We start from the raw sequence: 57,671 nt of genomic DNA, 5'->3' as shown, positions 1-57,671 counted from the left end.
TTTAAATTCAAGTTTTTAAAGAATTCAATTGATTCTGAATCTGGACGAACAGCAATTTCTTTTGTTGCTTTATCAATTGTGATATATGGAGTTTGTCCTTTAATAAACGGATTTCCTGCTTTTTTCTCCGTTGCTTTTGTAACACCAACTTTAGCTAAATAAAAATCGTAAGGAATTGGAGTAGTTCCTGCAACATATTTATTTAAAAACTCACCAACTTCAGGATACGTTAACGAAGTGATTTTTGCGAATAATTCGTCATCATTAAATGGTTTTTCAACACCATATTCATCAGATAGTTTGTGCATTAAATCCAAAATGCCTCTTTCGCCATTACTTTTTTCTCTGATGATAATGTCAATGCACATACCAATTAAAGCACCTTTTTGGTATACATTTAAGTACTGGTCTTTGTATGGCTGCTCTAATACATTTTTGCTCATAACGGTAAATGACATTGTATCATTTAAACCTTTTGCTTGTTCAATTTTATCGGCAATACGAGTATAGAATTCAGCTTCATCAATCAAACCTTGGTTGATTTGGAAAAGATTCGCAAAATATTCTGTTACACCTTCATACATCCATAAATGCTCAGACATTTTTGGTGCATTGTAATCAAAAAACTGAATTTCTTTTGAGTGAATGGTTAATGGAGTTACGATATGAAAGAATTCGTGAGAAACCACATCTTTCATAGATTCTACCAATTTTTCTTTAGGCATAGATTCTGGCAAAACCACTGTTGTAGCAGTTGGGTGTTCTAAAGCCCCAAAACCGTGCGCATCGTCTTTTGCCATGCTTGATAAGTACAATAACACCGTATATTTTTTAGTAGAGTTTACCTTTCCTAAAAAGTTTTTCTGTGCTGTCATCATCGTTTTCATCTCTGGCGTAATGCTTTCAGCAGTATATTTTCCAGTAGGAGAGTACACCGCGATTAAAATATCCATTCCGTTTACATTAAAAGTAGTGTAATCTGGTTTAGAATACATAATTGGATTTTCTACCAAAATTGCATAACGAGAGGTTGTAAAAGTATCAGAAGTATTGCTTGCATCTTGATCTGTCATAGAAGTAGCGCCCCAAAGCGTCTCAGGATGCGTAATCGTAACTTTGTAAGGAACATCTAATTTGTCTTGGAAATACCCAACAAAACCATGAGTATTGACCATGAAATTTTTTCCTGCATCGATGTTTGTTCCCGCTGGAGAGAAAACGTCATCATTTCCAAATCCAGTTCCTTTTTCAGTATCGAAAGTGTCATTTACCAAGTAAGTGATTTTCTTTAAGGATTTTGCATTTGAAATAGACCAAGAATTATCGTCTAATCTTTTTACCGTAAGTGGGTTTCCTTTAGCATCAAATGCTTTAAAATCTTCTGAAAATTTACCGTAATTATCTGTAGAATACGTACCTGGAACGGTTTTAGGAATGCTGTAAACAATTTCGTCAGTTTTAATAGCAGGAGGCGTAACGGTTACCAACACTTTATCGTCTTTAACATCGGTTAAATTGATATTCACTTCAACTATATTGCTTTTTGTGGCTCCAGTGCTCCCTGTTTTACAGCTCCAAAAAGTTACCGCTAGAGCTAAGGTGTAAAGTATTTTTTTCATTTGTATATGTTTAGTTAATTGTATTTGACACAAAAAGCATTAAAAAGTTACTAAAAAATCACATTAATTTTAAAGATAAAAAAAACTCCTGAAAAACAGGAGCTTTATCTTAGTCTAATTTATTTTTTATATAATACTTTCCGTCCAAATCTTCATCAAAATCATCTATTTTTACTGGTTTTGGTTTCGGTTTGTTTGCAACTGCCTTCTTTTTCCACATCTCAAATTTTTCTGCAGGCATTTTCTTCTTCATGATTTCCAGAACTTCTTTTTCTGCTAATCCAAATTCTTTTTTTATAATTTCAAATGGATTTCTTTCTTCTAAAGCTAACGAAACAAGTTTTTCCGTTTCTTCCCAAGTTAATTCTTTGCGGCTACTCTTTTTCATCTCGTGAAAATTAATTCAAAATAGGGTGTTAATGATTAATAGATTGATTTTCAATTCTAGTATCAATATTATAAAAAAAAATAATACGTTGTTTCAGCAGAGTGCATTTTTTTTAATGATTTTAGCTGTTTTTGAAGGATCTTGATTTTTGAAATGGAATTTTTAATAAATTTTTCAATTGATTGTTTTCCTCGGGCAGCATGTGAGTATCTACACCGTATACCAGCTGATCTTTGGGTAAATAGGTAAAGGTTCCAAAAATTCTGTCCCAAACAGAAAAAATATTTCCATAATTGCTATCTGTATAAGGCAGAACATAATGATGATGCACTTTATGCATATTTGGAGAAACGATAAAGTAGCTTAAGAAAAGATCTAGTTTTTCTGGAAGTGAAATATTAGCGTGATTAAATTGTGAAGCCACAACAGATAGCGACTGATAAAGAAAAACCATCCACATTGGAGAACCGACAAGTAAAACACCCAAAGTGGTAAAAACAAAACGAACAACACTTTCTCCTGGATGATGTCTGTTTGCTGTTGTAGTGTCAATCCAAGTGTCGGTGTGATGCACTAAATGAAACTGCCACAGAATTTTTACTTTGTGTTCTACCAAATGAGCCAAATAAGCTCCAATTAAATCCAAAAGCAGTAAGCCAAGAATGGTATAAAGCCAAATAGGCAATTGCGGAAGCCATTGCAGAATTCCAAAATTATGCTCGACAGTCCAAGCTGCAGTTTTTATTAAAATAAAAGCTAAAACAAAGTTGACCACAATGGTAGTAAACGTAAAAAAGAAATTTATTCCAGCATGAGGCCATTTTTTATACTGCATTTTAAACAATGGAAAACTGTTTTCGATGAGCCAGAAAATGGTAATACCACCAACCAAAATCAAACTTCTGTGCGAAGAAGGAATCGTAGAAAAATAATTGATAATGTCATTCATACTACATAATATTTGAATTGAAGTAAAAATTTCTTTCGGTTTTATCCAATAAAAAAGAGAAAACCAAATATAAATATATCTGATTTTCTCTTTCAAAATAATTATTTAGAGTATTATTTTTTGATTAGGCTTATTATAAACAATAAAACCCAAGCACCTCCAACTGCGATTAAGATCTGCCAGAGAAGTCCGCCACCGCCAATACCAAGTTTGCCTGCAATCCATCCGCCGATAAACCCGCCGATAATTCCAACAATGATATTACCAAGTAATCCAAAACCTCCGCCTTTCCAGATTTGACCAGCTAACCAGCCAGAAATAGCGCCAATAAGTAAAAAATATAAAAATTCCATGTGTATATTTAGTTTATTTTTGTGAATGGTTTTTTGAAAGCAACATTATGCTTCTGCATGATTTTGCAGTAAAGTTTTATAGAGGAAACCTCCAGCTAAAGCCCCGAGAATAGGGGCGACCCAAAACAGCCAAACCTGAGATAATGGTTCTCCGCCAACAAAAATAGCTTGTGACAAAGATCTCGCTGGGTTTACAGAAGTATTCGTAATTGGAATACTAATTAAATGGATTAATGTTAAAGCCAAACCAATTGCGATTCCTGCAAATCTGCCATTTGCAAATTTATCGGTAGCACCCAAAATCACCAATAAGAAGAATAAGGTAAGTACAAACTCAGCGATAAAACAAGCTTGTAACGAATAGCCATCAGGAGAAAAAGCGCCAAAACCGTTAGAAGCAAAGGCTCCAGCTTTTGTACTGTCAATTGCAAAGCCCGCTTTTCCAGAAGCTATTGTGTATAAAGTTCCTGCCGCTGCAGCAGCTCCAACACATTGCGCAATGATATACGGAATAAGATCTTTGGCAGAAAACCTTCCGCCAGCCCATAAACCAAAAGAAACGGCAGGATTAAAATGACCTCCAGAAATGTGTCCAACAGCATAGGCCATAGTCAGTACTGTTAAACCAAAAGCCAGCGCAACACCTGCAAACCCGATTCCTAAATCTGGAATACCTGCAGCAAAAATAGCGCTCCCGCATCCACCAAAAACAAGCCAATAAGTTCCGAAAAACTCAGCAAATAATTTTTTCATAATAAAATAATTTAAATGGTTAATGTTAGAATGTATATTGGTAAGCCCAATAAATTAAAACAAATTGTAAGGGCAAACGTACAAATAAAATCCATATTGGTAAACCAAAACCTGCTTTTTTATTTTCCAACATATACAAATTGGCAGGGAAAACAGCAATTAATAGCATTATAATTCCCCAAGCGGCATAATGTGTTGTAAAAGGCAGGATTAGAAAGATGCCCAAAATAATCTCGGAGGCACCACTTAAAATATTTATTAATTTGGGGTTTTTGAATGCGGGCGGAATGATTCTTATGTACATTCCAGGTTTTCTAAAATGATTTATACCAGCAATAATATATAAGGAAGCCATTAGATATAAATGCCAAGGTAGAATCATGATAAATATTTGTTTATCACGAATTTATAAAAAAATTAACAATTATTGCATTACAGATCTTATTTTTTTAATAATGCCTGTTTGAAGTTATTTTTTAGGCTTGAAATTTACATTCATAATGATTATGGCAAGTATAATTAATACAATACCAATCCATTGAGAAAGGATTACTTTTTCGTTTAATAAAACAAATGCCATCATTACAGAAACGGGCAGTTCAAGGGCAGAAACAATACTTCCCAATCCAATTCCAGTTAAAGGAAAACCTGCAGTCATCAAAAGTGGCGGAATTATAGTTCCAAACAAAGACAGAACAATTCCCCATTTCAAGAAAATTTCCATATTGAAAGCCGTTACTTGAGTTGCAAAAGTAAACGAAAAAACAATAACGGCGCCACCTAAAAGCATGTAAAGGCTTCTCTGTGCTGATGAAATTTCTGTAGCAACGCTATTTGCAGTAAACATAGTGGTAGTAAAAGAGGCTGCAGCGAGCATTCCCCAAACTAAACCTCTCCAGTCTAGTTCGATGTCATTATTGATAATATTGGTCGCTAAAACAGTTCCAAAAAGCACTATACAGACCGCAATGACTTTTTGTTTTGAAGGAAGTTTTTTTTCTAAAATCATTTCAAGCAAAACACCCATCCAAACGGTCTGCATCAATAAAACGATTCCGATAGAAACAGGAATGTATTTTACAGCCAGATAATAAAATAAGCTGGTCATTCCTAATGAAGTTCCCGCAAGCATTAAACTGAAAATATTTTTAGGAGATGCTTTTACAGCGCTATTTTTATTTTTAATACGCTGAAAAAGGTTGATTAAAAGAATGCCTAAAATTCCATAAATAAATTGTGAGGTCGTTACTTCTGCAGTTGTGTATCCTTCCGTATAAGCCATTTTTACAAAGGTAGCCAGCATTCCGTATGTGGTTGCTCCCAAGGCAACAAGAAAAACACCTTTTAATACATTATTTTGCGACGTCATAAATTATCTGTTTTAAAAAAATTAGCCGGCAAAGGTAAGTTATTTTGTTTAGGATTTCATCGTACTATGTTGAAAATAGTAATTTAATGATAATAAAATTCATTTTTAAAGTCTTGAATTAAGAATTCTTTAAAAAATGAAAACGCCGAAAAAGAGAAAAGCCATCAAAAATAATTCTGATGGCTTTTATTGGCAAAGAACAATTGTTCTCTATTATAATTACTTAGGCTGATTTTGGTAGGTTTCAATTTCGAACACTAAAGTTGCATTTGGTGGAATTACACCGCCAGCACCTTTTTCGCCATAAGCTAAGTTTGAAGGCAGGAAGAAAGTTGCTTTTTCTCCGTCTGTCATCATATCTAACGCTTCAATGAAACCAGGAATCATTCCTTCTTTTTTTCCAACTGTAAAAGGAAAAGCTTTGTATCCGCCTTGAGCATCTCTGTTAGCATCATATTTTCCGTATGCTTTTGCTACTGGAGCCATGCTGCTGTCAAATAAGGTACCATCTTCAAAATATCCCGCGTAGTGGAAATAGATTGTAGAACCTTCAGCGCCTTTAACGCCAGTTCCTTTTTGTGTAACAACATATTTTAAACCTGTCGCAGTTGCAGTAGCTTTTGCTTTCAAATCTTTAAAATAAGCCGCTTTAGCCGTTACTACTTTTTTAGCTTCTTCTTTTTTAGCAGCCTCTTTTTTTACATCATCGCTTAAAACTTTTAAAGCATCAAACTTCTTTGCCGCAGCACCTTTACGAGTAATCACAATTTTTGTCATTACATCGTCCTGAACAATTTTGTTTACATTGTCCATTCCAGAAACTACATGACCAAAAATAGTATGCTTTCCGTTTAGCCAAGGAGTATCTTTATGTGTAATGAAAAACTGGCTACCGTTTGTTGCTGGGCCCGAATTTGCCATTGCTAAAACACCGCCTTTTTCGAATTTTAAATCGTCTACAAATTCATCTTTAAATGAATATCCTGGACCTCCAGAACCATTTCCGTCTGGATCACCACCTTGAATCATAAAGTCATTAATAACTCTGTGGAATTTTAATCCGTTATAGAATGGTTTTCCTTTAAGAGACGCTTTTACATTAGGATTTGTACCTTCTGCCAAAGTGATAAAATTAGCCACTGTAACAGGAGCTTTTACATATTCTAAGGATAAAACAATATCTCCTTTTGTAGTAGAGATTGTAGCAAAAATTCCGTCGCCAGGATTTGCAGCAACCGCTGTTTTAGTTGTAGGTTTTGCTGCTGGTTTTGCAGCAGGCTTTTTAGTTTGAGCCTGAATATTTACTACTGCTAGGCAGAATAAAAAAAGAAATTTAAACTTCATTATTATTTAAATTTAAGTCTGTGATTAAATAATTACGGTTTCTCTAATAACTGAATCTCAAAAATGATGTTCGCATTTGGCGGAATTACCCCTCCAGCTCCAGTTGCTCCATAAGCTAAATGAGAAGGAATAAATAAAACTGCTTTATCTCCAAAAGAAAGCTGCTCGATTCCTTCAATAAAACCAGGAATTAGGCCATCTTTTTTTCCTGCCTGAAACGGAATTGGCTGATAGCCGTTTTGTTCAGCTCTTGTAGCATCATATTTTCCAAAAGCTTTATTTACATCAGCAACGCTTGAATCAAATAAGGTTCCATCTTCAAGAAATCCTGAATATGAAATATAAATTTGAGTTCCAATAGCTGGTTTTTTACCAGAACCTTTTTCTGTAATAACAAATTCTAAACCAGAGTTTGTTTTAGTTGCTTTTGGTTTAATAGAAGCATAATAAGCTACTTTTTCTTTTTGAACTTCAGCATATTTACTTTGTTCTTTTGCAATGTCAGCAAAATAATCGTGGAATACTTTTACAGCATCAAATTTCTTTGCCGCTTCACCATTTCTGATGATTTTTACAGAAACAATATTATCGCCTTGCACTACTTTGTTTACGACTTCCTGATCTTTTGCGTCTACAACATGACCAAAAATTGTATGTTTTCCGTCTAACCAAGGAGTTTCGACATGCGTAATGAAAAATTGGCTGCTGTTTGTTCCAGGTCCGTTATTGGCCATTGCTAAAACTCCAGCTTTGTCAAATTTTAAATCAGAGAATTCATCTTTAAATTTATAACCAGTATCTCCAGAACCAGTTCCTAATGGATCTCCAGTCTGAATCATGAAACTTTCGATAACTCTATGAAATTTTAAACCATCAAAAAAAGGTTTCTTTTTAAGGTCTTCATGCGTTATAAACTCGTTTTTACCTTCAGCAAGAGTCACAAAGTTTGCAACTGTAATTGGCGCTTTTTTGTAATCAAGCTCTACAATGATGTGACCTTTGTTTGTTTCGATATCGGCATATAAACCATCTGGCAGATTACTGTGATCGTCTTTACAAGAATAAAATGAGCTTACGGCTATTAGTAATAATAAAATACTCTTTTTCATTTTAAGATATTGTTTTATTGAGTTAATGTGTCTTTTTTAGCTGGAGCCGCAGGTTTCGCAGCGGCTGGTTTTGGTGTTACGGTTTGTGAAGGCTGTGCTGCTGGTTTTGCAGTTGGCGCAGCCGGATCTGGAACAAAATTTCTAAGTGTTACAGTAACCATTAAAGATTCGTTTGTTCCAATTTTTTTGTTGTCTCCGTGGTAGCCGTACGCCATGTGTGATGGGAATAAAAAAGTCACAGTTTCATTTTTGTGCATTCTTTTAATTCCGTCGCGAAGTCCCATCATAATGTCTTGTTTGTCGACATAGTAAGTTTGTGGACCAAGATCAGATTCGGAGTAAATGACATTTCCTTTTATATCTTTCACTTCCATATTAAAATAAGCGATATCTCCTTTTCTTGGAGCCAAAGTTTCGGTTGCATTTTTTTCTTCATAGCAAAACCAATAGCCTTTTGGAGTGGCATAATATTTTACTTTCGGATTGCTTTTGATTATTTTTTTAATGACATCTTCTTCATTTGCCACTAATTTTTTGTTTCGGTCAGCCGATTTTTTCATGAATGTTCCCGAAGCACTCGAAATAGGTCTTCTGGCTTCTTCAGGATGCTTACAGCTGATTGACAAAACAGCAATAAGCAAAGTGTAAATGCTAAGTTTTAGGTTATTCATGATTTGGACTATAATTTTAGTTTCTTTACTAAATCTTCAAATTTATTTACTGTTTCTTCCATCGAAACTTCCGATCTTCCGCCAGCTGCATTACTATGTCCGCCGCCGTTAAAATGATCTCGTGCAAACTGATTTACATCAAAACCTCCTTGCGAACGGAAAGAAATCTTGATAATGCCTTCTTCTTTATTTTCGATAAAAATAGCAGTAAAAACAATATCTTTTATACTTAAACCATAATTAACAATTCCTTCTGTATCGCCTTTAACATAATTGAAAGAATCTAGCTCTTCTTGTGTTAACGTCATATACGAAGTTTTATGATCTTCAAGTATCTTCATGTTTTGCAAAGCGCGCCCTAATAGCTGCAATCTGCTGAAAGAACTATTATCGAAAAGTAAAACAGGAATCTGCGTGTTTTCGACTCCTAAATCAATTAATTCGGCTATGATTCTGTGCGTGTTTCCAGTTGTTCCCGGAAAACGGAACGAACCAGAATCAGTAAGAATTCCTGTGTAGATGCAAGTTGCAATGTCTTTATCGATATCTTCTCTTTTGTTTAAGAAATCGATGAAATTATAAACCATCTCACAAGTCGATCCGAATGAAGTGTCTGAATAAGTATAAGTGGCATAATCATCAGGTTTCTGATGATGATCGATCATGATAAAAGTAGAATTCAGTTTTGCTAAAACATTCTCCATCATTTCGCCTGTACGGTGAAAAGCATTAAAATCGAGCGTAAAAATTACTTCAGCTTCTTCTAAAAGTTGTGTACAGATTTCGGTTTCTTTCTCGAAAATTTTTACCGTTTCAGATCCTGGAAGCCAAGCTAAAAAATTAGGAAAATCATTTGGAGCAATTACCGTTGCCTGATGATTGTTTTTAATTAAAAAATGGTATAAACCCAACGTAGATCCCATTGCATCACCGTCTGGTCCTCTGTGCGGAATTATGACGATTTTCTTTGGGGTGGCGAGTAATAATTGAATCGCTTGAATATCTTGTATTTTCATAGTGTGCGAATTTACAGTTTTTAATGTAATGCTGAAAATATTTTTAAATCTCAGTGGTCAGTGATCAGTTTTTTTAAGTGATCAGTGTTCAGATTGTTTAGTGTTCATTTCTATTATGGAATTTGGGTTTTAAATTGTTGTATGTAATTAGCACGCAGATGACACGGATTCGCTATCGCGATCCCGATAGTTATAGGGAGCTGATTTAAACGGATTTTTTTATAAGTTACTAAGTTCCGTAGGAACGCTTTGTTTTGTAGCAACGGATTTTAATCCGTTGGAGTTAATGTAAATTAATTGGGATTTGGAATTTAAAAATATTGGAATTTTCTACGGAAGCTTCGGAATAAAATATTGGAATTTGGAATTTAAAAATTTGAATTTTTATTCTTTATAAATTCTGAAGTTCTTTCTTCTGAAACTTTTGATATAGCTTATACTTAGCGCCTTTCACAATCTGTGATTTATAAATTCCAACCGAACCCGAAGAAAAATAAGCAATTGTGCAGGCAATTGCGATAAAGATACCTGGGGCAATTCCGAATAATTCCATTCCCATAATCGTGCAGGCAATAGGAGTGTGGGTTGCGCCAGAAAAAACGGCTACAAATCCGATTCCGGCTAAAAGAGCAATCGGCATCGGAATAACGGTTGACAAAGCACTGCCTAAAGTTGCGCCAACAAAAAAGAGCGGTGTAACTTCTCCGCCTTTAAAACCAGCGCCTAAAGTAAATCCAGTAAATAAGATTTTAAGCAGAAAATCGTACCACGGGTTAGGATTTGAAAAGGAATCGACAATTACAGGAACACCCAATCCAGAAAATTTAGTAAAACCTAAACCAGCAATAGCAATCGCTAAAATAACTCCGCCAATTACGGGACGAAGCGGTGGATATTTTATGTTTTTTGAAAAAAGCGAACCCCAAAAGTGTGTGCTTCGCGAAAATAATAAAGCCGCAAATCCAGAAAGAAGACCTACAATTATAGTATAAAAAACGTTGTTTAAACTAAGTTCTGGAATTGTTGGAATACTATAATGCGTATGTTTTATTTGCCAAAATTCTACCGTAAAATAAGCAACGTAAGCAACTAGAAAAGAAAGTAAAATGCTTTTGAAATTGATTTTACTAAAATATAAAACTTCTAAAGCGAAAATTGCACCAGCCAAAGGAGTTCCGAAAACAGAAGCAAAACCAGCGCTGATTCCGAGAATGATTAAAATTCTGCGTTCTGGATTATCAAGTTTGAATAATTTGGTGAACTGATCGGCAATCGCGCCTCCCATTTGTACCGCAGTTCCTTCTCGACCCGCCGATCCTCCAAACAAGTGCGTGAGCAGTGTTCCTAAAAGAACTAAAGGCGCCATTCTAAACGGAATAACTTTTTTAGGATTTTCGTATTCTTCCAATAAAAGATTGTTTCCTTTCGCAACAGATTCTCCCCAATAATAATAACTCAAACCAACCAGAAATCCACCGAAAGGCAAAAGCCACACAATCCATTCGTGCTGAATTCTAAATTGCGTAACCCATTCTAAAGAAACTAAGAAAAAAGCTGAAGCTGAGCCAGAAAGAAATCCTATTAATGCACAAATAATAATCCATTTAGGAATATCAAGAAGTAATTGTTTTGGATTTAGGTAAGTCATTAATGAGTGAAGATATTTAGCCACGAATTCACAAATTTATAAAATTAGTGTAGAATAAAATAATTCGCGAATTCGTGGCGAAAAAAAATCTAAACGACAGCAGTAAATTCTATTTCAACCAAGTATTCTGGAGCAACCAGTTTACTGATTTCATAAAATCCTGTTGTTGGTTTTATATCTTTAAAAAAAGCAGAATGCGCTCTTGCCACTTCTTCAAAAGTAGAAACATCAGTTGTGAAAATTCTAGTTCTAATAACATCTTTCATTCCCACATTTAAATCTTCCAAAACTTTTTCAACTCGCTCCAAAATATTATAGGTTTGCGCGTAAGCGTCATCAGCTTTTACTTTATCGCCGTCAACAATGGCTACAGTTCCAGAAACTTCAACGATGTTGCCAATTCTTACCGCTCGGCAATATCCCATTTTGTCTTCCCACGGAGATCCAGTTAAGATGTTTTCTCTTTTCATTTTTACAATTTTTGCGAATTTGTCAGTATGGTTTTAAAAGCAAATTCAGGTTAATTTTAAGATGCTGCAATTTAAGAATTATGCTCCTGAAAGGAATTAAAAAAAGCTTGAAATCAATTCAGAAATTCAAGCTTTTTTGTGATATTAATTTGTTAATCGGTTTGTTTTTCTTCGTAAAGGCGAAGCTTATTTTGCACCGTATTCAAATTCTGCTGTAAGACTTCAATTTTATTCAGAAGATTTGCAATGGCGTCAATTCCTTCGAGATTTATTTTGAGATCATAGTGCATGCGAATCATTTTTTCTATGGTTGGCAATTGCTCGGGTTCTAAAAATTCGTCATTTTCTTCCACAACAATATGTATCAAACCATAATTGTGAAGTTCGGTTATAAAAGTATTTTCAATTTCGTGGTACAAACAAAACTGTTTTATCTGGATTAAATTTCTGTTTTTCATGACTTTCTTAGTTTTGCTAATTCTTCAAATAACTCTTTTTCTTTATCCGACAGATTCGTTGGAATTTTTATGGTGTACGTGATGTACAAATCGCCAAATTGATTTTCTTTTTTGTAAACAGGAAATCCTTTTCCTTTCAGTTTCACCTTAGTTCCGGGCTGAGTTTCTGCTGGAACCTTGATTTTTACTTTTCCATCAAAAGTATTGATGTAAGTTTCTCCGCCCAAAATTGCCGTGTACAAATCAATCGGAGCTTCGGCATACAAATTATTTCCTTCACGCTTAAAATCTGAATTATTAGAGATATTAAAAGTGATATACAAATCGCCGTTTGGACCTCCGTTTACACCAGGACCGCCATGATTTGGAATTTTTATAATCTGTCCGTTTTCAACACCTGCAGGAATCGTGATTCGGATATTTTTTCCGTTGACAGTTAGATTTTGTTTGTGTGTAGTGTAAGCAGATTTAAGATCCAATTCCAGTTCGGCATTAAAATCCTGACCTCTATATTTGGACTGCGATCTGCTACTTCTTCCGCCGCCACCATACATTGAATTGAAGAATTCTGAAAAATCACTTCCAGAAAAGTCTCCGCCAAAACCAGAAAAATCGCCTTCAGAATATTGAGAACTGCTTTGTCTGCTTTGCTGCTGATTCGGATCGTAACCTGCTTTTTCGAACTCGTCGGCATGTTTCCAGTCTTTTCCGTATTTGTCGTATTTTTTTCGATTTTCGGGATTGCTTAAAACTTCATTAGCTTCATTTATTTCTTTAAACTTTTTTTCGGCTTCTTTATCATTCGGATTCAAATCGGGATGATATTTTCTGGCCAGTTTTCTATATGCTTTTTTGATGTCTGCTTCCGTAGCAGCTTTCGAAACATCTAATACTTTGTAATAATCTATATAATCCATTTTCTTATGATTTTATAAATGGTAAATAAAGCCTTGAAGTTAAGAAAAATCTGCTGATTTTCAAAATGATATTAATCTGCTTTTGGAATTTGGAATTTTAGGTTTGAGATTTTTTTTCGAAGAAAAACCATCTTTTGGCAGGTTTTTTGATTCCAAAAATTAGCTTAATTTAATGTTATAAAACTCCTAAAGTTGTAGTAGCTAACTTAATTATACTATTTTTGTGAAGCAGGACTTTTGGTTATATTAATCATAAAAAGCCGATTCGATAATACTTTTTTCAATGAAGCACATTTTATTTTTCATATTATTTTTTACTGCTTTGTCAGTATCAGCCCAAGCCGAATTTAATACTAAATTCAAAACTATTCCTGGAGGAAAGTTTACTGCAAAGCCCAAAAAGACTCCAATTCCTGACGTAAAAGATCCGCAGGCTAATACGCTTGATGTTCCGAGTATTAAAACACCAAACGTTTTTGAAAATACGACCATAACTCCAAAATCAAAATTTCAGATAGGAGAAGAAAAAAGCAAATTTACCATGTCTACCGAGACCGATTTTGCTAATCCTGGCGATCGTTACGTAGCCAAAATGGAAAAAGATCTCGATAAAGCCTTGAAAGATGCAGGATTGCGAGAAGGCCGTGGTGTTTTGGTAAAGAGAAATATTTCTTTGGGTGATTTTAAAACCAAATCAGAATATTTTATAGTGAAGTTCCGAGACTTTGGAGCTATCGACGGCGATTTGGTAAAAGTATCTTCAAATGATCAGGTAATCCGCGACCGACTTTTATTAGACTCCAATTTCCAGCAAGTAAAAATTAACCTCGGACAAGGTTTTAATAAATTAGATTTCGAAGCCTTAAATATAGGTACACTAGGAGGAAACACCGCAGAAATACAAGTCTATGACGATAAAGGCAATCTGGTAACAAATGATTATTGGGATAATCTTGCCGCAGGATTTAAGGCGTCGATAGTGGTAACGAAAGAATAGAGCGCTTGCAGCGCTAGTTACAAAGTTGCAAAGTGACAAAGGTTCAAAGTTTTACGCTTAGTATACCTTTGAACCTTTGTTACTCTGTCTCTTTGTTACTTTGATCAAAATGGATCCGCAGTAACCTTAAACTTCATTTCTGCTTTTACCGTTACATCTTTTGTCAAAGTTTCTTTTAGGGTAACTTTAGTTCTTATTTTGTAGCTATCTGCTTTAATATATTCATCTAATCTTTTATCGGTACAAATCAAATCGATCGTGTTGCTTGAGACGTTAATATTGTCTTGGTACGCTAATTCGATTTCTTCCGAATTGGCTGTAGAAATATACAAATGAATCGATTTTAAAAACGTAAAAGTCTTATCTGAAGGTTCTGTAATCGCTAATTTCAGCGACCTGATTTTTACATCTTTTACTAAACTTGCTTTCGTTTTATTGTTTTCAAATTCAGCCGAAGAATTGGTTGTAACTTCTGGCGTGATAATCTCCGAAGGAAGATTAATTGGTGAAGTACTCTGGATTTTAATCGAAGCATTATTCGAAATAGTAAAAGTCAATAAATCATCGACAGCATCACAAGAAGAAAAAAAGATAGACAGAAAAGCCGTCAGAGCGATAAGTTTTGATTTCATGGTTAATTTTTAGTTACAAAGTTGCAAAGTTTCAAAGGGACAGAGAAACTAAGAAAAAATGAAACTTTGTTTTTTGGGTTTGTTTAAAATTGTTTTTTCCTAATTACGAAGTTTTTGGGGAAATGGATTTCTTTAGAGTGACAAAGTTACAAAGGCTCAAAGTGACAAAGGTTAATGCCTTTTCAATTTTACCTATGAGCCTTTGTTACTTTGTCACTTTGAACCTAAAATCGGAAGTATGAAAAAAAAATATTTTTTTTCATACTTCCGATTTTTACTTTTCGAATATAAAAAGTACTTTTGCGCATGCAACACAACGTACTTATTTTAGATTTCGGATCGCAATATACTCAGCTTATTGCGCGTAGAGTTCGCGAATTAAATATATTCTGCGAAATTTTTCCTTACAATCACATTCCAAGTGATTTATCAAGTTATAAAGCCGTAATTTTAGGAGGAAGCCCTTTCTCTGTTCGTGGAGAAGACGCACCGCATCCTGATTTATCGCAAATTAGAGGTAAAATGCCTTTACTTGCTGTTTGTTACGGAGCACAATATTTAGCACACTTTAGTGGTGGAGAAGTTGCTGCTTCAAACACAAGAGAATATGGTAGAGCTAACTTGTCTTATATTAAAGAAGGTGAAACTTTCTTTGATGGAGTTTCAGAAAATAGCCAAGTTTGGATGTCTCATAGTGACAGTATCAAAGCTTTACCAACAAATGCGGTAAAATTGGCAAGCACGCATGATGTAGAATATGCTGCTTACAAAATTGAAGGCGAAACTACTTATGCAATCCAATATCATCCAGAAGTATACCATTCAACTGATGGAAAAAAGATGCTGGAAAACTTCTTAGTAAAAATTGCTGAAGTTCCTCAAAACTTTACTCCAAATGCTTTCGTTGACGAAATGGTAGCAGAATTAAAAGAAAAACTAGGAAACGATAAAGTAGTTCTAGGCCTTTCTGGTGGAGTAGATTCTACTGTAGCCGCAGTTTTATTAAACAAAGCAATCGGACAAAATTTATATTGCATTTTCGTTAACAACGGACTTTTGCGTAAAAACGAATTCCAAAATGTATTAGATCAATACAAAGGAATGGGATTAAATGTAAAAGGTGTAGATGCAGGAGATCGTTTCCTTGGTGAATTAGCTGGAATCAGTGATCCTGAAACCAAACGTAAAACTATCGGACGTGTATTTATCGAAGTTTTTGATGATGAATCACACCTTTTAGAAGACGTAAAATGGTTGGCTCAAGGAACTATTTACCCAGACGTTATTGAGTCTGTTTCTGTAAAAGGCCCTTCTGCTACAATCAAATCGCACCACAATGTTGGTGGATTGCCTGATTATATGAAATTAAAAATTGTAGAACCGCTTAGAATGCTTTTCAAAGACGAAGTGAGAAGAGTAGGAGCTACATTAGGAATTGATCCAGAATTATTAGGAAGACATCCTTTCCCAGGACCTGGATTGTCAATTAGAATTTTGGGAGATATTACGCCGGAGAAAGTTAGAATTTTACAAGATGTAGATTCTGTTTTTATCGAAGGATTAAAATCTTGGGGATTATACGATAAAGTTTGGCAGGCTGGAGCGATTTTGCTTCCTGTAAACAGTGTTGGCGTTATGGGTGATGAGCGTACTTACGAAAAAGTAGTAGCGCTTAGAGCCGTAGAATCTACAGATGGTATGACGGCTGACTGGGTTCATTTACCTTACGATTTCTTGATGAAAGTCTCTAATGATATCATCAATAAAGTAAAAGGTGTAAATCGTGTAGTTTACGATATTAGTTCAAAACCACCTGCAACAATTGAGTGGGAATAAAAAATATTGCTTTTAAATGATAAAAATGCTCACTTTTGTGGGCATTTTTTTTGTTTATATAGGAGTGAAATCATAACTTTTTGATGCGAAACTCTTTAGTGTTCTAAGTTGTAACAAACCTAGAGATAATAGTAGTATTTTTTTAAAATTAAGTTACATTTGTAAAGCCCTAATTTTTATAACCTACTATTTATGAGAGAGTTTTTAACGATTTCTCTTGTGTTTGTTCTGTCTTTTAACAAAATAACTGCACAAGATTCAATTATTGAATATCAAATTCAGAAAGGAGAAACCGCTTATTTTATTGCCCAAAAGTATAAGGTTTCTATTGATGAGATTTACAAACTTAATCCAGAATCTCAAAACGGCATTAAGGAAAATCAAATTTTAAAGATTCCTGTTCATGCTGAAACGACCGCAAGTCATAATGCGCAATTAAAACATGTCGTTCAGCCAAAAGAAACACTTTTCGGACTTTCAAAACAGTACCATGTTTCGGTAGAAGCCATCCAAAATGCAAATCAGGAAATTTTGGCTAGCGGACTTCAAATAGGTCAAGAATTAATTATTCCTCAAAATTCAGATCATAATCTAAAATCAGAAATTTCGGGTTCTTCAAAAGCAACGCATCAAGTTGTTGCCAAAGAATCATTATTCAGCATAGCGAGACAATATAATGTTTCGGTTCAGGATTTAGAAAATTTAAATAAAGACATTTTGATTAACGGATTGCAGATTGGTCAGACGATTTCTATTCCGAACAAAAGAAAAACTTTAGACGGAAGAGTTCGTGTAATTAATCAGGAAACGGTTTTTCATGTGGTTGAACCCAAAGAAACCAAATTTTCGATTGCCAAGAAATACGGAATTTCAATTGACCAGTTAGAATCTCAAAATCCTGAAATCGTAAACGGATTAATTGTTGGAAATAAATTGGCGATTAACACCGCAGCGATAAAACCAACAAATGAAAGCGAAGAACTGATGCTGGCTCTAGCCGAAAAACAGGTTGTGGTTGAAAAAACAAAAGCCAAAACGGTTGAAATTGAAGATTTGAAAGATCGTTTGGTGGTTCAGAAAGAAATGAATCAGAAAATTATAAAAATTAATGATCTGAAAGTGAATCTGAACGATATGAATGGTTCTAAAGAAAATTCGGTTCAAAAACTGCGTTTGGTTTTAGAAGCCAATAAAAATGTTCAAGATATTTTGATGGCAAAATTAGATTCGCTGGTTACTTCAATGAATAATGATTTGAAAGAACTGAAGCGAATGGACATTTTGAATGTTGAGGAATCTAAAAGACTAGAGAAACAATCTTCTGAAGGAATCAATCAAACCAATGAATTATCGTCTCAGCTGAAAAAAGAATTGGCAGAAAACAGAAAAGTGTATGCCGGCTTGATGAATAAGGTCGAAAAAATCGCAGTTGAGGAAAATCAGGAGTATAAGAGGAAAATCCGCGAAAGCGAAAAAAATAACAATACTACTTCTTTACAACAGCGTTTGTCTTTAGAAGAAATAAAAAAATATAAAATTGAGCAGGAGCAAGGCGATAAACAGAATCAGCTTTTGATTGCTAAAATTGATTCGTTGGATATTCAAAAGAAAATTGAAGTAAAAAGACATATTAGTAAAGCTTCTTATTATAGTATGGAAGCGCGAAAATTTGATGATAAACTGGCTTTGGTTAAACTGAAAAAATATCAGGACGAAGCAATCAAAAAACAGAAGAATAATAATTCGGGAGAAAATTCAAAAACTATTTCGTTGGAAGAAATGAAACAGGAATTGAAAGACAATCCGTTAAGGACTGATAAAACCGTAAAAGTGGAAGTTTATGATAATCTTAAAGAAGTTTCAAACGGGTATTACTTAGTTTTAGGTATATTTACAGACGCGGTTGACCGAGATAAGTTTATTATGAAACTCATTGATTCTGGCGAATTTAACGCTAGTTTCTTTTTCAACATTAACAGCCTTTCGTATTATGTTTACGCTGATAAGTTCGAAAACATGGAAGAAGTGCTTTACAAATGCAAGAAAAAAGAAGAAGATGAGTTATATAAAGAAATCATTATTGCAAAAGTAGAAATCGATCTAAGGTAATTTTTACAGCAATAAAACAAACGGCGCGAATTTTGCTTTTAGTAAAATTGTAACTTATTTTAGAATTAGAAATTAAATTGTTTTAAGCCTTATTATGAAATATTATTTAACAGTATTGTCTCTCGTATTTTTTATGACTTCAACCGCATTTTCGCAAGAAAAAGTAGTGAAATATAAAGTATCGAGCGGTGAGACGATTAATCAGATTGCACAGAAATTTAAGGTAACGCCTTATGATATTTACCAATATAATCCAGACGCAAGAACGGGTTTGGTGCCGAATTCTGTGTTGCTGATTCCGACAAAATCAGGAGAAGCAAAAAAAGAAGTTTCTGAAACTAAAACGGCTTCAGGAAAAGAGATTATTCATGAAGTGCAGCCAAAAGAAACGTTTTACAGCATTACGCACAAATACGGAATTTCAGAGGAAACTTTAAAAGAGGCAAATCCTACTTTGGAGAAAACAGGTGTTCAGATTGGCCAAAAATTGGTAATTCCTGCAAAAGGATCTGCGCCAAAAACAGCCGTAAAACCTGCAAAAGAAAAAGGTGCTGAAAAATATGTTTACCACGATGTTCAGCCTAAAGAAACTAAATTTGGAATTGCAAAACAGTACAATATGACGGTTGACGAATTGGAAAAACGCAATCCAGATATCGTAAACAGTCTGCCAGTTGGTTATAGATTGACGATAAAAGGAAAAGCGCCAAAAACAGAAGCTGCTCCAGTTGAAACAGCAAAAACTGCAGAAAATAAAAAGCCTGTAGAAACTTCTAAAAAAGCAGTTTCGTATATGGAATATCAGGTGAAACCTAAAGAAACGTTTTATAGTTTAGGAAGGGTTTTCCATTTATCTCAAGAAGAATTAGTAGCCTTAAATCCGTCACTTTCTGAAGGTGTAAAAGAAGGAATGGTTTTAAAAGTTCCTGCTGGATATGTAGCTCCAGCTCCAATTATTGCAGCTCAAGTGCCTGTTACTAATGGCGGGGCAACAGTTGCTAAACCAGTTGAAAATACTGGCGGTGGCGGTATTAAAATTGTAGACAGAGTAGAATCTGAAGAAAATAATGCTGAAGTTGTGGCATTAACTAAAAAGAAAACAAACGAACGCAAAAAAGTTGTTTTATTGCTTCCGTTTAACTTAGCAAAAGTGCAAAGCGATACTTCTGGAACGGCTAACAGAATTAAAAATGATAAGTTCTTAAATATGACTTTAGATTTTTATTCTGGAGCTATGATGGCGATTGATTCTGCAAAAACATTAAAACTGCCAATTGATGTTTCGATTTATGATTCGCAAGAAACTAAAACTACTTCTAATGTGGTAGGTTTAGTTTCGAAACTTCAAGATGCAGATGCTGTAATTGGACCATTTTACCAGAATAATGCAGAAACAACAGCAAACATGCTTCTTTCTAATAACGTTCCGGTAATTTCACCTTTATCAAAAGACAGCGCGAATCCGATTAACAATTTATATCAAACAGTACCTTCAAGCGACGTAATCAGAAATGCAGTTTTTGATTTTATGCGTTCTAAAAACGGAAATATTGTAGCGGTAGTAGATAAGAAAAAAGAGTCGGTTATTAACTACATCAAACAAAATCAAAGAGGAGTTGCTTTTGCTACTTTGACTGAAACGGGAGGTTTGGATGTGGCTAATCTAAAAAGTCTATTGATGCCAAATCGTATGAATTATGTTGTAATGGAAACAGGTAATACAGCGATGGTTAAGGCAACAATAAAAGCTTTGCTTGATTCTCAGAAAACATGTCAAGTTCAATTGGTAATTTTAGAACCAAACAGTACTTTGGATACCGATGAAATCAATTTTGAGAATTTGGTAAAACTGAAATTAATGTATCCTTCTGTAACTCGCGAAAGTGACGAACAGCCAGTTTTGATTTATGAAAAACAATATCGTCTTAAAAACAAAGCCAATCCAACGTCTTATGCAACGAGAGGTTTTGACGTTACGTTTGACACAATGATGCGTTTAGTTCAAGGAAAAACATTTCAAGAAACTGCCGATTTGATGACGACTCAGCAAGTAGATAATAAATTTCAATATTATAGAAAAGAAGATGGCGGACACGCTAATAAAGGAGTGTACATCTTGTATTACGATAGCGATTTAACTTTAAAAGTAGCAAATTAATGACATCAAAAGTAACCTATTTAGGAGATTTAAGAACAAGTTCAATTCACGTGCAATCAGGAAGCGAAATCATTTCTGATGCACCACTAGATAATAACGGAAAAGGAGAAGCGTTTTCTCCAACAGATACAGTTGCAAATGCTTTAGCAAGCTGTATGATGACCATTATGGGAATTAAAGCCCGTGATATGGAAGTAGATTTTGTTGGTTCTACAGCAGAAGTAACGAAAATTATGAATGCAGAACCAAGAAGAATTGGTGCAATCGAAATTGTGTTTGAAATGAAAAGCAATGCCGATGAAAAAAGCAGAACTATTCTAGAACGTGCTGCAATGACTTGTCCGGTGTTTTTGAGTTTAAGCAGTGAAATTGAAAAGAAAATTTCTTTTAACTGGAATTAAATCTTAGCAAAAAACAAATAAGAAAGGGCGTCTAAATTAATTTTTAGATGCCCTTTTCTCTACTAACTAATCAACCAATAAATTATTTATTCTGAAAACTCTAATTTTTTAAGTTTGTTCCAGCCTCCGCGTGTAAAGTCTGGAATTTCTACAGGAGCAGAATTATGATCTAATGAAATTTCTGTTAACGGTCCTAGACAAGACCATTCTGCTAAATCGTAAACGTCCATATCAAGCGGAAGTCCTTTTTGAAGGCAATGAATTAAACGGTAATCCATAATAAAATCCATTCCGCCGTGACCGCCTACTTTTTTTGCTTGTTCTTCGATTCCTTTTGCGATCGGATGTTTGTATTTTTCCATTAAAGCTTTTTTCACTTCTTCGGGAACAAAAGAATGTGCACTTAATTTTTCGTGATTTGGTTTTACATCGTCGCTTAATTCTTTTCCGTCAAGTGCATAACCTTCAAGCGGATATTTATTTGCAAAACCTTTTGTACCGCTTAACTGATACATTCTGCTGTACGGACGTGGAGAAGTAACATCGTGCTGAATATGAATCGTTTTTCCGTTTTCGGTACGAATCATCGTCATGGTATGATCTCCGTTTCTAAAATCTTTAATTTCCTGACCCGATTTTTCTTTGATATAAGCAGGATTTCCAACGGCTTTAGTATCCATAGAAACCAAGAAATTCATTTTGTCACCACGATGAATATTTAACGCCTGACAAGCGGGCCCCATACCGTGTGTCGCATAAATATCACCGCGGTGTTTGATGTTGTAGTCCATTCTCCAGTTGTTCCAGTATTCTCCCCAAAATGGCTGTAAACCGTGAATGTAAGAACCTTCAGCATGAAGAATTTCTCCAAAAAGACCTTGTTGAGCCATGTTTAGGGTTGTCAATTCGAAGAAATCGTAAACACAGTTTTCTAGTTGCATACAGTGTTTTCTTGTCTTTTCAGAAGTATCGATTAGTTCCCAAATCTCTTTCATAGTTAATGCTCCAGGAACTTCTATAGCCACGTGTTTTCCGTCTTTCATGGCCTGAACGCCAATAATGGCATGATGTTTCCAATCGGTTGCGATGTAAACCAAATCTACATTTGGCAAAGCCGTTACTTTTCTCCAAGCATTTTCGTCTCCATAAAATTCTTGCGCTTTTGGAAAACCGGCTTTAGTCAAAATTTCATTTGATTTTGAAGTGTTTTCCTGAGTCATGTCGCAAAGTGCAACAATCTCTACGCCTGGAATATGTGTCATACGTTCTACCGCACCAGGACCACGCATTCCGAGTCCGATAAAGGCAACACGAACAGTCGGAATCGGATCTGCGGCCATTCTAAGCACATCTTGCTGTCCTTTTGGACGAGAAGGTGTTTTAGTCTTAATTATTTGTGCCGAAGCAATTGTCCATCCGAACAAAAGAAAAAGAATTATAAAAGGTTTAAAAAAGGTAATTTTCATAAATGCGTATTTTTATTATTCAATGGTGTCATTTTTATACGTTGTGTGCAATTTTTTTAACACATAGAAACATAGGTTATTGTAAACTTAAAAAGGCGTTTCACTAATTTTAATCCACATAGAACTATGTGTTAAAGCTTGCTTTTTTTTGTAATCTCAACCAGAAGTAACAAAAATCTATGTTTCTATGTGTTTAAAATTTCGTTCTAAAGGTTAAAAGGTAACCTCTCTAATGAACCAAATTAGAGAGGTTTTCAAAAAAAAAACAATCCAAGGATTTTTTTAATTATTTTTGACTACTAAATCTTTTCATTAATGGCGTTACATGTTTTTTACTATCGTCGTCTAATGAATTTAATGCTTTATCTGCTTCGGTTGGAGCGTATTTGGTTAATCCTATTATTCCTGCGGCAATTACGTTGTACGATTGTTCTTTGGTGCTTTCTTCTATTAAACTTTTATAAGAAGCATCTTCTGTAGAAGCTAATTTTATAACAGCATTTGCTCTCGCAATTGTTTTTGTATCATTTTTAGCAATATCCAATAATGTTTTTAAAACCTGATCTTTGGTTTGCTTTTCATTCAAATCAATTGCTTTAATGCTCAAAACTCTTAAGTCTTCCTGTTGATCTTTTAAGCCTTCCATTAAAATCAATTGCGATTCCTGACTTCTGTCTTTTGAAGCAAATTTTATAGCTTCAATTCGGTTATAGTACGATGGTGCATTTTTATATTGAAAAAGATAATCAGCTGCTGTTTTTTTATCGATGTTAACTTCGCCAATCAGAATTTTATCCGGATCTAAATCTATAAATTCGGGTTTTGAAGGAAGATCAAAACTAAAACTTTGCTGTCTTTTATTGATTAAAATATCCTTTCTGATCTTGGTTCCATTTACATAAAAATCAACTTTTAGTGGAAGCGTAAAAGTTTGTACTGCACTATCCTGAGATTGATTTATGGTAATGATGATTTTTCCGTTGGCATATCTATAACTAACATCCAAAATCGGACTTCCAGCATTAAAATACCATTGATCGAAATACGGAAGCCAGTCTTTTCCAGTAACATCTTCCATCGCCAAACGCAATTGATGCGGTTCTCCCGATTTGTAAGCATTGGTTGTTAAATACTGCTTCAATGATTTAAAAAACGCTTCGTCACCCATTTGGTTTTTCAAAGCATACAAAATGATAGAGCCTTTAGAATAACTGATGTTATCAAACATATCGTCTGCTTTTCTGTAGTGAAAACGCGCTAAAATTTCGCTGTTTCCATTTTTTTGCGAACGAAGATAATTCTGCAGTTTTTCGTAGCGAGATCTATCTTCTGCGTCTTGTCCCGCATCGTGACCGTGCCAAAGGACTTCTCCAAAAGTGGCGAAAGATTCGTTCATTGTTAAATTTGACCAGGATTCAGCAGTGACCAAATCTCCAAACCACTGATGAAAGAGTTCATGTGCTATAGTGCTTTCTTCGTTATTATCTAATAATTCTCGGGCTGTTTTTTGTACATAACCGCCATGAACCGTTGCAGACGTATTTTCCATTGCACCGCCAAAGAAGTCAGTTACGACAATCTGAGAATATTTTGCCCACGGATATTCTACTCCTAACATTTTGCTGTAGAAATTCATCATATCGGGCGTTTTTCCAAAAAGCTGTTTGGCGTAAGGCGCATATTTTGGCTCCAGATAATAATTGACTTCTTTTCCGTTATATGAATCTTTATAGATTTTAAAATCTCCAACGGCCATCATAAATAAATAAGGCGCATTCGGCTGTTCCATTTTCCAGATGTCTGTTCTGGTTCCGTCTTTATTAACTTTTTGTGAAGTCAATTTTCCGTTTGAAAGTGTTGTGTATTTTGACTCCACTGTCATCGCAATCTCCGAAGTTGTTTTCTGATTCGGTTTGTCAATTGTTGGAAACCAGCAAGATGAAGCTTCGGTTTCGCCTTGCGTCCAGATTTGAGTTGGTTTATCGGCTTTTCCGTCAGGATTTACAAAATATAGACCTTTAGAATCCACAATAGATTCTCCTTCTTTGCTTTTTAATTCTTCTGGTTTTGCCGTGTAATTAATGTAAATCGTGTATTTCTCGGTGCTTTTATATTTTCTGTTTAAAGCAATAGAAAGCTCTTCATTGTTGTATTTATATTGTAACGGAATGCTTTTTTTGCCATCGATAATCGCAATTTCTTTGAAATCCATTCCTTTCGCGTCAAGCTTAAGTGAATCACTTTCGTAAAAATGAGGTTTTAAAGTAATCCATTCTTTTCCGTACAAATAACGTTTTCCGTAATCGAAAGAAACTTCTAGTTTGGTATGAATTAAATCATGTGTTTTTAAAGGAACAGCGCGATAAATCGATAATTCATCTGATTTTTCTGCTTTGTTTTGTGCTTCTATTTTTGGACTTAAAATACAAGCCAGCCCCAAAATAGTATATTTTAAAAAATCTTTTTTCATTTTATATTTTTTGAAAGTTCTTTTACAGTTTTTCGATAATTCTGACTTCGCCGTCTTTTTCATCTTCGTTTAAAATATTCGATTGTTTTTTGGTGTACGCCAATAAACTCCATTGAATTATTTTGTTTGAAGGATATAAATCAGCTTGCTTTTTCAGCCATTTTTCTGCTTCCTGAGAAGAAGAAGTTTTTTCAATCGCCCAAGCCGAAACCAATTGATTGGCTGGAAGAAAGTTCATAACTGTATTATCTACGACAGGATGAAAAGCCACAATTTTATCTAAAGATTTTGAAGCCATTTCTTTGTTTCCAAGACTGCTGTAACATTGATAATCGAGCCAGTTTTCTAAGCGTTCATCAATATTTTCGTCATACGGTTTTCCAACGCCTAAATTTTCTGGGAACAGTTTGGCATCGGCAATAAATTGCAAGGCTTTTTTATAATTTTTGTTTTTCATTTCAGCCAAAGCCTGCATTAGTTTGGCTTCGTGATACAATTGTCTTCCTGCGATTGCGCCCTCAAATGGAAGAATTTGCAATTTGGTTAAGAACTTGTCGACTTCCGTATATTTTTTGTTTAGAAGAAGCGTCTTTGCGTATAACATTCCGAGCAAATAATTGTCTTGATGTTTTTTGTAGAATGGTTCAGCTGTTGCTAATGCTTTATCAAATTGTTTTTGAACGATATAGTGTTCCGCCAGCATTTTATGGTATCTCCAGCCTTGTGGATCTAATTTTATAGCTTGCTGTAAACTTGCCAAAACAGTTGGAGCATCATTTTTAAATAGCGATGCTTTGGCGCCATAAAAAGCAGGATCATTTGGTTTTGAGTTGCATTGTAAAAATAATTCTTTAGCGGAAGCGATATTATTTCGATTCCATTCAATTAAACCTAAATGATATTTTAATTGGTATTGATCGTTGGTTTTTATTAATGATTTTAAAATTTCAGCCGTTTCGTTTCGGAAAGGAAAACTCGTTCCAGGCTTGATTTTGCTGATATCAACTGATTTATTTTCTAAGAAAGCTTTCCAATAAATAATTTCTGCGCTTGGTTCTGCAATAGAAAATACTTTTAAAGCGTCTTCTTTTCGGCTTATATTATTGTACCAAATACCTAATTCTAAAAATGTCTGTTCCGGCATTTCATTTTGAATAGCTGATGTAAAAGCCAATTTGGATTCGTTTGAATTGTTCCAAAGGTATTTTTCGAAATCAGCAAAATGATTCAATGGATCAAGTGTTGCAATGGTTTTTAAAACCGAATTTGCTTTTTCAGCATTATTCTGAAGACGATATAAAACCGCTAAAACTTGTAAACCTTCTTCATTGTATTGATTGTTTACGAGACTTTTTTCAGCATATTCAACTGCTTTTGGCAGATTGTTTTCTGCTAAATAAATTTTGCTTAAAGCCGTATAAGCTGGACTTCTAAACTCTACACTTGCAGCTGCGATGTCAAAACCGTCTTTTGCGTCAGTTGTATTTCCTAAATGCAAATTCGCTAAAGCGTAAAAATAATTCGCAGCAGCATCATAAGTATCAATTGCTAAAGCTTTGCTCGCCGAATTTACAGCACCTTCATAATCTAATTTTCTGATTTGTAAAGAAGCTAATGCAGAAAGAGCAGGAGCGTAGTTAGCATCTAATTTTAAACAGGCATTAAGTTTTTCTTCGGCAAGGATATAATCTTTAAAACTGATGTAATTCTTCCCCTGCAAATACAATCCGTAAATTGAATTATGATCGAAATCTTTCGGAATTTCTAAAGGACGATTAATGTTTCCATCTTCTGGAGCTGAATTCCAAACCAGTTTATTTTCACCCAAAACAAATTTCAGTTTATTTGAATCGACTTTTATCTGAACAGAATCTTTGAACGTTTGAAGTGTGTTTAATGCAATATCTTTTGAATATACTTTTTGGTCGTTTTCAAAAACTTCGATTTTTTCGTTTAATTTTTGAAGCGGAGAAAAGTAGATTTTCAGCCAGCCATTTTCATTTTTAATATTGACAGAGCCATAATTATTGGCTTTTACAAAACCTTTGGTCTGTTTTACAGGAAACCAGTATTCTGTCCAAGTATCGGTTTGATAAGGAGCAAACAAACGCTGTTTGAAAGGCGTAAGATTACTGCCTTCGCTCGCCTGATTAAATAATCTTCCGCTTTGTACTTCAACGTATTGTCCGTCGGTATCGGTCAGTAATTTTTCCCAAATCATTCCTTGCTGCGACAATCCCCAAATCCAGATTTTTTTGCCCGGTTTATCGTCGTGATTTCCAAATCTTCCCATTCCGAAATCTTCATCGTGATAATATCCGCCGAAGAAATCATTGTATTTTCCGAAAACGTGATACGATTTGTAACCGCCAAAATTGTTGTTTTTATAGAATGATAAATCTTTACCATTTTCCTTATCGATTGGCCACGAATTGTATTCTCCGTTATGACCAATATACGTTTGTCCAGGATAAATAAATTGCAGATTTTCAGCTGCTTTTATTCCAGTATTCATCCAAGTATAATAAGGCTGCTCGAATTCAGTTGTGTTTGACCAAAATGAATTTGTAGTAAAATAAGCTTTGTCTTTTGGCAGGTTAATATCTAATTTCCAAGAAGTTCTGGTTAGTAAATCTAAAACTCCAATTACACAACTGATGCTTCCGTCTTCGCGATTTATGATTTTATAATCGACAGGAGTTGCACAATTTGGCGTATGTCCGATAATTCCATAATTGCCTTCAACGCCGCCGCTTGTCCACGGTCCGCGCATGGCAATGTCTCTGAATTTTACAACATGATTATTGTAAACAATATCTTTTCCTGTAGATTTTTCGATTGCTGACCAAACTTTTCCGCCAATTTCTGGCAAGATTGTCAGTTTGATATAATCATTTTCAATTTCGATTACTTTCCATTCTTTCTGGATTGGTTTATCGGTAAATCCATCAAAACGAAAGTACGGATAAAACTTGGTGTCCGGTTTCGGAATCGGATCTGGATCTGAAAAAGGGTAAGTCGTAAATGCTTTTTTGTATTCTTTTACAGTGGTTTTGTTTTGTGCAGTGACAAAAACGCTTCCAAAAAGTAGAATGGATAATATTGGTCTAAATTTCATGTGGATAGCTAGTTTTTTGGGTTTGCTTTTTTTAACACATAGAATCATAGTTTGCTTTGTCTATAAAGGCATTTCATTTGTCTAAATTCACATAGCTATGTCTATGTGTTCAAATCTAGATTTGTTTTTTAAACTCTTTTATTGAAATAGAAAATTCTATGTTTCTATGTGTTTAATTTTTCTGCAATTTTGTCATTTCGAGGAACGAGAAATCTTCGTTAGTAGCTCGACAAAGATTGAGGAATATCTTGTGGAGATTTCTCCTTCGTCGAAATGACAAACAGGGTGTGTAATCTTTATAAAATGACAATTACTTCACAATCAACAGCAAGCCTTTTCCTTTAGAAACGGGTATTTCGTCTGTTGGTTTAAAAGTCTGAGCAGATTGAAATTTAAGAACTTCAGGAGCCGTAATGGTTGCTTTTGAAGGATTGATTCCCAGTTTTTTCCAGTCGATATTCAGTTTTACTTTTGTATCATCATTTGCCCAGCTTGCAATTGAAATTAAAGCCGTTCCGTTCTTTTTGTAAACCGTTGCCAGAACTTTGTCGTTGTTTGTTTTTACAGGGCAGTTTTCACTCCAATACCCAATCATTTCAGAGCCTTTAATTCCGAAAGAATCCCATAATTTCCAGATTTGTCTTGGGTCTGCACCGTCGCTCCAAGGCAATCTGTTTGTCATTCCATAAACCATTCCTCTCCACGGATTTCCGCCATCCTGAAGCATTTCTCCCATTAATCCGAAAGGAATTCCGCTTACTTCTGTCAAGAAAAAGTCAGGCTGATTTTTTTCGTAATCAAAATATTCTCCAAACCATAATTTATTGATGTATGGAAAATGTTCCATATACAAATTGGCGCTGTTATTAAATCCGTCGCTTTTGTTGTATTGGTTCGCGCTGTGCAAATCGATAATTCCAGGATGACCGTCTTTTGTCAATACACGTTTGATACGTTTCATTGTGATTCTGTCAAAAGCAACGTCATCCAGATAAATTCCATCGATACCAACGTTTTGAGTTAGCCAGTTCATGCCTTCTACATAATAGTTGTGCCAACGGTTCATTCCGCTATTTACGATTGCAGCATCTTTAATTTCAGGTACAAACCAAGCAGCGATATAGTCTTCGCCAACGTGTTCTTGCAGCCAGGAGAATCCGCCGCCTTTTCCTGGAGAATAAATTTCGTGACCTAAACTTCTTAGAGCAAAAGTTTCATACGCTTTATTCGAAACCTCTCTAACGGTATTGTAGATTTTTACTTTTAATCCTTTTTCATGCGCTTCATCAATATACGTTTTCATCTTTTTAAATTCGATAAACGGATAATTGATATACGGATTAATTGCATTTGCATGGTGAATATTGATTACCGTTGCACCCGTTTTTGCAATTGAATCGATAGGACTGTATTTGTGATAGAATTTTGTATCCCACTGAAAATCTGTGTTTATGGTATGGAAAGGCGTAATTAATAAGTTGAAGTTATAATACAAAACATCGCCTTTTTTCATTGTTCTTGCCCCGCTATATGCATTTACCAAAACCGATTTCTGGTTTGGAGTAATGGTAATGCCGCCCTTATTTTCGTTCCCCCATGAAGTTGGCAACAATAATGGTTTTTGTAAATAGAAATTAGTATTTAAAGGGCGGCTATATTTTTCGTCTCTTAAAGAAAATTGCAATCCAGAATTTACGGCACCAATCCAAGCGCCGTCTTGATTTTTGTGCGCCACATCCCATTTCCAGTCAAAAGTTGCAGGACGATCGCCGCCTTTTTGGCCCAATCCCATCATGTATTTTGCCGATGTTGGCTGCATTGGCATTTGGAAATTGATATCATTAAACGTAACATCTTCAAGAGCCGTAACTTTTACTGTATAATGTACAAAACCGTCAAATTCAACAGTTGCGTTTACCTCCATTTGAGCTGATTTTGAAGTCGAAGTATTTTCAAAAGAAACGGTTCCTGCTTCTTTTTTAGTGAATTTTACACCGCTGTTTTTCCATTGCAATTCTTTTCCAGCAGCATCAACAAAATGAAAATCGATTGGAGCGCTTAAAATATCATTGGCTTTTGTTCCCACAGAAGTCATTTCTGGAGTAAAGAAAGTCTGAATTTGAGCTGGAAATCCGTTTGGCGCTAAAATCAGTTTTCTTCCTAATAAAGCGATTTCAGAATTGTTTACTGTTAGTGGAGTATAAGGCGCGATAACTGTATTTTCTTGCGCTAAAGTGGAGTTCAGCCATTTTAAACGTGTCATTTTTTCTGGACTGTCGATTCCACCGTTTTTCGTTACTTCGTTTGAAACAGTGATTTGAAGATTGATTTCTTTCGATTTTCCATCAGCAATAACTGTAGCTTTTCCAGTATAAGTTCCTGCTGTAGCGTTTTGCGGAACGTCGATACCACACCACATTGCCTGAATTTTTCCTTTAGAAACAGAAACAGTATTGGTGAAAGGATTTCCATCATATTTAGTTCCGTCAGTATTGATGCAGCTGATGTTTTTTGCATCAATTGTATTTCCGCCACTTTTCAAATCAGAAAACGTCACTTTTACATTTTGCAAATCTTCAAGCGCATAAACGCCCAATTGAAAAGCAAGGTATTCGCCTTTCATTGCCGTATCAGAAAAATTATTTTGAACGCCTTTCTGAATCCATCTTTGCGGTAAATCTGATTTTAATTTGATAGAATGCAATCTGTCTTCTGGAAAAACCAAGAAAGAATTTCCACTGTTTTTTGAGATTAAATCTTTGGTTTCAGCAGCCGTTGCAATAACTTCCATCGGGTAAAAACTATTGAAAGCATTTACGCTCTGAATTTCTGTAACCGAACAATTGTCTTTTGTATTTGATTTGATGTTAGAAAGCCATTTTGCATCGGCTTTGTCTTCAGGTTTTGCATAAATTCCTTTTGGATAATTGGCAGTTCCTTCATCAATATAAGGCATGTAATAAACGTAATACATTCCTTTTCCCGAAACAGGTTCAAAGAAAATAGTTCCGTTTTCTCTATTGATGTTTTCGGTTTTTATATTTTGGATTTCTTTTCCAGATGCATCTTGAACAATGATTTTTTTAAGTTCTGGATTGTTGTCTCTTCTTCGCCATTCGATTGTAGTTTTGGCAACATTTCCTGAACCTGAAAATGCAATTACAGCGCGGTGGTTTCCTAATTTATCGGGATTCCAGCTGTCATTTCCGTCTGAATATTTTATTTGTGCAGTTAATGGAATACTGATCGTGAAAAGACACATCATCATTATTCTGGTCAAAAGCGTTGTGTGTTTTGGGTTTAGTTTCATTGTATTATATGTTCAGGTTAAATAGTCTTTTTTTGAAATTAATAAACTGCTTTCCAGCCTTGTTTTTTCCAGTAGGCAATAATAGGTTTGTAAGGCCCGTATTTGTGCTGTTCTTCAGAAAAATTATCATTGAATGGGCTGTGCGCATAATCTATAGGTTTGCCCATTTTATCTGGATAATCAAACGTTTTTGGATTTGGTCTTTCGTGTACAGAATCATCATTTACATAAGCCGCAATATCAAGTGCTTCTTTGTCTGTAAGGTATGGTTTTCCATGCTGCACTTTATCATACGGCATATTGTTTTTTAACCATTGTGCTTGTTTAATTACACGATGCATACTTGAACCCGGCTGATAACCGTATTCTCCCCAAAGCGGAGGATAAACATAACCTGATTTATCAGCATTATAAACTCCTTCACCATTATTTCCGTGGCAACGCGCACAATTTTCTACAAATAATGCTTTTCCTCTTTCTGGACTTGCGGCAACATCAGGAAATTCGATTTCTAGATTTTTTGCTCCTTTGAAATTGCCGTCTTTTGGAACAAATTTGCTAATCCATTTAAAATAAGATAAAAAGGCTACCATTTCTTTACTATCCAGCGGAAGCGGTTTTCCAGAATGCGGGCGCATAATGCAGTTATTAACTCGTTCTGCCAATGTAAGCACTTTATTTTCGCGCCCGCGGTATTGTGGATAATTATCGTGTGAAGACATTAAATTGAACGCATGCGGTTTTGTTCCTGCGTCTTGATGACAATTGGTGCAATTCATTTTGTTGCCTAAATATTTTCCATTGATTCCGTTTGGGCCAATGTAATAAGCGGTTTTCATCATTAATTCTCTTCCATAACGAACCGATTCTCCAAATTGATCGTCTGGAATTTTTGAAGTGTCAATGGTGATGTAACCTTCATCTTCGGCTTCTTGATTTACAGCAGCTAAAGTCTGTGAATTTGATTTGGTGCACGAATTGAAAAATACAATTGGCATTGCTGAAAAAAGTCCGATAAGAATTGTTTTTTTCATGTGTAGAATTTTTAATCTTGTTCTTCTCCTGCGAGGTTTTCGAAACCTCGTAGGTATTCGTTTTATAATTAGACCTACAAGGTTTTGAAAACCTTGCAGGAAGATCGTCATTAGTTAAGAAGAAATGGTTTCATTTTTTCTTCTTCAATAAATTGCGTGCGATAAGGCGGAATTTCAGATTCCAACGCCCATAAAAGCACTCCTTTTTTATTCGTTAAAACGGTAATATGTCTTTTTGAACAGCAACACAAAATCAAATCTTTGTTGATCATATAAGCGCTTCCCATTCTGTCGTTGTAAATGTCTTTTGGCAATTTGATTTGAAAATTCAGTTTTACGGCATTGTTCTTTTCGTCTACTTTTAAAGCAAAAACAGAAGATTGTTTTTTATCTACACCATTATCAAAAAATAATAAACTTCCTTCCTGATCGATGTGTGCAGCGTGTGCTTGAGAAAAATTGCTTTCTGGAGCCATTTTCATGGTTCCGTTTTTTCCTAATTTCCACATTACTTTTCCTGTTTTAGCATTTACTTTCCAAATTTGGCCGTTGTTGTAAAAAGAAATCAGAAAATTGCCGTCTTTGTCATAATTCAAACTGTTGGCGTGTGTCCAGTCTTTTTTTGTTTTTAAAATATCTTTGTCTTTTAGCGGATCTAAATCATCAAAAACAGTCCATTTCCAAAGTTGTTTTCCTTTTTTATCTAAGATTACAATTCCGTCACCGCTAACAGTATCTTTTTCTTTTCCACCGACAGATTTCAGGTTTATTATTTTTTCTTCAACAGTTAAAGTCACAATTTCGTTAGCCGATTTTTTAATGATTTCGTGATGAATAGTCTGCTTTAAATCGCCTTGTCCTTTTTTGATGTGGGTTAAAGTATCGTCTTGAAGGTTGATTTCAAGAATTTCACTTCCGTAGCTTGTTGGTTCGTCGTTTGTTCCTAAAATAGAAAGAATACTTTGTTCTTTTGTAAAATGGGCTACTTTAAATCCTGTTCCTTCAAGCGTATGATACCATCTTAAATTTCCTTTGTAATCTACAATGTATGCCGTTCCCGGAGTTTCTCTTTTCGCTAAAAGCATAAAACCTTTTTTGAAATTTTCTGGCAATAACTCAGGCTTTGGACAATTGGCTTTGAATTGTTTTTGAAGCCATTCTGGTAATTTTCTAGATTTGAAAGTATAAACCTTGCTTGTTTTTTTATCGGAGCCTTGAACCGTAACAATTTGAAAACTATAATTGGTTTCTGGAATAATGTTGTAAAGCACTAAAGAATGTTTAAGGCCAGAATTTGAGATAGGAGAGGTTATTTTATTTTGGTTTCCTTTTTTATCCGACCAATATTCTGCATATACCTGAGCTTGGTCATTCGTAGTAACATCGATCTGAATTTTCAATTCGTTGTTGCCATGAGTGCCAATATTGATATTGGAGATAATCTGGTTTTTAGAACAGCTTGCCAATGTAAGCAGGACTAAAATAAAACTTCCTTTTAAAATTAATTTTTTGATCATCTGAAAAGCTTCTTTTGTGAAACAGAAAAGCACTTTTTATATAAAAATCAAGAACAGACAGACTATTTGCTGCCTGTTCTTGAAATACATTTTATTATCTGTCGGCGTTGCTTAAGTTTGGATTAAGATCTACCTGACTCTGCGGATATGTGTAATATTTGTTTTGTGGCATTTTAATCAAAGCGGCCTCGCCAACTCTTAAATGATAAGCGTTTACCAAAACATCATATTTGTTCATTCGAATTAAATCGGCACGACGTTTTCCTTCATAAAACAATTCCCAGCCTCTTTCTTGCAAAATAGCATCTCGCAAACTAGTTTGTGTATGTTCTGATAAAACTAGAAGTTTGGCGTGAGATCTTCCTTTTACCTGATTGATAAGATCGATTGCTTCTTGAGTTGGGCCGCTGATTTCGTTTAGCGCTTCGGCTCTGCTCAATAAAACATCAGCATAGCGAAGAATGTTTACACTATGACCATCGTAATACGTTGTCGTTTCGTCATCAGCATATTTTTTTGTAGAAACGTCTTGCATGTACAATTCACCTTCTGGCGGTTCAGCGCCTAAGTACGGAGGCTGTTTGTGCAATAAACCATCTGTACCCATAAATTCTGGGAAGAAACACTGTTTTCTTTCGTCTTCGTCTCCAAAAGTGTTGTAAAAATCCCAGTTTACGGTATAATACTGCCATCTGTTTTGAACAACTGGGTGATCAACTGGCCCAAAATGGTTTAGTAATTCAGTTCCGTTTGTGTTGGCATCACTTAAAGAAGAGAAGATGTTTTCGCTGCACCATTTGTTACTTTCTTTAAACAAACCTAAGTAAGAAGGATAAAGACTGTATTGGTTTAAATCCATTACTTGTTTGGTTAAAGCAACTACTTTTTGCCAATCGTGGCTTCTTAAATACAATTTAGCTAATAGTGTAAGCGCAGCACCTTTTGTAGCACGTCCTACATCGTTTGTGCCATAAATTTCATTGTTTTGATAATTAAGAGGAAGAACATCCGCTGCTTCTGTTAATTCTTTAATCATAAAAGCATCAATTTCTTCAACAGATGATGGCGGAGTTTGATCTAAGTATCCAGGATTCCCTAAGTTTGCTTCGGTAATTAAAATTACAGGTCCCCAAGAATCTGTCAAATCCATATAAGCAGAACATCTTAAGAATTTGGCTTCTGCAATAAATTGTGCTTTTTCTGCCGCTGTAATGCCCCCCATAGGCAGAATGTTGAAAATGGCATTGTTTGCATTAGCAATTAGTTTGTACATCGCGTTCCAGTCTTCTTTAAGAAGTCCGTTAGCAGAATTCCAAGTTCCTAGTGACAATTGTCCAGGATCTCCACCAAATTGGCAATGTCCTAAATCTGTAGCAATATCTGTTAAGGCAAAGTGTCTCGTAGCCCAATACGAAAAGTTATCGCCTACAGACGGACCTTTTAATCTTCCATAAATAGAATTGATGGCCGCAATAGCATCTGACTTTGTTTGGTATCCATTAGTATTAGTCAAACTGCTATATACCGTGGGATCAAGGTCTTGGTTGCACGAAATTTGTGCCCCAGCGGTAAGTAAAAGTAATAAGATTGTATATTTTTTCATTTGAATCAATTTAATGTTACTAAAAAGCATTTTAGACTAGTGAATGGCTACTTTAATTCCAAGTATAAAAGTTCTTGAAGCAGGGAACGAGTTAAAATCAATTCCTCCACCTAAATTATTAGAAGAATGCCCGTTTACTTCAGGGTCATTTCCAGAATAATTGGTAATCGTCAATAAATTTTGTCCGATAGCATATAATCTGATGCTGTCAATAAATTTTACTGTTTTCAAAGCGCTTTCAGGAATAGTGTATCCAATAGAAACATTTTTTAGACGTAGGTAAGAAGCTTCTTCAACAAATTTTGAATTCACATAACTTCCGTATTTGCTTTTGTAATAACCGTCTCTCGGAATATCTGTATTTTCATTCGTTCCAGCAACCCAGCGGTTTAAGGCATCTGTACTGGTAGAAGATTCTCCAACCATTTTAGTCATATTATAAACAGAATAATCAAAAGCACCTTGGAAAAAGATATTCATGTCAAAATTTCTGTATCTGAAATCGTTATTAAAACCAGCCACATAATGCGGAATAGAATTTCCTAAATACGTTCTGTCTGCTGCTGTAATCGTACCGTCTCCATCAACATCTACATATTTTGGATCTCCAGGCACAGATAACGGCTGAGGAGCATAAGTTTCTCCAGTTTTAATTACTCCAGCATATTTATAACCAAATAAAACACCCATTTCTTTTCCTGGCTCTAATCTTGTAAATTCTTGCCCAGAAACTGTTCCACTCGGGTTAGAAGTGTTTGTACTGATGATTTTTACATTATCAGCCAGAGACACAATTTCTTGTTTGTTGTAAGCCAGATTTAATGAAGTTGTCCAAGAAAATTTATCCGATCTAAAGTTTGTTGTCGTGATTCCTAATTCAATACCTTGATTGTCAATAACTCCAGAGTTAATTCTTTGCGTACCAAAGCCCCACCATCCTCCAACAGGAACATTTAAAAGCGCGTCTGTCGTTCTTTTTTTGTAATAATCGAATGTAATAGAAAGTTTATCATTAAATAAACCTAAATCCAGACCAATATCAGTTTGAGCTGTTTCTTCCCATTTAAGATTTGGATTGGCTAAGTTTGCAGGTTCTGTACCAGCCACGAAATCGTCTGGAGCAATGGTAACACCCCAAGAAGTTAGTCGGCTCATGTACGAGTAATCTCCAATACCGTCACTACCTGTAATACCGTAACTCGCTCTTAGTTTAAGTTCAGAAATTGCCTTTACGTTTTGCATAAAAGATTCGTTAGACACTTTCCACGCAACCGCACCAGAAGGGAAAATACCAAATCTGTTGTTGGGCCCAAAACGAGAAGAACCGTCTTTTCTGATTGTAAAAGTGGCTAGATATTTATCGTTGAATGCATAATTTAACCTTCCAAAATAAGAAGTCAGTTTCGTTTCTGTTTTTTCTGTTTCAGGTTTCAAATAAACCGAAGCACCTTGCAGATTGTAATACGTCAATAAATCATTAGAAAAACCAGTACCAGCGGCTCTTACTCTTTCGTAAGTGTCTTTTTGGTTCGAAGTACCAATCATTGCAGTAATGGCATGAACCTCTTTAATATCAAATTTATACGTCAAATATTGTTCTGTACTCCATCTGAAATAGGTTTTATTTTCCTCAGAACCAGAACCTTTCAAAGCTGCACCAGCTACTAAAGTACTAGGAGTATATTTTCCTTGAATATTTTCCTGCCATTCTGCACCAGCACCAAAGTGATACGTTAAGCCTTTAATAATCTGATAATCTAAGAACATGCTTCCGTTTACCAATCTGTTGATGGTGTGGTCTGTAGGTTCCAGCAAAAGAGCCAAAGCATTGTCTTTTCCTTGAAATTTGTAATATGAACCATCTGGATTGTAAATTGGAATAGTTGGAGGAGCTGTCTGAATAGAGAACATTGGAGATAAAATATTATCGCCAAAATCACTATTATTTCCTTCAGCCACAGCGCCATAAACGTTTGTGCCCATATTCAATCTTTCGCTAAATCTTTTTTCGCCACCCATTCTCACACTATATCTTTCGAAATCAGTGTTTACGATAGCTCCCGTTTGTTTTAAATAGTTTCCAGAAAGAAAGAATTTCGAACTTTGATCGCTTCCGCTAAAAGTAAGCGTTCTGTTTAACACTTCTCCCGGACGAGTTGCCGCGTCAAACCAATTGGTGTTGGCAACAGGAAAACTAGAAGGGAAAAGTGGAGGTCTTCCGTTTTCAGCATTAATTGCATTCTGAATGTCTGCATATTGCTGTCCAGTTAATAAAGAAGGCTCTTTTATAATATTTTGAAAACCGTCTGAAATCTCTGCTTCAACATTCATTTTTCCAGCTTTACCTTTTTTAGTGGTAATTAAAATTACTCCATTTCCTCCACGCGCACCATAAATTGCTGTAGAAGCAGCGTCTTTAAGAATCTGAATGTTTTCAATATCATTTGGACTAATAGAAGCTCCAGTGCTGGTAATGAATCCGTCAACTACATACAGCGGAGCATTAGAAGTATTGATTGAGTTTCCACCTCTTATTACAACTGAAGGATTTGTTCCTGGCGCATAGCTATTTTGCTGCACTTGCACTCCAGAAGCGCGTCCTTGCAGCGCCTGACCAACATTGGCAACCGTTCCGCCCAAGTTTAAATTGTCTTTGCTAAGCGAACTCACAGAACCGGTAAGATCTTTTTTCTTAGATTTTCCGTATCCAATTACCACTTCTTCTAGTTTCTGCCCTGCTTCTTTCATGACAATTTTTAGAGGAGCGTTTCCAATAGTTACTTCCTGATCTTCCATTCCGATGAAAGTAATGACCAGTTTTGTAGCATTATCTGGAACCGTAATAGCAAAAGTTCCGTCTACATCAGTCTGAACACCTTTTGTTGTGCCTTTCACTACAACATTGGCACCAGGAAGAGGCAAGCCTTTTTCATCTGTAACCTTTCCTTTCACTGTTTTTTCAAAAAACAGTGCCGTTTTGTTCTTGTCTGAAATATGTATAGAAGAAGCTGCAGAAGCTTGAAATGTAAAAACTAATAACGAGAGAACCGTTATTCCGATTTCTTTGCGGGATAAATTGTTAATCCGAAAATCTCTTGGCTTTTTTTGGGTTAATAATTTCATACTTTAAATTGGTTTTGGTTAATGTTTAATTGTTTTTTTCTTGTTTGTAGGTTTTAGACTTCTTTTTTAATCGTGGAATTCATTTTGTCTTTTTAGTTAAGTTTTGATTGAGTTGTTTTTTGTGCAAATCAGAGGTTTTCTTTTTCACTCTAAACAATGCCTGTTTAGTTCTGTTTTCTTCTTTCTAGAAGCTTAAAAATCACCCTAAATTTTGCATAATTAACTTAGTTTTAAGATTAATCTCTGACGAAACTAGAGATTATATTTTTATAAAACAAGAAAAAACACAAAAAATGTGCTCGAACACACAAAATTTATGTTCTCGAGCACATAAAATTGTGCGAAACGTTTTTTTGGACTTAAAAAGATGAGATATTTTTAAAATATTTTCGAAATAATGAGTAGGCTTAAATAAGGTGTTTTTTGAATAATAATTGCTGATTTTGTAAAAACTTGTGAATTTCGCAACTACTAATCCTAAAATATAAAAATTAAACAGGCTTTTCTTATGGGTTTACGTGCAAAATTTTGAGTTTATTTTGAAAAGAATAATGGTATTTACTCAATTTTGAACTAACTTGGCTTATTCAAAAATGATGGGATTAAAAAAGCCGAATCTAGAATGGATTTCAGCTTTTTGAAAAATCAAAAATTAACAAATTTTAAGAATTAGTATTGTGAAGGAATATCAAGTAGTTTTAATTGATAAAAATCAAGCTGGCAAGAATGAAATTTTAAATCCGATTTTCTGGGAAAAAGCAAATTGTTTAACCGATTTTTCTTCTCCGTGGAATGATAATCCAATTTTAAAAATCGAATTTCGCGCGCTTTGGGATCAAGAAAACTTCTATTTTAATTTTAGAGTTTTTGATACTGATGTTTATATCGACCAAAAAGATGATAGCGTAGACAGCATTTGCAATTCAGATCGTGTGGAGCTTTTTTTTAGAAGTAATGATAGTCTTAATCCTTATTATTGTTTAGAAATCGATCCGTCAACAAGGCTATTGGATTTTCACGCGCTACCTAATAAAGTTTTTGATTACGAATGGAAATGGCCTCAAAATCATATAAAACTAGAATCTTCTTCAGATGAGGTTTCTTTTACAGTTGCAGGCGCAATTAGTATTGAATCGTTAAAAGAATTAGATTTAGTTCATAACAATACAATTGAAACAGGAGTTTATAGAGCCAAGTTTTCTAAAGACGAAAAAGGAGAATATCAGCCAACTTGGATTTCATGGGTGAATCCAAATACTGCAGAACCGAATTTTCATATCGCTTCGTCTTTCGGGAAGTTTATTTTGATGGGATAATTGCCGCAAAGGCGCAAAGACACAAAGTTTTTTTAATTAAAAGCTTTGTGTTGTAATGCGAATATTAGATTTGTGTCTTAGTAAATTCAAATCTAATTTAATCTGCTGAAATCTTTTTAAATCTGCGTGAAACATAAAAAAAAATCATGAAAATCCTTTTAATCTGTGGCGAAAAAAAGTAGCTTCTCATTGTGGAGTTACTTGTGCGGTCTTCGACTTCGCTCAGACTGACAAATGGAAAAAAACTTCTCTACTTAGGATTTTGTGGCGAATCCCTTAGTTAGTGTAAAAAGAAGCATTTTCCACATTAATAATATCAATAGGAAGCAAAATAGTCTCGGGAATATCTTTCCTGAAAATAAAATGATCTGCCAAAGTGCTCACGCCCAAATAAGCCTGTCTTTTTTGATTTTGATGAATTAAAAAATGAACCAATCCCTGATTTAAAAAACTAACATTTTTATCAATTAAATCGTAGCCAATCAGAGCAATTTTTTTATCTGTAACCGAAGATAAGATAGAAGCAATCTGATAAGCTTTGGAAGTCGTAATAAAAATACCGCTTAGATCTGGATTTTCGTTTAAGAAAGCCGTAAGCTTATTTTCTATATTAGAATATTTTAGTTTTAATGTAGTTACAGAAAAATCAGGAAGATTTTTTTCATCAAAATAACTTCTAAATCCTCGTTCTTTTTCCTGCATGTGAACGGCATTTTTAAGGCTTTCATCAATATGAATAATGGCAATCTGACCTTTTGGGAGAATCAGATTCATCAAACTAGCGGCAACACGGCCACTTTTATATAAGTCCTGACCCACAAAACTTTTTATAGAAGAAGATTCGACCTGGTTGTTGAAAGTGTTGACAATAATTCCCAGTTCGTCATATTGCTTTATGATTTCAATGGTTTCTTTATGAAAAAGAGGAGTCAGTAAAACCGCATCTGGCGACTGTGCAATAATCGTTTCGTTGGTTTTTAAAAAAGCTTTAGTGCTTTCTGGATTGAAATAATGGATGTCTATAGCGACATTGTAGGCTTTAAATTCCTTAATCGCATCTTGTATTCCGTTAACGCAAGGAAGCCAATAAGGGTCAAATACAGGATCGGGAAGCAAAACACAAATGCGGTAAACTTTCGTGCTTTTTAAATTTCGTGCAATTAAGTTGGGCTCGTAATCAATGACATTTAAAACTTCGTTGATTTTTTCGAGTGCAGCAGGAGAGACTTTTCCTCTATTATGCAGAACACGGTCAACAGTTCCTTTAGAAACTCCAGCCATTTGTGCAATATCCTTAATCGTGTACTTTTTATCCATATAGAACAAATATAAAAACTTTGATTTAATAAACGTGATTTTTTTGTAAGAATTAATAAATGTGCTCGAGAACATAAAAATAGTGTGTTCGAGCACATTTTTGTATTTTTTCTTGTTTTATAAAAATATAATCTATAGTTTCGTGAAATCAAAACCGAAAATATAAAATAAATTTACAACCAAATAACGTTTTAATTTATTGAATTAAAGTGTTTTAACACAAAGTGTTTAAGTGAAAAAAATTACGTCATTAGCTCCCGGCCGAACCTGTCTTTTTGGAGATCATCAAGATTATTTGGGATTGCCTGTTATAGCCTGTGCGATAGATCGAAATATTAAATTAATTGCAGAAGAAAATCAGACCGATACATTTGTTCTGAATATGATTGATATTAATGAAATTAGAATTATCAATATACACGAGGCTTTTGAAAAATTAGAACCAAGAGATTACTTTGCTTCCTCGCTGCGGGTACTGCGTAGGCATGGTTGCGTGCCAACATCTGGCTATACGATTTCCATTACCGGAGATATTCCGATTAATTCAGGAACATCCAGTTCGTCAGCTTTATTAATGGCTTGGATTCGTTTCTTGATTGAAGCTTTCGGAATTGATCATGAAGTTACGCCTGAATTTCTTTCTAAATTAGGATACGAATCTGAGGTTTTAGAGCATGGAGAACCTGGTGGAATGATGGATCATTTCAGTATTGGCGTCGGAAATATTGTGTACATCAATACTAAAAAGCCATTTTCTTTTGATGTAATCGGAACGGAATTGAAAGGTCTTATTACAGGAGTTTCTGGAGTTCCAAAAGAAACTATCGGGTTACTTGGAGAAATAAAAGGAAATGCGCTGATGGCAATTGATCTGGTAAAACAGAATTATCCAGAGTTTGATTTAAATGCTTCTGAAGCTGAAGATGTAGAGAAATATCGAAACTGTCTTCCAGATCGCCTGATTCCGTTTTTTGAAGCGGCGGTTAAAAATTATTATTATACCAAAGAAGCTTTAAAAGAATTTGAAAAACCAGTTTTGGATCTAAAAAAAATTGGTGCTTTAATGAATGGACATCATGAAATTTTGCGCGATCTCCTTAAAATTACCGTTCCGAGAATTGATGACATGATCAATGCAGCGCTAAAAGCGGGTGCATACGGAGCAAAAATTGTGGGTTCTGGCGGAGGCGGAAGCATTGTTGTAATTGCTGATCCTAAGAATGAAGATGCGGTTATAAAAGCGATTTTAGACGCTGGAGCACAAGAAGCGTATGCGGTAAATGTTGATCCCGGAGTACGAATTATTGATAATATTGAAAATTAAATAAAATGCACGACAATTTAGTGATTTTAGCCGGCGGAGCTTCTTCTCGAATGAAAAAAGAAGCGGTTACAAACAATTTATCTCCAGAAGAAATTGCTCAGGCCAACGAAAGAAGTAAAGGTTTGATAGGTGTTGGCGCAAGCGGAAGACCTTTGTTGGATTATCTTTTGTGGAATGCCAAAAAAGCGGGTTACAAAAATATCTACATTATAATAGGAGAGCAAGGAGAATTGTTTAAAGAGTTTTACGGAAGTAAAATGAAGGATAATGATTTTCATGGACTTACTATTTCATTTGCAGTTCAGTATATTCCTGAGGGAAGAATAAAACCTTTTGGGACTGCTGATGCTTTGTTTCAGGCTGTTGAACAATATCCAGAATTAAATTCACAGTTTTATTCGGTTTGCAATAGCGATAACTTGTATTCGGCAGAAGCATTGCGTGTGCTGAGAGAAACCGAAAGTCCGAACGCTTTTATTAGTTATGATAGAGATGCAATGGATTTTCCGTTGGAGCGCATTTCTCGTTTTGCGATTGCGAAATTAGACGAGAATAATCAGCTTTTGGATATTTTAGAAAAACCTTCAGAGGAAGTTTTGGAACAATATAAGGATAGGGAAGGCAAAATACGCGTGAGTATGAATGCTTTTAAGTTTAATGGTAAGACCTTATATATACATCTTAAAAATTGTCCCGTTCACCCAGAGCGCGACGAAAAGGAGCTGCCAACGGTGCTTTTGAACTCCGTGAAGGAAAATCCGAATGCTACGGTCGGAATTCCGTTTTCTGAGCATGTTCCAGACCTAACTGCGAAAGAAGATATTGCCGATGTAAAAACATATTTGGCAAAATATTATCCTGATTTAAATTGGAATAACAAAAATTAACAAAACTTTGATATCTAAATTAGAGAATAAGGAAATTTAATGTACTACTTTTGTTTTGCAAAAAAAATGCAGATATTTGCATAAATTACGCAATCAATAATGTGAGAGTTGATTCTAATTTAGATTTTGAATTAATAAATCTATAACTAATCAACAAAAAATTATGACAAACATTCAAAGTACATTACAGGTAGAGAAAAAAAGCGCCATTGTTCCGATGGTAATTTTAACCTTATTGTTTTTTATTCTAGGATTCGTAACCTGGCTTAACGGGCCACTTATTCCGTTTTTTGAGTTAGCTTGCGAGCTTACTTCTTCTCAAGCCTATTTTGTGACTTTTGCCTTTTATATTGCCTATTTTGTAATGGCAGTTCCTTCTTCTTATATTATTGAAAAAGTGGGATATAAAAACGGAATTTCTTTAGGATTATTGATTATTGCCGCTGGAGCATTTATGTTTTATCCTGCAGCAGCAAGCCGTACATTTCTCTTGTTTTTATTAGCGCTTTTTGTAATGGGAACTGGTTTAGCGGTTTTGCAGACAGCTTCAAATCCGTATGTTGTGGTAATTGGGCCAAGAGAAAGCGCCGCGGCAAGAATCAGTGTTTTAGGGATTGCTAATAAACTAGCTGGATTTGTAGCGCCAATAGTGCTTACGGTTTTGGTTTTATCTAATATGCAGGACTTTACCGCAGACAAAATTGCTCTGATGGGTGAAGCTGCAAAAACGAACGCATTAAATTCTCTTGCTTTGCAATTACAAACTCCTTATCTTTATATGGGGTTGATTATTACTGTTTTAGCTTTGATGGTTAAGTTTTCTCCTCTGCCAGAAATTGATTTGGATGAAGAAGGAAATGTGTCGAATTTGAGTGTTTTTAAACAGATTAAAAATGCTTTCAAACATCCACAACTGGTTTTAGGAGTAATTACTTTAATGCTGTATTTATCTGCAGAAGTTTTGGCGGGAGATTCTATTGGGGCTTTTGGGAAACAGCTTGGAGTTTACGGTGAAGAAGGAAATTTCTACCTCAAATTAACATCATTTACGATGTCAGCAATGGTTGTCGGATACGTTCTTGGAATAGTTCTGATACCTAAATATGTTTCTCAAGTTACAGCTTTAAAAGTGTCTGGGATTTTAGGTTTAATACTAGTTTTGGCCATTGTTTTGATTTCGCCAAAAATAATGATTGCGTTTCCTGGTACTCCAAATATACCGTTGGTAATACTTTTGGTAGCACTTTTAGGATTGGCAAATGCATTATGCTGGCCGGCGATTTGGCCAATGGCATTGCAGGATTTGGGAGGTTACACAAAGATAGGAAGCGCTATATTGATTATGGGAATTATTGGTGGAGCTGTTTTTCCATTGTTTTACGGAATGATTACCGAAAGCATTAATTCGGCAAATGTTGCAAAAAATCTGCAAGATGTTTCAAAAAGCGGAAATCAATTGGCGTATTTAATGTTGTTGCCTTCTTATGCAATGATTTTGTTTTATGCTGTAAAAGGGCATAAGTACAGGAAATGGAATAGTTGAACAAAAAATAAAAATTAATATATCATGTTAAAAAGTAAAATCGACAAAGCAACAGGTTTCGAAAAACGATTCGAAAACATCAATACAGTTGTTTTTGAAAACTCTACGGAAGCTTCAAAAGAAGTAGCGCAGGAAATTGCGGCTTTAATCAGAGAAAAACAAAAAGAAGCAAAACCATGTATTTTGGGTTTGGCAACCGGTTCTTCTCCAAAAGGATTATATGCTGAATTAGTGCGTTTGCATAAAGAAGAAGGTTTGAGTTTCAAGAACGTAATCAGTTTTAACTTGGATGAATACTATCCAATGGAACCAAACTCAATCAACAGTTATGTTCGTTTCATGAAAGAACTTTTGTTTGATCATGTCGATATTTTACCTGAAAATGCTCACGTACCAGACGGACTTTTGACAAAAGAACAAATTGCAGATTACTGCCACGAATATGAAGCTAAAATCGAAGCTTTAGGCGGAATCGATCTTCAGATTCTTGGAATTGGAGGTAACGGGCATATTGGTTTTAACGAATCTGGTTCGCTTCAAAACTCTAAAACACGTTTGGTTGCTTTAGATCATATTACGAGAGTTGCTGCGAGTAAAGATTTCTACGGTTTAAATAATACGCCAAGAACAGCAATTACGCTTGGAGTGAAAAAAATCATGGAAGCAAAAAGAGTAATCTTATTAGCTTGGGGTGAAGGAAAAGCCAATATTGTAAAGAGATCTGTTGAGGATGAAGTTACAAATAGAGTTCCTGCTTCATTTTTGCAAGAGCACAACAATGCCGTTTTTATTTTAGATAAAGAAGCTTCTTCAAAACTAACAAGAATCAACAAGCCTTGGTTGGTTGAGAAAATTGTTTGGACTGATAAATTAACTCGTAAAGCGGTTTTAGGATTAGCATTGGATCTTAAAAAACCAATTTTAATGCTTACAGACGCCGATTATATCGAAAATGGTATGAGCGATTTGCTAGCAGATTCTGGTCCAGCTTACGACACGAATATTAAAATTTTCAATAAATTACAAAATACAATTACAGGTTGGCCAGGTGGAAAACCAAATGCTGACGATTCAAACCGTCCAGAAAGAGCTGAGCCAGCTAAAAAACGTGTGCTGATTTTTTCTCCGCACCCCGATGACGATATTATCAGTATGGGAGGAACTTTCATGCGTCTGCAAGAGCAAGGGCATGAAGTGCACGTTGCCTACCAGACTTCTGGAAACATTGCAGTTGCTGACGATGAAGCATTACGTTTTGCAAGATTCGTAATTGATTACAACGAAAAATTCGGAATCAAAAGCGAAGAAGCAGATAACATTTATAAAAAAGCAGAAGCTTTCTTGCAGAACAAAAAGAACAGTGAAATTGATATTCCTGAAGTTCGCTACATTAAAGGTTTAATTAGAAAAGGTGAGGCGAGAGCTACAAGTTATTTTGTTGGTCTTCCAGACGAGCAGATTCACTTTATGGAATTGCCTTTCTATGAAACAGGAACAATCGAGAAAAAACCAATCGGACCAGAAGATATTCAGCTGACAGTTGATTTAATCGAAAAAATTAAACCACACCAAATCTACGCAGCAGGAGATTTAGCAGATCCACACGGAACGCACAAAGTTTGTTTGGATGCTATTTTTGAAGCGGTTAAAGTTTTAAAACCAAAAGAATTCATGAACGACTGCTGGTTATGGTTGTACCGTGGAGCTTGGCAAGAATGGGGAATCGACGAAGTTGAAATGGCAGTTCCAATGAGTCCAGATCAGGTTTTAGCAAAACGTCACGGAATCTTCAAACACCAATCTCAAAAAGACGGAGTTGTTTTCCAAGGAACAGATGCAAGAGAGTTTTGGCAAAGAGCTGAAGACAGAAACCGCGAAACAGCCGAATTGTACCACCAATTAGGTTTGGCAACGTATGCGGCAATGGAGGCTTTTGTGAGATGGCACTATTAAGAAGGTTCTAAGGTGCTAAGAGACAAAGGTGCAAAGGTTTCTAATCTTTGTGTAAATCTTTAGCTTTTTGGTGAATCTATAATCTTAAATAATATTTTTGAAGCAGGAAGAGGGAACGATATTAGGTTCTTTTTTCTTGCTTCTTTTTTTGTTTAGGTTCTAAGTTTTTAAACCATATAAGTGATATAAGTAAATTTAAGTTTTGGGTGGGTTTGAATCGCAAAGCTCATTTAAGCGTACTGTATGTATTTACTTGTATTGTATGTCTTATTTGGTTTAAAATGATTGTTTTATATGACCTTAAATCGCAAAGTTTATTTAAGCGCATAGTTTTACATGTTCTTATATAGCTTATATGGTTTAAAATGATTTTTATATGACCTTAAAATCGCAAAGTTTATTTAAGCGCACAGTTTATATGTTCTTACATAGCTTATATGGTTTAAAAATAATTCGCCCTTTAACGGTCTAATTGTTTGAAATATTAATAGCTTTGCAAGAGAAGCAAGAAAGGGAATTGTACATTCTTTTTTTTGCTTCTTTTTTCTTTAAAAAAAATGGAACAAGACAAAAAACAACTCATAAAATTAGCACACACCAAAATGCCTTTCGGTAAATATGAAGGACGATATTTGATTGATCTTCCAGAATATTACGTGGTTTGGTATCATACTAAAGGATTTCCAAAAGGAGAATTAGGACAACAACTTCAGCTGATTTACGAATTGAAATTGAATGGGTTGGAAGAGTTGATTCGAAATATAAAGAAACAGTATCCCAAGCCTTAAAATAAATTAGATAATGAGATAATGAGAAAATTAGATAATCTTTAGAGAGATAAATGTAAAATGTCTATTTAAGATGAATTTAATTCATGTTTTGCAATTAACACTTGTCTATTTCTTAAATTTTTTAATTGACACATTTTCTGATTTTCTAATTAGCAAAATGTCTAATTAAATTTGTACTTTTGCCAAGTTTTTTACACAACTACTTACAAACAAACAACAGAATGAATCAAACAAAATATATTTTTGTTACAGGAGGTGTGACCTCTTCATTAGGAAAAGGGATTATCGCGGCATCTTTGGCAAAATTGTTACAAGGAAGAGGATACCGCACAACTATTCAGAAATTTGATCCGTATATTAACGTAGATCCGGGGACACTAAACCCGTACGAACACGGAGAATGTTACGTGACAGACGATGGTGCTGAAACTGACTTAGACTTAGGACACTACGAGCGATTCTTGAACGTTCCTACTTCTCAGGCTAATAACGTTACTACAGGAAGAGTTTATCTTTCGGTTATTGAAAAAGAAAGAAGAGGAGAATTTTTAGGAAAAACGGTTCAGGTTGTTCCTCATATCACAAACGAAATCAAAGACAGAATGCAATTGCTAGGGAAATCTGGCGATTATGATATTGTAATTACTGAAATTGGTGGTACAGTTGGCGATATCGAATCTCTACCTTATATAGAATCTGTTCGTCAGTTGGTTTGGGAGTTAGGTGAAAATAACGGAATTGTTATTCATTTAACATTGGTTCCATATTTGGCTGCTGCAGGTGAGTTAAAAACAAAGCCAACACAGCACTCTGTTAAAACTTTAATGGAGAGCGGTATTAAAGCCGATATTTTGGTTTGTAGAACGGAGCACGAATTGTCTCAGGAATTACGCCAGAAATTAGCTTTATTCTGTAATGTGAAAAAAGAAGCAGTTATTCAATCAATTGATGCTTCTACTATATATGAAGTTCCAAATTTAATGCTTGAAGAAGGATTAGATGTTGTGGCTTTAAAGAAATTAGATTTACCTAAAAAAGCATCTCCAGATCTTAAAAACTGGAATACTTTCTTAAAAAGATTAAAAAGTCCAAAACAAACTGTAAATATTGGTTTAGTTGGTAAATATGTAGAAATGCAAGATTGTTACAAATCTATTTTAGAGGCGTTCATTCATGCAGGTGCAGCAAATGAAACTAAAGTAAACGTAATTTCTATTCACTCAGAGCATATTAATGCAGACAATGTGGAAGAGAAATTAGGAACACTTGATGGGGTTTTAGTTGCTCCAGGTTTTGGTGAAAGAGGTATTGAAGGAAAAATCGAAGCAGTTCGTTATGTTCGTGAAAACAATATTCCATTCTTCGGAATTTGTTTAGGAATGCAGATGTCTGTTATTGAATATTCAAGAAATATTTTAGGTTACGCTGATGCGAATTCTACTGAGATGAACGATAAAACGCCTCATCCAGTTGTGAATTTAATGGAAGAGCAGAAAAATGTAACCGATAAAGGAGGAACAATGCGTCTTGGTGCTTGGAAATGTGATATTAAACCAAATACTTTAGCGTACAAAATTTACGGAGAAAAAACTATTTCGGAGCGTCACCGCCACCGTTACGAGTACAACAATAAATATGCTGATGAATTGCAAAAAGCTGGTTTAAAAGCTTCTGGAGTTAATCCAGATACAGGATTAGTAGAAATCGTAGAACTTGAAAACCACCCATTCTTCATTGGTGTACAATACCACCCAGAATACAAAAGTACAGTTGCTAACCCGCACCCGATTTTTGTAAACTTTGTGGCTGCTGCAGTTAATGCGCATAAAAAATAATAATTAATTCGAAGAAAATGTAACTTTTGAGTTCAACTCATTACTAATTCAACGGATAACTTTTTTAAATAATAATGGAAGAAAAAAAATTAGACTTTAATTCGATCATCGGTTTTGTATTGATATTCGGAATTTTGATTTGGATTATGTATCAAAATCAGCCTTCTGAAAAGGAAATTGCTGCTGAAAAAGCCAAGAAAGAATTAGTTGCTAAACAAGAAGCACAAGCAAAAGCAGATAAAGCTAAAACTGCGACATTACCAGCTGCGGCTGTAACTCCTGGAGATACAGTTCAATTGGCTCAATTGCAAAAAACTTTAGGAGGATTTGCTTATTCTGCAACACTTCCTTCTGCAAAAGAAGCTTTTACTACAATCGAAAATGAAAAGTTAAGATTGAAAATCGCTAATAAAGGTGGTTATATTGTTGAAGCAACTCTAAAAGAATTCGAAAGATTTAAAAAAGGTTCTGGACAATTAGTTGAGTTGATTAAAAACAACAACTCAAATTTAAATTTACAGCTTCTTACTACAGACAATAGAACATTAAATTCTAAAGATTTGTATTTTGAGCCAACATTAGAAAAAATTGGTGCAGACCAAGTTTTGTCTATGCGTTTGAAAGCTGGAGCAAATGAATTTTTAGAATATAAATATATTTTAAAACCAAACGATTATTTGGTTGGTTTTGATATTCGTTCACAAGGCTTGAACAGAGTTTTAAACTCTGCTAAACCAGTTGATTTACAATGGGATTTAAAAACATACAGAAACGAAAAAAGTGTTTCTTATGAAAACCGTTTTGCTCAGGTTGATTTCAAATACGAAGAATCAAAATACAATAATGTAAGTTCACACGGTCAAGGTAAAGAAGAAACACCTACAAAAGTTAGCTATGTAGCTTTTAAACAGCACTTCTTTGCTACAATTTTATCTACTGAAAAACCATTTGAAACATCAAAATTACAATCTGACGATTTAGTTAAAGATGAAAAAATTGATACTGTTTTCACAAAACAGTTTAGAGCGAATTTGCCTTTAGCGTTTACAAATGGCGAGATCGATTACAAAATGAATTTGTACATGGGTCCTGTAGATTACAAAACTTTAAAAGCTTACGATAAAAATTTCGATAAAATTATTCCATTAGGTTGGGGAATTTTCGGATGGATTAATAAATTCATTTTCGTTCCGTTATTTGGATTCTTAAGTACCACAATGGGACTTTCTTTAGGAATTGCAATTATCATTTTTACGATTATTATCAAATTGGCCATGTCGCCAATTACGTATAAGTCGTTTTTGTCTCAGGCAAAAATGAAAGTTTTAAGACCTGATATTGCAGAGTTGGGAGAGAAATTCAAAAAAGACCCAATGAAGAAACAACAGGAAACAATGAAATTGTACAACAAAGCGGGCGTAAACCCAATGGCAGGATGTATCCCGGCATTGATTCAGCTTCCTTTTATGTATGCATCGTTCCAGTTTTTCCCTGCAGCTTTTGAATTGAGACAAAAAAGTTTCCTTTGGGCAGACGATTTATCTTCTTTTGACTCAGTTATAAAATTGCCATTTAACATTCCAATGTACGGAGATCATATTAGTTTGTTTCCAATTTTGGCAGCAATCGCAATTTTCTTCTACATGAAAATGACTTCTGGAGACCAACAAATGGCTGCTCCTCAGCAAGAAGGTATGCCAGATATGGCAAAAATGATGAAAATCATGATTTATGTTTCGCCATTAATGATGTTAATTTTCTTCAATAGCTACGGTGCTGGATTGAGTTTGTACAACTTTATTTCGAACTTAATTACAATCGGAATTATGTTTGTAATCAAGAATTATATTGTTGACAGCGAGAAAATTCACGCTCAGATTCAAGAAAACAAATTGAAAGAGCCTAAAAAGCCAAGTAAGTTTCAGCAGCGTCTTCAAGAAGTGATGGAACAGCAAGAAGCAGCAAAAGCTCAGAATAAGAAAAAGAAATAATTTCTAAATAAAAAAATCTCGATTTATCGGGATTTTTTTATACCATTATACTTTATAATTAAGATTTTCGTTAAGCTTAAAAAATAGAATTTACACATGATCTCAAAAAAAATCATATTTGGATTAGTATTCCTAACGGCATTAGTTTCAAATGCGCAAACAGACATTAATAAAGTTGACGCAGCAGGAAAAAAAGACGGACTTTGGAAGGGCACTTATGTTGAATCTAAACGTCCGCGCTATGAAGGAACTTTTGACCACGGAAAAGAAACAGGTGTTTTTAAATTTTTTGATGATACGAAAAAAGGAGATGTTCTGGCTACAAGAGATTTTAGCGCCAATGATGGAAGTTCGTACACTATTTTTTATGATCAGAATAAAAATAAAGTAAGTGAAGGAAAAGAGATCGGAAAAGCTCGTGAAGGTGAATGGAAATATTACCATAAAGCGTCTAAAGTTCTTATGACAGTTGAGAACTATAAAAACGGGAAATTAGAAGGCAAGAGAACTATTTATTATCCAAATGCTCAAATTGCTGAAGAGATGACCTATAAAAATGGTTTAAAAGAAGGGCCATATAAAAAAATCGGGCAGGACGGAACGCTATTGGAAGAATCATACTTTAAAAATGATCAATATAATGGAGATGCGGTTTTCTATGATTCAGATAAATCAGTTGCTTCTAAAGGCAAATTTGTAAATGGTAAAAAAGCTGGAATGTGGCAGTTTTATGCTAAAGGAAAATTGGTAAAGGAACTTAATATGAGCGATCCTAAAAACGCAAACAAAGCGTCTGAAAAAGGAGAAAAGAAAAAATAATCGAAGGCTGTCTGTAAAGACGGCCTTTTTTATGCCCAAATAAAAATTAGTGCAGCTGAGTGAAATTCGTGGCAAACTATTTTTTAAATTTGATTTCACTAACACACTAACTAAATGGATTTAAGCGAGCTTTTAGGACGATTTTTACTGTTGTTTTTCTCGATTTTAGTTTTGTATTTTTTCTCCAATAGAAAAGATAACGCAACCATAAATCCGTTGATGGTTATTGTTGGACTTTGTACTTTTTCGCTTTGTTATCTTTTTACCAAAATAGAAATCGGAGTAGGCATTGGTTTTGGTCTTTTTGCCATCTTTTCAATCCTCCGATTTAGAACACAATCTTTCACGGTAAATGCCATAATCTTTCTTTTTGCAACTATTACATTGTCTATTTTAGATATTATGTATCCTTTTGAAAAGATGGAATTGCTGTTATTCTTTCAAATAAGCATTATAGGATTCTATATTGCCGCTTCAATTATAGTGAATAAAAAAGCTTCAAAATACCTGAATTCTGTCGATGTCAAAATTCCGCTTGACGAAAACTTTTCTTTAAATTCAGAAGTCATTCGGAAATCTATTCAAGAGAAAATTAAAATTCAAGATTTTGATTTTAGAATTGTTTTAATCAACGCGGCAAGCAATGAAATTGACGTATTGGTTTTCTATTAACTTCCTTATTATTAAGTTTTGGTTTTGTCTGGCTGAGCGAAGTCGAAGCCTTTTTTACGTAAACCGAGCCTTCGACTTCGCTCAGGATGACAATTGCTTTTAAACAAGGACAAATTAATCAAACAGCTTATTCGTTAAATGGCCGAACCTGTTTGATGTATAAATCTCTTTTTTCGCCCACAATCTTAAACTCAATATCTACAGGATGAAATTGGTTTTTACGCCAATAGCGATACATTTTACTTTCAATTTTCTTGCTGACATCATACAGATTACTCATTTCTTTTCGACTCAATAAAGGTTCATTATCGTTCAGATTTGAGTTAGAAGTATAATCGATATCAAAATCGGTTTCGTCTTTTCCATCATTAAAATGATAGGCGACAAACTGCTCGCAGATTTCACCTTTTTCGGGTTTTACAACCGAGTTTTCTCCTTTTTGAACATTGACTGTAATGCCTGGGAAATTCGCTCTAAATATATTTTTAGTGATGATTACGCCATTAGCCAATTCATCAGGAAAAGAGCGATGAACCAAAACTCCCATTGCAATATTTTGCTGGTCAATTCCGAAAAGTTCCCTTTCGTTGTACGAAGCTTCATTCCAAACGCTTGCCCAAACCTGTTTAATTGCCTTTTCAAAAGTCTTGATGCTGTCGCCTAAAATTCCAGTTTTAGAATCGTACAATCCAGCGCCATTAAAATCGTCCAAATCTTCGGCATTGGTGGAAGAACGAAATCTGAAATTTTTGAATTTGGCATTTTTGAAAGTTTCGTTGAGTTTGGCTATTAAAGTAGGATCGACATTTTCTTTTTTTATTGCGTCTCTAATTTTCTTTAATTGCTTATTAATCCAAACCGTTGAATCTTTATGCGGATTTGCCAACAGTTCTGCTATCAAAGGTGAAATTGAAGCTTTTTGAATATGTTTCGTATAATAATAAAATGGAATCGCATGTGCATTTTCTGGAGTTCGAAACGGAATCTCTTTTGAAATCGCAATCAGATACGCCATGTTTTGCGCCTTCGAACCAATGTAATTTACTCCTTTTTTGGGAATTGTTGCTAAAGAGACTAATTCGGTTACCGAACTGTCAATCGTTAGTTTTTTCTTTTTACCGATAGATTTTACTGGAATTTTTTTAGTGGTTTCTTTGATGAAAAAAGTATCGACTTCGATTTTTAATTCTACTTTTTTAGAAAGTAGTTTTTTAATATTGTTGTCTTTTTCAATATCGGTATAAGCCATAATCGGAATCTTTCTGTTTTTTCCTAAAAGAACCAAATGACTTAAAGGAGTCTGAAGCTCATTCACAATAATTCCTCTTACGTTTGGAAGAATATCTGGTGTTCCGTCCAAAATAATAATTTCATCAGCATCTGGTTTTATGCTTTCTAATTCTTTGATTTTGTATTTTTTTAGAATTCCGATATTGCTGCCGCGTACGACTTCCTGATATTTTAATTCGCCAAAAATATAATCAGATTTCACACACGGAATTTTAAATTTCTCTCGCTGAAACCAATTCATCATCTCGGGATTATTCAGATAAAATTTCAGTTTTTCGCCAATAAACGTTGATTTTTTGACCATATTAAAAAAACGCTCAATTAATGAAATCGGCATGTGATCGGATGCAGCGAGTTCAAAAATCCATTTGTCTGTTCCTTTAATGTGATTTAAATTTCCCAGAAGGAAATCTCTATTTTTTTCGGTGTCGCTGTAATTTTCATTGTTGAATACTTCAAGATCTTGGCTGTAGCCTAAATAATTGACTACAAAATCATAATGAAGCGGAATAAGACTGCTGTTGAAATAATACATTTTCTGTTTTCGAAGATCGTAAATCACTTTTACCGATTCGATATTCGAAAATTTATCAGACAAAGGTTTTCCTCTAAACGCTTTGTAAGCTTCATAATTTGCTAGAGAAGCGCTAAAACGCTGTGCGCTAAGAGTCGTAAGGACAAAAAGGAAAATCAAGCTATAAATATGTTTTTTCATGCTATCAAAATGTATGATTAAAAGTACTTAAAAAAGCAATAAGTTTTATCTACTGCGGGATTACTTAAAGTAATGCAAACCATTGCAAGATTTTCTACTATTTGGCGTACCTTTGCAACCTTAAAAATTAAACATTTTAAAATGAAACGAGTAGTTGTTGGACTTTCAGGTGGAGTAGATTCTAGTGTTGCAGCTTATTTATTGCAACAGCAAGGATACGAAGTTATTGGCCTTTTTATGAAAAATTGGCATGATGATTCGGTTACTATTTCTAATGAATGTCCGTGGCTTGAAGACAGTAACGATGCTTTGCTTGTTGCTGAAAAACTGGGTATACCGTTTCAAACTGTTGATTTGAGCGAAGAATACAAAGAAAAAATCGTGGACTACATGTTTAACGAATACGAAAAAGGAAGAACTCCAAACCCTGACGTGCTTTGTAATCGCGAAATCAAATTTGATGTGTTTATGAAAATCGCTTTGAGTCTTGGTGCAGATTATGTAGCAACCGGACATTACTGCCAAAAAAGCGAAATTGAAGTTGACGGAAAACCAGTTTATCAATTAGTTGCTGGAGTTGACAACAATAAAGATCAATCTTATTTTTTATGCCAATTGTCGCAAGAGCAGTTGTCTAAAGCTTTGTTCCCAATTGGTGCTTTAACAAAACCTGAAGTTCGTGAAATCGCGGCTGAAATGGAATTGGTTACAGCTGAAAAGAAAGATTCTCAAGGTTTGTGCTTTATTGGAAAAGTGCGTCTTCCAGAATTTTTACAACAAAAATTACAACCTAAAGAAGGTAAAATTGTTCAGATGGATAAAAACGATCCGATTTATAATGCTGAAAAATCAGAAGGACTTTCTTTAGAAGAACAATTAAAATTAGAATCTAAAAAGTTAGAATATCTGCCAACAATGGGAAAAGTGGTTGGAAAACACCAAGGCGCTCATTATTTTACCGTTGGACAAAGAAAAGGTCTAAATGTAGGCGGAACAACAGATCCGTTATTTGTAATCGCTACAGACGTAGAAACGAATACTATTTATACAGGTTTATCGAGCCAGCATCCTGGTTTGTTTAAAAAAGCCCTTTTTGTAGGGAAATCTGAAGTACACTGGATTAGAGAAGATATGACGCTAAAAGCAGGTGAGAAAATGGAAGTGATGGCGAGAATTCGTTACCGTCAGCCTTTGCAAAAAGCCGTTTTATATCAGTTTGAAGACGGAATGTATGTAGAGTTTGAAGAACCTCAGTCTGCTATTACAGAAGGACAATTTGTTGCTTGGTATTTAGAAAATGAATTAGTTGGTTCGGGAGTAATTTCTTAGCTTTATACTTTAATTGGGAGTAATCCTATAAAGTGTAAACTGATGAAATATAACTTTACTTTTCTTTTATTACTTCTTTCGTTTGCGGTATTTGCACAAGAAGATGCATGGGTTTATTTTAATGGAAAACCCAATGCACAAGCTTTTTATGATAATCCGTTAACAGAACTTTCTCAAAAAGCTTTAGATCGAAGAACCAATCAGAATATTGCATTGGATGTTACCGATGCTCCTTTGGAAACTTCTTTTGTAAATCAGATTAAAGCGAGTACAGGAATCACAGTAATGGCGCAATCTAAATGGCTGAATGCACTTCATATTCGTGGAAGTCAAGCCAATATCAATGCTTTAAAAGGATTGACTTTTGTGACAAAAGTAGAGTTTGCAGACAGAACTTTAAATTCTAGCTCAAAAACCGCTTCTACGGCAAAACCAAGTCAAGTTGCTGATAAGCTGGAAACGGCTGTTGATTATTCTTATGGCAATTCGGCCAATCAAATCCAAATGCTAAACGGTCAGGTTTTGCATCAGCAGAATTATACAGGAGCAGGAAAAACGATCGCTGTTTTAGACGCCGGTTTTCCAGGAGTTGATACAGCTCAGCCATTTGAGAATCTTAGAAATAATAATAAAATTCTTGGAGGTTACGATTATACAACCCGAAGCACTAATTTTTATGCAGGAGGCGATCATGGTACAAAAGTGCTTTCTACAATGGGAGGTTACAAAGAAAATGCTCTTGTAGGAACAGCTCCAAATGCTTCTTATTACCTATTTATTACCGAAATTGTCGCGACCGAAAATCCTGTAGAAGAATCGTTTTGGGTAGAAGCTGCTGAAAAAGCAGATGCTTTGGGCGTGGATATTATTACAACTTCTTTAGGATATTTTCTTGATCGAACGGAACCAAGATACAATCATGTTTACAGCGAGATGAACGGGACGACTACTTTTATTTCCCGCGGTGCAGAGATAGCGTTCCATAAAGGAATATTGGTTTTGGCTTCTGCCGGAAATGAAGGAACTCAACCAGAAAATCATATTGGTTCTC

At 34.8% G+C, this 57,671-nt stretch carries 43 protein-coding genes (2 of these 43 cut by a window edge); 17 read left to right on the top strand and 26 right to left on the bottom strand.

Features of this window, described 5'->3' with window-relative positions; all coding sequences use genetic code 11:
* The 15 genes from ACWA1F_RS09340 to ACWA1F_RS09270 form a co-directional block, all read right to left on the bottom strand.
* Positions 1-1,619: the 5' portion of a M61 family metallopeptidase gene (locus ACWA1F_RS09340; protein ID WP_456893527.1), read on the bottom strand. Its footprint begins 238 nt before the window's first position; the window shows 1,619 of its 1,857 coding nt (coding positions 1-1,619); it begins with the start codon at positions 1,617-1,619; the stop codon falls past the left edge of the window.
* A gap of 109 nt (positions 1,620-1,728) precedes the next feature.
* On the bottom strand, positions 1,729-2,007 hold the full coding sequence (locus ACWA1F_RS09335; RefSeq protein ID WP_306156732.1) for a DUF2805 domain-containing protein: 279 nt from the start codon (positions 2,005-2,007) through the stop codon (positions 1,729-1,731).
* Between the two features lie 121 nt (positions 2,008-2,128).
* Entirely contained in the window at positions 2,129-2,956 is an 828-nt protein-coding gene (locus ACWA1F_RS09330; RefSeq protein WP_456893526.1) for a sterol desaturase family protein, read from the bottom strand.
* Between the two features lie 113 nt (positions 2,957-3,069).
* Positions 3,070-3,309: a GlsB/YeaQ/YmgE family stress response membrane protein gene (locus ACWA1F_RS09325; RefSeq protein ID WP_306156729.1), complete on the bottom strand. Its 240-nt coding sequence runs from the start codon at positions 3,307-3,309 to the stop codon at positions 3,070-3,072.
* A 45-nt stretch (positions 3,310-3,354) separates the two neighbouring features.
* A complete protein-coding gene (gene aqpZ / locus ACWA1F_RS09320) occupies positions 3,355-4,062 on the bottom strand; it encodes an aquaporin Z (RefSeq protein WP_456893525.1) in 708 nt (235 codons plus the stop codon).
* Between the two features lie 25 nt (positions 4,063-4,087).
* Positions 4,088-4,444 (bottom strand): DoxX family protein, encoded by a 357-nt coding sequence (locus tag ACWA1F_RS09315; RefSeq protein WP_456893524.1) that lies wholly within the window; start codon positions 4,442-4,444, stop codon positions 4,088-4,090.
* Positions 4,445-4,531: 87 nt separating this feature from the next.
* Positions 4,532-5,431, bottom strand: coding sequence for an EamA family transporter (locus ACWA1F_RS09310; protein WP_456893523.1), 900 nt, complete (start codon positions 5,429-5,431; stop codon positions 4,532-4,534).
* Positions 5,432-5,650: 219 nt separating this feature from the next.
* Positions 5,651-6,775, bottom strand: a complete 1,125-nt coding sequence (locus ACWA1F_RS09305) for a peptidylprolyl isomerase (protein WP_456893522.1) — start codon at positions 6,773-6,775, stop codon at positions 5,651-5,653.
* A gap of 32 nt (positions 6,776-6,807) precedes the next feature.
* Positions 6,808-7,884, bottom strand: coding sequence for a peptidylprolyl isomerase (locus tag ACWA1F_RS09300; RefSeq protein WP_456893521.1), 1,077 nt, complete (start codon positions 7,882-7,884; stop codon positions 6,808-6,810).
* Between the two features lie 14 nt (positions 7,885-7,898).
* The gene (gldI, locus tag ACWA1F_RS09295) at positions 7,899-8,555 is read right to left on the bottom strand and encodes a gliding motility-associated peptidyl-prolyl isomerase GldI (RefSeq protein WP_306156718.1); all 657 of its coding nucleotides are present in this window, start codon (positions 8,553-8,555) and stop codon (positions 7,899-7,901) included.
* An 8-nt stretch (positions 8,556-8,563) separates the two neighbouring features.
* Positions 8,564-9,571: a DHH family phosphoesterase gene (locus tag ACWA1F_RS09290; protein WP_456893520.1), complete on the bottom strand. Its 1,008-nt coding sequence runs from the start codon at positions 9,569-9,571 to the stop codon at positions 8,564-8,566.
* Between the two features lie 391 nt (positions 9,572-9,962).
* Positions 9,963-11,219 (bottom strand): voltage-gated chloride channel family protein, encoded by a 1,257-nt coding sequence (locus tag ACWA1F_RS09285; protein WP_456893519.1) that lies wholly within the window; start codon positions 11,217-11,219, stop codon positions 9,963-9,965.
* 89 nt (positions 11,220-11,308) lie between these two features.
* The gene (locus ACWA1F_RS09280) at positions 11,309-11,689 is read right to left on the bottom strand and encodes a RidA family protein (protein WP_306156712.1); all 381 of its coding nucleotides are present in this window, start codon (positions 11,687-11,689) and stop codon (positions 11,309-11,311) included.
* Positions 11,690-11,841: 152 nt separating this feature from the next.
* The gene (locus ACWA1F_RS09275) at positions 11,842-12,147 is read right to left on the bottom strand and encodes a chaperone modulator CbpM (protein WP_306156710.1); all 306 of its coding nucleotides are present in this window, start codon (positions 12,145-12,147) and stop codon (positions 11,842-11,844) included.
* Positions 12,144-13,064, bottom strand: a complete 921-nt coding sequence (locus ACWA1F_RS09270; protein ID WP_456893518.1) for a DnaJ C-terminal domain-containing protein — start codon at positions 13,062-13,064, stop codon at positions 12,144-12,146. Before ACWA1F_RS09270 ends, ACWA1F_RS09275 begins: the two co-directional genes overlap by 4 nt.
* Positions 13,065-13,386: 322 nt before the next feature.
* Here ACWA1F_RS09270 and ACWA1F_RS09265 point away from each other — a divergent pair, with 322 nt between their 5' ends.
* Positions 13,387-14,061: a hypothetical protein gene (locus ACWA1F_RS09265; protein WP_456893517.1), complete on the top strand. Its 675-nt coding sequence runs from the start codon at positions 13,387-13,389 to the stop codon at positions 14,059-14,061.
* Positions 14,062-14,165: 104 nt separating this feature from the next.
* On the opposite strand, the gene ACWA1F_RS09260 is transcribed toward ACWA1F_RS09265, so the two are convergent.
* Positions 14,166-14,693 carry a hypothetical protein gene (locus tag ACWA1F_RS09260; protein ID WP_306156704.1) on the bottom strand — a complete coding sequence of 176 codons (528 nt, stop codon included), beginning with the start codon at positions 14,691-14,693 and terminating at the stop codon, positions 14,166-14,168.
* Between the two features lie 306 nt (positions 14,694-14,999).
* Between ACWA1F_RS09260 and guaA the strand changes: the two genes are divergently transcribed.
* The 4 genes from guaA to ACWA1F_RS09240 all read left to right on the top strand — a co-directional run bounded on the left by guaA (position 15,000) and on the right by ACWA1F_RS09240 (position 21,197).
* Entirely contained in the window at positions 15,000-16,529 is a 1,530-nt protein-coding gene (gene guaA, locus ACWA1F_RS09255) for a glutamine-hydrolyzing GMP synthase (protein ID WP_184164142.1), read from the top strand.
* 192 nt (positions 16,530-16,721) lie between these two features.
* Complete coding sequence (locus ACWA1F_RS09250; protein ID WP_456893516.1) at positions 16,722-18,638, top strand: LysM peptidoglycan-binding domain-containing protein; 1,917 nt, start codon at positions 16,722-16,724, stop codon at positions 18,636-18,638.
* A 94-nt stretch (positions 18,639-18,732) separates the two neighbouring features.
* The gene (locus tag ACWA1F_RS09245; protein ID WP_456893515.1) at positions 18,733-20,796 is read left to right on the top strand and encodes a LysM peptidoglycan-binding domain-containing protein; all 2,064 of its coding nucleotides are present in this window, start codon (positions 18,733-18,735) and stop codon (positions 20,794-20,796) included.
* Entirely contained in the window at positions 20,796-21,197 is a 402-nt protein-coding gene (locus tag ACWA1F_RS09240; RefSeq protein ID WP_456893514.1) for an OsmC family protein, read from the top strand. Before ACWA1F_RS09245 ends, ACWA1F_RS09240 begins: the two co-directional genes overlap by 1 nt.
* Positions 21,198-21,283: 86 nt before the next feature.
* Here the strand turns inward: ACWA1F_RS09240 and ACWA1F_RS09235 are convergent, their stop codons facing one another.
* The 8 genes from ACWA1F_RS09235 to ACWA1F_RS09200 form a co-directional block, all read right to left on the bottom strand.
* On the bottom strand, positions 21,284-22,663 hold the full coding sequence (locus tag ACWA1F_RS09235) for a Gfo/Idh/MocA family protein (RefSeq protein ID WP_456893513.1): 1,380 nt from the start codon (positions 22,661-22,663) through the stop codon (positions 21,284-21,286).
* A 286-nt stretch (positions 22,664-22,949) separates the two neighbouring features.
* Positions 22,950-25,133, bottom strand: a complete 2,184-nt coding sequence (locus ACWA1F_RS09230; RefSeq protein ID WP_456893512.1) for a M1 family metallopeptidase — start codon at positions 25,131-25,133, stop codon at positions 22,950-22,952.
* Positions 25,134-25,155: 22 nt separating this feature from the next.
* Positions 25,156-28,251 carry a DUF5107 domain-containing protein gene (locus ACWA1F_RS09225; protein ID WP_456893511.1) on the bottom strand — a complete coding sequence of 1,032 codons (3,096 nt, stop codon included), beginning with the start codon at positions 28,249-28,251 and terminating at the stop codon, positions 25,156-25,158.
* A 310-nt stretch (positions 28,252-28,561) separates the two neighbouring features.
* Positions 28,562-31,561: a glycoside hydrolase domain-containing protein gene (locus ACWA1F_RS09220; RefSeq protein WP_456893510.1), complete on the bottom strand. Its 3,000-nt coding sequence runs from the start codon at positions 31,559-31,561 to the stop codon at positions 28,562-28,564.
* Between the two features lie 38 nt (positions 31,562-31,599).
* Complete coding sequence (locus ACWA1F_RS09215) at positions 31,600-32,595, bottom strand: c-type cytochrome (RefSeq protein ID WP_456893509.1); 996 nt, start codon at positions 32,593-32,595, stop codon at positions 31,600-31,602.
* A gap of 110 nt (positions 32,596-32,705) precedes the next feature.
* Positions 32,706-34,112, bottom strand: coding sequence for an aryl-sulfate sulfotransferase (locus ACWA1F_RS09210; protein ID WP_456893508.1), 1,407 nt, complete (start codon positions 34,110-34,112; stop codon positions 32,706-32,708).
* Positions 34,113-34,206: 94 nt separating this feature from the next.
* Positions 34,207-35,715: a RagB/SusD family nutrient uptake outer membrane protein gene (locus tag ACWA1F_RS09205; protein WP_456893506.1), complete on the bottom strand. Its 1,509-nt coding sequence runs from the start codon at positions 35,713-35,715 to the stop codon at positions 34,207-34,209.
* A gap of 36 nt (positions 35,716-35,751) precedes the next feature.
* The gene (locus ACWA1F_RS09200; RefSeq protein ID WP_456893504.1) at positions 35,752-38,838 is read right to left on the bottom strand and encodes a SusC/RagA family TonB-linked outer membrane protein; all 3,087 of its coding nucleotides are present in this window, start codon (positions 38,836-38,838) and stop codon (positions 35,752-35,754) included.
* A gap of 677 nt (positions 38,839-39,515) precedes the next feature.
* On the opposite strand from ACWA1F_RS09200, the gene ACWA1F_RS09195 reads away from it, so the two are divergent.
* A complete protein-coding gene (locus ACWA1F_RS09195; protein WP_456893502.1) occupies positions 39,516-40,154 on the top strand; it encodes a carbohydrate-binding family 9-like protein in 639 nt (212 codons plus the stop codon).
* Positions 40,155-40,430: 276 nt separating this feature from the next.
* Here ACWA1F_RS09195 and ACWA1F_RS09190 read toward each other — a convergent pair whose 3' ends face one another.
* The gene (locus tag ACWA1F_RS09190) at positions 40,431-41,471 is read right to left on the bottom strand and encodes a LacI family DNA-binding transcriptional regulator (RefSeq protein WP_456893500.1); all 1,041 of its coding nucleotides are present in this window, start codon (positions 41,469-41,471) and stop codon (positions 40,431-40,433) included.
* Positions 41,472-41,703: 232 nt separating this feature from the next.
* On the opposite strand from ACWA1F_RS09190, the gene ACWA1F_RS09185 reads away from it, so the two are divergent.
* From ACWA1F_RS09185 to ACWA1F_RS09145, 9 genes are all read left to right on the top strand, one after another.
* Positions 41,704-42,795, top strand: coding sequence for a mevalonate kinase family protein (locus ACWA1F_RS09185; RefSeq protein ID WP_456893498.1), 1,092 nt, complete (start codon positions 41,704-41,706; stop codon positions 42,793-42,795).
* 5 nt (positions 42,796-42,800) lie between these two features.
* Positions 42,801-43,682, top strand: a complete 882-nt coding sequence (locus ACWA1F_RS09180; protein WP_456893496.1) for a sugar phosphate nucleotidyltransferase — start codon at positions 42,801-42,803, stop codon at positions 43,680-43,682.
* A 163-nt stretch (positions 43,683-43,845) separates the two neighbouring features.
* Positions 43,846-45,225: a sugar MFS transporter gene (locus ACWA1F_RS09175; RefSeq protein ID WP_456893494.1), complete on the top strand. Its 1,380-nt coding sequence runs from the start codon at positions 43,846-43,848 to the stop codon at positions 45,223-45,225.
* A gap of 24 nt (positions 45,226-45,249) precedes the next feature.
* Positions 45,250-47,178: a glucosamine-6-phosphate deaminase gene (gene nagB / locus ACWA1F_RS09170; RefSeq protein WP_456893492.1), complete on the top strand. Its 1,929-nt coding sequence runs from the start codon at positions 45,250-45,252 to the stop codon at positions 47,176-47,178.
* Between the two features lie 557 nt (positions 47,179-47,735).
* The gene (locus ACWA1F_RS09165; protein WP_306156665.1) at positions 47,736-47,966 is read left to right on the top strand and encodes a DUF3820 family protein; all 231 of its coding nucleotides are present in this window, start codon (positions 47,736-47,738) and stop codon (positions 47,964-47,966) included.
* Between the two features lie 224 nt (positions 47,967-48,190).
* Positions 48,191-49,804, top strand: a complete 1,614-nt coding sequence (locus tag ACWA1F_RS09160) for a CTP synthase (RefSeq protein WP_456893490.1) — start codon at positions 48,191-48,193, stop codon at positions 49,802-49,804.
* A gap of 74 nt (positions 49,805-49,878) precedes the next feature.
* Positions 49,879-51,795 (top strand): membrane protein insertase YidC, encoded by a 1,917-nt coding sequence (yidC, locus tag ACWA1F_RS09155; RefSeq protein ID WP_456893488.1) that lies wholly within the window; start codon positions 49,879-49,881, stop codon positions 51,793-51,795.
* Positions 51,796-51,891: 96 nt separating this feature from the next.
* Positions 51,892-52,614, top strand: coding sequence for a toxin-antitoxin system YwqK family antitoxin (locus tag ACWA1F_RS09150; protein ID WP_456893486.1), 723 nt, complete (start codon positions 51,892-51,894; stop codon positions 52,612-52,614).
* Positions 52,615-52,728: 114 nt separating this feature from the next.
* The gene (locus ACWA1F_RS09145) at positions 52,729-53,286 is read left to right on the top strand and encodes a DUF4956 domain-containing protein (protein WP_456893484.1); all 558 of its coding nucleotides are present in this window, start codon (positions 52,729-52,731) and stop codon (positions 53,284-53,286) included.
* A gap of 127 nt (positions 53,287-53,413) precedes the next feature.
* Here the strand turns inward: ACWA1F_RS09145 and ACWA1F_RS09140 are convergent, their stop codons facing one another.
* Positions 53,414-55,291: a PEP/pyruvate-binding domain-containing protein gene (locus tag ACWA1F_RS09140; RefSeq protein ID WP_456893482.1), complete on the bottom strand. Its 1,878-nt coding sequence runs from the start codon at positions 55,289-55,291 to the stop codon at positions 53,414-53,416.
* A gap of 141 nt (positions 55,292-55,432) precedes the next feature.
* On the opposite strand from ACWA1F_RS09140, the gene mnmA reads away from it, so the two are divergent.
* Together mnmA and ACWA1F_RS09130 are read left to right on the top strand one after the other, a co-directional pair.
* Positions 55,433-56,620: a tRNA 2-thiouridine(34) synthase MnmA gene (gene mnmA / locus ACWA1F_RS09135; protein ID WP_456893481.1), complete on the top strand. Its 1,188-nt coding sequence runs from the start codon at positions 55,433-55,435 to the stop codon at positions 56,618-56,620.
* A gap of 42 nt (positions 56,621-56,662) precedes the next feature.
* Positions 56,663-57,671: the 5' portion of a S8 family serine peptidase gene (locus ACWA1F_RS09130; RefSeq protein ID WP_456893479.1), read on the top strand. 599 nt of this gene lie beyond the right edge of the window; the window shows 1,009 of its 1,608 coding nt (coding positions 1-1,009); it begins with the start codon at positions 56,663-56,665; the stop codon falls past the right edge of the window.

Source organism: Flavobacterium erigeronis, assembly GCF_054075165.1.
Note: the sequence above shows the minus strand (reverse complement) of the source record. Positions and strands in the feature narration are given on the sequence as shown.

Excerpts from the sequence above, each read along its gene's own strand:
- ACWA1F_RS09335 (WP_306156732.1), bottom strand. The coding sequence starts at position 2,007 with ATGAAAAAGAGTAGCCGCAAAGAATTAACTTGGGAAGAAACGGAAAAA.
- ACWA1F_RS09330 (WP_456893526.1), bottom strand. The coding sequence starts at position 2,956 with ATGAATGACATTATCAATTATTTTTCTACGATTCCTTCTTCGCACAGA.
- ACWA1F_RS09325 (WP_306156729.1), bottom strand. The coding sequence starts at position 3,309 with ATGGAATTTTTATATTTTTTACTTATTGGCGCTATTTCTGGCTGGTTA.
- aqpZ (WP_456893525.1), bottom strand. The coding sequence starts at position 4,062 with ATGAAAAAATTATTTGCTGAGTTTTTCGGAACTTATTGGCTTGTTTTT.
- ACWA1F_RS09315 (WP_456893524.1), bottom strand. The coding sequence starts at position 4,444 with ATGATTCTACCTTGGCATTTATATCTAATGGCTTCCTTATATATTATT.
- ACWA1F_RS09310 (WP_456893523.1), bottom strand. The coding sequence starts at position 5,431 with ATGACGTCGCAAAATAATGTATTAAAAGGTGTTTTTCTTGTTGCCTTG.
- ACWA1F_RS09305 (WP_456893522.1), bottom strand. The coding sequence starts at position 6,775 with ATGAAGTTTAAATTTCTTTTTTTATTCTGCCTAGCAGTAGTAAATATT.
- ACWA1F_RS09300 (WP_456893521.1), bottom strand. The coding sequence starts at position 7,884 with ATGAAAAAGAGTATTTTATTATTACTAATAGCCGTAAGCTCATTTTAT.
- gldI (WP_306156718.1), bottom strand. The coding sequence starts at position 8,555 with ATGAATAACCTAAAACTTAGCATTTACACTTTGCTTATTGCTGTTTTG.
- ACWA1F_RS09290 (WP_456893520.1), bottom strand. The coding sequence starts at position 9,571 with ATGAAAATACAAGATATTCAAGCGATTCAATTATTACTCGCCACCCCA.
- ACWA1F_RS09285 (WP_456893519.1), bottom strand. The coding sequence starts at position 11,219 with ATGACTTACCTAAATCCAAAACAATTACTTCTTGATATTCCTAAATGG.
- ACWA1F_RS09280 (WP_306156712.1), bottom strand. The coding sequence starts at position 11,689 with ATGAAAAGAGAAAACATCTTAACTGGATCTCCGTGGGAAGACAAAATG.
- ACWA1F_RS09275 (WP_306156710.1), bottom strand. The coding sequence starts at position 12,147 with ATGAAAAACAGAAATTTAATCCAGATAAAACAGTTTTGTTTGTACCAC.
- ACWA1F_RS09270 (WP_456893518.1), bottom strand. The coding sequence starts at position 13,064 with ATGGATTATATAGATTATTACAAAGTATTAGATGTTTCGAAAGCTGCT.
- ACWA1F_RS09260 (WP_306156704.1), bottom strand. The coding sequence starts at position 14,693 with ATGAAATCAAAACTTATCGCTCTGACGGCTTTTCTGTCTATCTTTTTT.
- guaA (WP_184164142.1), top strand. The coding sequence starts at position 15,000 with ATGCAACACAACGTACTTATTTTAGATTTCGGATCGCAATATACTCAG.
- ACWA1F_RS09250 (WP_456893516.1), top strand. The coding sequence starts at position 16,722 with ATGAGAGAGTTTTTAACGATTTCTCTTGTGTTTGTTCTGTCTTTTAAC.
- ACWA1F_RS09245 (WP_456893515.1), top strand. The coding sequence starts at position 18,733 with ATGAAATATTATTTAACAGTATTGTCTCTCGTATTTTTTATGACTTCA.
- ACWA1F_RS09240 (WP_456893514.1), top strand. The coding sequence starts at position 20,796 with ATGACATCAAAAGTAACCTATTTAGGAGATTTAAGAACAAGTTCAATT.
- ACWA1F_RS09235 (WP_456893513.1), bottom strand. The coding sequence starts at position 22,663 with ATGAAAATTACCTTTTTTAAACCTTTTATAATTCTTTTTCTTTTGTTC.
- ACWA1F_RS09230 (WP_456893512.1), bottom strand. The coding sequence starts at position 25,133 with ATGAAAAAAGATTTTTTAAAATATACTATTTTGGGGCTGGCTTGTATT.
- ACWA1F_RS09225 (WP_456893511.1), bottom strand. The coding sequence starts at position 28,251 with ATGAAATTTAGACCAATATTATCCATTCTACTTTTTGGAAGCGTTTTT.
- ACWA1F_RS09220 (WP_456893510.1), bottom strand. The coding sequence starts at position 31,561 with ATGAAACTAAACCCAAAACACACAACGCTTTTGACCAGAATAATGATG.
- ACWA1F_RS09215 (WP_456893509.1), bottom strand. The coding sequence starts at position 32,595 with ATGAAAAAAACAATTCTTATCGGACTTTTTTCAGCAATGCCAATTGTA.
- ACWA1F_RS09210 (WP_456893508.1), bottom strand. The coding sequence starts at position 34,112 with ATGATCAAAAAATTAATTTTAAAAGGAAGTTTTATTTTAGTCCTGCTT.
- ACWA1F_RS09205 (WP_456893506.1), bottom strand. The coding sequence starts at position 35,715 with ATGAAAAAATATACAATCTTATTACTTTTACTTACCGCTGGGGCACAA.
- ACWA1F_RS09200 (WP_456893504.1), bottom strand. The coding sequence starts at position 38,838 with ATGAAATTATTAACCCAAAAAAAGCCAAGAGATTTTCGGATTAACAAT.
- ACWA1F_RS09190 (WP_456893500.1), bottom strand. The coding sequence starts at position 41,471 with ATGGATAAAAAGTACACGATTAAGGATATTGCACAAATGGCTGGAGTT.
- ACWA1F_RS09180 (WP_456893496.1), top strand. The coding sequence starts at position 42,801 with ATGCACGACAATTTAGTGATTTTAGCCGGCGGAGCTTCTTCTCGAATG.
- ACWA1F_RS09175 (WP_456893494.1), top strand. The coding sequence starts at position 43,846 with ATGACAAACATTCAAAGTACATTACAGGTAGAGAAAAAAAGCGCCATT.
- nagB (WP_456893492.1), top strand. The coding sequence starts at position 45,250 with ATGTTAAAAAGTAAAATCGACAAAGCAACAGGTTTCGAAAAACGATTC.
- ACWA1F_RS09165 (WP_306156665.1), top strand. The coding sequence starts at position 47,736 with ATGGAACAAGACAAAAAACAACTCATAAAATTAGCACACACCAAAATG.
- ACWA1F_RS09160 (WP_456893490.1), top strand. The coding sequence starts at position 48,191 with ATGAATCAAACAAAATATATTTTTGTTACAGGAGGTGTGACCTCTTCA.
- yidC (WP_456893488.1), top strand. The coding sequence starts at position 49,879 with ATGGAAGAAAAAAAATTAGACTTTAATTCGATCATCGGTTTTGTATTG.
- ACWA1F_RS09150 (WP_456893486.1), top strand. The coding sequence starts at position 51,892 with ATGATCTCAAAAAAAATCATATTTGGATTAGTATTCCTAACGGCATTA.
- ACWA1F_RS09145 (WP_456893484.1), top strand. The coding sequence starts at position 52,729 with ATGGATTTAAGCGAGCTTTTAGGACGATTTTTACTGTTGTTTTTCTCG.
- ACWA1F_RS09140 (WP_456893482.1), bottom strand. The coding sequence starts at position 55,291 with ATGAAAAAACATATTTATAGCTTGATTTTCCTTTTTGTCCTTACGACT.
- mnmA (WP_456893481.1), top strand. The coding sequence starts at position 55,433 with ATGAAACGAGTAGTTGTTGGACTTTCAGGTGGAGTAGATTCTAGTGTT.